The 56,511-nt window shown below is 61.0% G+C and carries 53 protein-coding genes and 1 pseudogene (1 of these 54 only partly in view); 43 read left to right on the top strand and 11 right to left on the bottom strand.

Annotation, left to right across the window (positions count from 1 at the left end):
• From tldD to ROG8370_RS10480, 5 genes are all read left to right on the top strand, one after another.
• Positions 1–1,318: the 3' portion of a metalloprotease TldD gene (tldD, locus tag ROG8370_RS10500; RefSeq protein ID WP_085827038.1), read on the top strand. Its footprint begins 107 nt before the window's first position; the window shows 1,318 of its 1,425 coding nt (coding positions 108–1,425); its start codon lies off the left edge, out of view; it ends in the stop codon at positions 1,316–1,318.
• A gap of 332 nt (positions 1,319–1,650) precedes the next feature.
• Entirely contained in the window at positions 1,651–2,796 is a 1,146-nt protein-coding gene (dprA, locus tag ROG8370_RS10495; RefSeq protein WP_085827056.1) for a DNA-processing protein DprA, read from the top strand.
• Positions 2,797–2,900: 104 nt separating this feature from the next.
• Positions 2,901–5,627: a type I DNA topoisomerase gene (gene topA, locus ROG8370_RS10490; RefSeq protein WP_085827037.1), complete on the top strand. Its 2,727-nt coding sequence runs from the start codon at positions 2,901–2,903 to the stop codon at positions 5,625–5,627.
• Positions 5,628–5,762: 135 nt separating this feature from the next.
• A complete protein-coding gene (locus tag ROG8370_RS10485) occupies positions 5,763–6,467 on the top strand; it encodes a CoA transferase subunit A (protein ID WP_085827036.1) in 705 nt (234 codons plus the stop codon).
• Positions 6,467–7,093 carry a 3-oxoacid CoA-transferase subunit B gene (locus tag ROG8370_RS10480; protein WP_085827035.1) on the top strand — a complete coding sequence of 209 codons (627 nt, stop codon included), beginning with the start codon at positions 6,467–6,469 and terminating at the stop codon, positions 7,091–7,093. The genes ROG8370_RS10485 and ROG8370_RS10480 overlap by 1 nt, the downstream gene beginning before the upstream one ends.
• Positions 7,094–7,252: 159 nt before the next feature.
• Here the strand turns inward: ROG8370_RS10480 and ROG8370_RS10475 are convergent, their stop codons facing one another.
• Positions 7,253–8,065 carry a lytic transglycosylase domain-containing protein gene (locus tag ROG8370_RS10475; protein WP_085827034.1) on the bottom strand — a complete coding sequence of 271 codons (813 nt, stop codon included), beginning with the start codon at positions 8,063–8,065 and terminating at the stop codon, positions 7,253–7,255.
• 360 nt (positions 8,066–8,425) lie between these two features.
• Here ROG8370_RS10475 and ROG8370_RS10470 point away from each other — a divergent pair, with 360 nt between their 5' ends.
• From ROG8370_RS10470 to pdeM, 14 genes are all read left to right on the top strand, one after another.
• Positions 8,426–8,662 carry a Flp family type IVb pilin gene (locus tag ROG8370_RS10470; protein WP_306372367.1) on the top strand — a complete coding sequence of 79 codons (237 nt, stop codon included), beginning with the start codon at positions 8,426–8,428 and terminating at the stop codon, positions 8,660–8,662.
• 272 nt (positions 8,663–8,934) lie between these two features.
• The gene (gene cpaB, locus ROG8370_RS10465; RefSeq protein ID WP_085827032.1) at positions 8,935–9,801 is read left to right on the top strand and encodes a Flp pilus assembly protein CpaB; all 867 of its coding nucleotides are present in this window, start codon (positions 8,935–8,937) and stop codon (positions 9,799–9,801) included.
• A gap of 195 nt (positions 9,802–9,996) precedes the next feature.
• Positions 9,997–11,415: a type II and III secretion system protein family protein gene (locus tag ROG8370_RS10460; protein WP_085827031.1), complete on the top strand. Its 1,419-nt coding sequence runs from the start codon at positions 9,997–9,999 to the stop codon at positions 11,413–11,415.
• 16 nt (positions 11,416–11,431) lie between these two features.
• Positions 11,432–12,079 (top strand): OmpA family protein, encoded by a 648-nt coding sequence (locus tag ROG8370_RS10455; protein ID WP_085827030.1) that lies wholly within the window; start codon positions 11,432–11,434, stop codon positions 12,077–12,079.
• A gap of 251 nt (positions 12,080–12,330) precedes the next feature.
• Positions 12,331–13,566: a CpaE/TadZ family protein gene (locus tag ROG8370_RS10450; RefSeq protein ID WP_085827029.1), complete on the top strand. Its 1,236-nt coding sequence runs from the start codon at positions 12,331–12,333 to the stop codon at positions 13,564–13,566.
• A gap of 17 nt (positions 13,567–13,583) precedes the next feature.
• Positions 13,584–15,023 (top strand): TadA family conjugal transfer-associated ATPase, encoded by a 1,440-nt coding sequence (locus tag ROG8370_RS10445; protein WP_085827028.1) that lies wholly within the window; start codon positions 13,584–13,586, stop codon positions 15,021–15,023.
• Between the two features lie 5 nt (positions 15,024–15,028).
• The gene (locus tag ROG8370_RS10440; protein ID WP_085827027.1) at positions 15,029–15,997 is read left to right on the top strand and encodes a type II secretion system F family protein; all 969 of its coding nucleotides are present in this window, start codon (positions 15,029–15,031) and stop codon (positions 15,995–15,997) included.
• A 13-nt stretch (positions 15,998–16,010) separates the two neighbouring features.
• The gene (locus ROG8370_RS10435; protein ID WP_085827026.1) at positions 16,011–16,994 is read left to right on the top strand and encodes a type II secretion system F family protein; all 984 of its coding nucleotides are present in this window, start codon (positions 16,011–16,013) and stop codon (positions 16,992–16,994) included.
• Between the two features lie 10 nt (positions 16,995–17,004).
• The gene (locus ROG8370_RS10430; protein ID WP_085827025.1) at positions 17,005–17,556 is read left to right on the top strand and encodes a tetratricopeptide repeat protein; all 552 of its coding nucleotides are present in this window, start codon (positions 17,005–17,007) and stop codon (positions 17,554–17,556) included.
• A 29-nt stretch (positions 17,557–17,585) separates the two neighbouring features.
• Positions 17,586–18,443: a tetratricopeptide repeat protein gene (locus tag ROG8370_RS10425; protein ID WP_085827024.1), complete on the top strand. Its 858-nt coding sequence runs from the start codon at positions 17,586–17,588 to the stop codon at positions 18,441–18,443.
• A gap of 14 nt (positions 18,444–18,457) precedes the next feature.
• Complete coding sequence (locus ROG8370_RS10420) at positions 18,458–18,958, top strand: prepilin peptidase (RefSeq protein ID WP_085827023.1); 501 nt, start codon at positions 18,458–18,460, stop codon at positions 18,956–18,958.
• 141 nt (positions 18,959–19,099) lie between these two features.
• On the top strand, positions 19,100–20,410 hold the full coding sequence (locus ROG8370_RS10415; RefSeq protein ID WP_085827022.1) for a DUF8689 domain-containing protein: 1,311 nt from the start codon (positions 19,100–19,102) through the stop codon (positions 20,408–20,410).
• A gap of 134 nt (positions 20,411–20,544) precedes the next feature.
• Positions 20,545–22,953, top strand: coding sequence for a ligase-associated DNA damage response DEXH box helicase (locus ROG8370_RS10410; RefSeq protein ID WP_085827021.1), 2,409 nt, complete (start codon positions 20,545–20,547; stop codon positions 22,951–22,953).
• A 73-nt stretch (positions 22,954–23,026) separates the two neighbouring features.
• Positions 23,027–23,707 (top strand): ligase-associated DNA damage response endonuclease PdeM, encoded by a 681-nt coding sequence (gene pdeM, locus ROG8370_RS10405; protein WP_085827020.1) that lies wholly within the window; start codon positions 23,027–23,029, stop codon positions 23,705–23,707.
• A 30-nt stretch (positions 23,708–23,737) separates the two neighbouring features.
• Here the strand turns inward: pdeM and ROG8370_RS10400 are convergent, their stop codons facing one another.
• Entirely contained in the window at positions 23,738–24,526 is a 789-nt protein-coding gene (locus ROG8370_RS10400) for a LytTR family DNA-binding domain-containing protein (RefSeq protein WP_245827312.1), read from the bottom strand.
• A gap of 135 nt (positions 24,527–24,661) precedes the next feature.
• Here ROG8370_RS10400 and ROG8370_RS10395 point away from each other — a divergent pair, with 135 nt between their 5' ends.
• Both ROG8370_RS10395 and murJ read left to right on the top strand, forming a co-directional pair.
• Complete coding sequence (locus tag ROG8370_RS10395) at positions 24,662–25,084, top strand: PaaI family thioesterase (RefSeq protein ID WP_085827019.1); 423 nt, start codon at positions 24,662–24,664, stop codon at positions 25,082–25,084.
• Between the two features lie 76 nt (positions 25,085–25,160).
• Positions 25,161–26,708, top strand: a complete 1,548-nt coding sequence (murJ, locus tag ROG8370_RS10390) for a murein biosynthesis integral membrane protein MurJ (RefSeq protein ID WP_085827018.1) — start codon at positions 25,161–25,163, stop codon at positions 26,706–26,708.
• Here murJ and ROG8370_RS10385 read toward each other — a convergent pair.
• On the bottom strand, positions 26,705–27,391 hold the full coding sequence (locus ROG8370_RS10385) for a rhomboid family intramembrane serine protease (protein WP_085827017.1): 687 nt from the start codon (positions 27,389–27,391) through the stop codon (positions 26,705–26,707). The two genes, murJ and ROG8370_RS10385, sit on opposite strands and share 4 nt — an antisense overlap.
• A 73-nt stretch (positions 27,392–27,464) precedes the next feature.
• Here ROG8370_RS10385 and trpS point away from each other — a divergent pair, with 73 nt between their 5' ends.
• The gene (gene trpS / locus ROG8370_RS10380; protein ID WP_085827016.1) at positions 27,465–28,493 is read left to right on the top strand and encodes a tryptophan--tRNA ligase; all 1,029 of its coding nucleotides are present in this window, start codon (positions 27,465–27,467) and stop codon (positions 28,491–28,493) included.
• 10 nt (positions 28,494–28,503) lie between these two features.
• On the opposite strand, the gene ROG8370_RS10375 is transcribed toward trpS, so the two are convergent.
• Positions 28,504–29,139: a glutathione S-transferase family protein gene (locus ROG8370_RS10375; protein ID WP_085827015.1), complete on the bottom strand. Its 636-nt coding sequence runs from the start codon at positions 29,137–29,139 to the stop codon at positions 28,504–28,506.
• Between the two features lie 219 nt (positions 29,140–29,358).
• Between ROG8370_RS10375 and ROG8370_RS10370 the strand changes: the two genes are divergently transcribed.
• From ROG8370_RS10370 to ROG8370_RS10330, 9 genes are all read left to right on the top strand, one after another.
• On the top strand, positions 29,359–29,841 hold the full coding sequence (locus tag ROG8370_RS10370) for an RNA pyrophosphohydrolase (RefSeq protein WP_085827054.1): 483 nt from the start codon (positions 29,359–29,361) through the stop codon (positions 29,839–29,841).
• The gene (locus ROG8370_RS10365; protein ID WP_085827014.1) at positions 29,838–30,263 is read left to right on the top strand and encodes a hypothetical protein; all 426 of its coding nucleotides are present in this window, start codon (positions 29,838–29,840) and stop codon (positions 30,261–30,263) included. The genes ROG8370_RS10370 and ROG8370_RS10365 overlap by 4 nt, the downstream gene beginning before the upstream one ends.
• 93 nt (positions 30,264–30,356) lie before the next feature.
• Complete coding sequence (locus tag ROG8370_RS10360) at positions 30,357–33,254, top strand: error-prone DNA polymerase (RefSeq protein WP_085827013.1); 2,898 nt, start codon at positions 30,357–30,359, stop codon at positions 33,252–33,254.
• A 172-nt stretch (positions 33,255–33,426) separates the two neighbouring features.
• Entirely contained in the window at positions 33,427–34,215 is a 789-nt protein-coding gene (rpiA, locus tag ROG8370_RS10355; RefSeq protein ID WP_085827012.1) for a ribose-5-phosphate isomerase RpiA, read from the top strand.
• 14 nt (positions 34,216–34,229) lie between these two features.
• The gene (gene gor, locus ROG8370_RS10350; protein ID WP_085827011.1) at positions 34,230–35,585 is read left to right on the top strand and encodes a glutathione-disulfide reductase; all 1,356 of its coding nucleotides are present in this window, start codon (positions 34,230–34,232) and stop codon (positions 35,583–35,585) included.
• Between the two features lie 67 nt (positions 35,586–35,652).
• Positions 35,653–36,816: an FtsH protease activity modulator HflK gene (gene hflK, locus ROG8370_RS10345; RefSeq protein ID WP_085827010.1), complete on the top strand. Its 1,164-nt coding sequence runs from the start codon at positions 35,653–35,655 to the stop codon at positions 36,814–36,816.
• Between the two features lie 4 nt (positions 36,817–36,820).
• On the top strand, positions 36,821–37,699 hold the full coding sequence (hflC, locus tag ROG8370_RS10340; RefSeq protein ID WP_085827009.1) for a protease modulator HflC: 879 nt from the start codon (positions 36,821–36,823) through the stop codon (positions 37,697–37,699).
• Positions 37,696–37,893 (top strand): DUF2065 domain-containing protein, encoded by a 198-nt coding sequence (locus tag ROG8370_RS10335; RefSeq protein WP_073198863.1) that lies wholly within the window; start codon positions 37,696–37,698, stop codon positions 37,891–37,893. The genes hflC and ROG8370_RS10335 overlap by 4 nt, the downstream gene beginning before the upstream one ends.
• 210 nt (positions 37,894–38,103) lie before the next feature.
• Positions 38,104–39,507 carry a DegQ family serine endoprotease gene (locus ROG8370_RS10330; protein WP_085827053.1) on the top strand — a complete coding sequence of 468 codons (1,404 nt, stop codon included), beginning with the start codon at positions 38,104–38,106 and terminating at the stop codon, positions 39,505–39,507.
• A gap of 120 nt (positions 39,508–39,627) precedes the next feature.
• On the opposite strand, the gene ROG8370_RS10325 is transcribed toward ROG8370_RS10330, so the two are convergent.
• From ROG8370_RS10325 to rbfA, 4 genes are all read right to left on the bottom strand, one after another.
• Positions 39,628–40,197 (bottom strand): DUF1643 domain-containing protein, encoded by a 570-nt coding sequence (locus tag ROG8370_RS10325; protein WP_085827008.1) that lies wholly within the window; start codon positions 40,195–40,197, stop codon positions 39,628–39,630.
• Positions 40,194–41,099: a tRNA pseudouridine(55) synthase TruB gene (truB, locus tag ROG8370_RS10320; RefSeq protein ID WP_085827007.1), complete on the bottom strand. Its 906-nt coding sequence runs from the start codon at positions 41,097–41,099 to the stop codon at positions 40,194–40,196. The genes ROG8370_RS10325 and truB overlap by 4 nt, the downstream gene beginning before the upstream one ends.
• 62 nt (positions 41,100–41,161) lie before the next feature.
• On the bottom strand, positions 41,162–41,917 hold the full coding sequence (locus tag ROG8370_RS10315; RefSeq protein ID WP_085827006.1) for a phosphodiester glycosidase family protein: 756 nt from the start codon (positions 41,915–41,917) through the stop codon (positions 41,162–41,164).
• Positions 41,904–42,299: a 30S ribosome-binding factor RbfA gene (gene rbfA / locus ROG8370_RS10310; RefSeq protein WP_085827005.1), complete on the bottom strand. Its 396-nt coding sequence runs from the start codon at positions 42,297–42,299 to the stop codon at positions 41,904–41,906. Before rbfA ends, ROG8370_RS10315 begins: the two co-directional genes overlap by 14 nt.
• 199 nt (positions 42,300–42,498) lie before the next feature.
• Between rbfA and dapB the strand changes: the two genes are divergently transcribed.
• Complete coding sequence (gene dapB, locus ROG8370_RS10305; protein WP_085827004.1) at positions 42,499–43,317, top strand: 4-hydroxy-tetrahydrodipicolinate reductase; 819 nt, start codon at positions 42,499–42,501, stop codon at positions 43,315–43,317.
• A gap of 62 nt (positions 43,318–43,379) precedes the next feature.
• Positions 43,380–43,733, top strand: a complete 354-nt coding sequence (locus tag ROG8370_RS10300) for a dihydrodipicolinate reductase (RefSeq protein ID WP_085827003.1) — start codon at positions 43,380–43,382, stop codon at positions 43,731–43,733.
• A gap of 30 nt (positions 43,734–43,763) precedes the next feature.
• Here the strand turns inward: ROG8370_RS10300 and ROG8370_RS10295 are convergent, their stop codons facing one another.
• Entirely contained in the window at positions 43,764–43,940 is a 177-nt protein-coding gene (locus tag ROG8370_RS10295; RefSeq protein ID WP_085827002.1) for a DUF1674 domain-containing protein, read from the bottom strand.
• A 67-nt stretch (positions 43,941–44,007) separates the two neighbouring features.
• On the opposite strand from ROG8370_RS10295, the gene ROG8370_RS10290 reads away from it, so the two are divergent.
• The 7 genes from ROG8370_RS10290 (at position 44,008) to ROG8370_RS10260 (ending at position 52,542) form a co-directional block, all read left to right on the top strand.
• Complete coding sequence (locus tag ROG8370_RS10290) at positions 44,008–45,276, top strand: RsmB/NOP family class I SAM-dependent RNA methyltransferase (protein WP_085827001.1); 1,269 nt, start codon at positions 44,008–44,010, stop codon at positions 45,274–45,276.
• A 102-nt stretch (positions 45,277–45,378) separates the two neighbouring features.
• Positions 45,379–47,121 carry a heparinase II/III family protein gene (locus tag ROG8370_RS10285; protein ID WP_085827000.1) on the top strand — a complete coding sequence of 581 codons (1,743 nt, stop codon included), beginning with the start codon at positions 45,379–45,381 and terminating at the stop codon, positions 47,119–47,121.
• Positions 47,122–47,154: 33 nt separating this feature from the next.
• Positions 47,155–48,744, top strand: coding sequence for a bifunctional phosphoribosylaminoimidazolecarboxamide formyltransferase/IMP cyclohydrolase (purH, locus tag ROG8370_RS10280; RefSeq protein ID WP_085826999.1), 1,590 nt, complete (start codon positions 47,155–47,157; stop codon positions 48,742–48,744).
• A gap of 10 nt (positions 48,745–48,754) precedes the next feature.
• The gene (gene lspA, locus ROG8370_RS10275; protein WP_085826998.1) at positions 48,755–49,225 is read left to right on the top strand and encodes a signal peptidase II; all 471 of its coding nucleotides are present in this window, start codon (positions 48,755–48,757) and stop codon (positions 49,223–49,225) included.
• 51 nt (positions 49,226–49,276) lie between these two features.
• Positions 49,277–49,804: a DUF3035 domain-containing protein gene (locus tag ROG8370_RS10270; RefSeq protein WP_085826997.1), complete on the top strand. Its 528-nt coding sequence runs from the start codon at positions 49,277–49,279 to the stop codon at positions 49,802–49,804.
• 96 nt (positions 49,805–49,900) lie between these two features.
• Complete coding sequence (locus tag ROG8370_RS10265; protein WP_085826996.1) at positions 49,901–51,232, top strand: M16 family metallopeptidase; 1,332 nt, start codon at positions 49,901–49,903, stop codon at positions 51,230–51,232.
• Complete coding sequence (locus ROG8370_RS10260) at positions 51,229–52,542, top strand: M16 family metallopeptidase (RefSeq protein ID WP_085826995.1); 1,314 nt, start codon at positions 51,229–51,231, stop codon at positions 52,540–52,542. Before ROG8370_RS10265 ends, ROG8370_RS10260 begins: the two co-directional genes overlap by 4 nt.
• A gap of 143 nt (positions 52,543–52,685) precedes the next feature.
• On the opposite strand, the gene ROG8370_RS10255 is transcribed toward ROG8370_RS10260, so the two are convergent.
• Both ROG8370_RS10255 and ROG8370_RS10250 read right to left on the bottom strand, forming a co-directional pair.
• Positions 52,686–54,227 carry an alanine/glycine:cation symporter family protein gene (locus tag ROG8370_RS10255; protein WP_085827052.1) on the bottom strand — a complete coding sequence of 514 codons (1,542 nt, stop codon included), beginning with the start codon at positions 54,225–54,227 and terminating at the stop codon, positions 52,686–52,688.
• A gap of 27 nt (positions 54,228–54,254) precedes the next feature.
• The gene (locus ROG8370_RS10250) at positions 54,255–54,689 is read right to left on the bottom strand and encodes a universal stress protein (protein WP_085826994.1); all 435 of its coding nucleotides are present in this window, start codon (positions 54,687–54,689) and stop codon (positions 54,255–54,257) included.
• A gap of 284 nt (positions 54,690–54,973) precedes the next feature.
• On the opposite strand from ROG8370_RS10250, the gene ROG8370_RS10245 reads away from it, so the two are divergent.
• The 3 genes and pseudogenes from ROG8370_RS10245 to ROG8370_RS21410 all read left to right on the top strand — a co-directional run.
• Positions 54,974–55,393 (top strand): protein tyrosine phosphatase family protein, encoded by a 420-nt coding sequence (locus tag ROG8370_RS10245; protein ID WP_085826993.1) that lies wholly within the window; start codon positions 54,974–54,976, stop codon positions 55,391–55,393.
• Entirely contained in the window at positions 55,390–56,115 is a 726-nt protein-coding gene (locus tag ROG8370_RS10240) for a 2-dehydro-3-deoxygalactonokinase (protein WP_085826992.1), read from the top strand. Before ROG8370_RS10245 ends, ROG8370_RS10240 begins: the two co-directional genes overlap by 4 nt.
• 272 nt (positions 56,116–56,387) lie before the next feature.
• Positions 56,388–56,511: pseudogene (locus tag ROG8370_RS21410) on the top strand (IS110 family RNA-guided transposase); the annotation flags it as partial.

The following is a 56,511-nucleotide window of genomic DNA, read 5'->3' as shown; positions in this document are numbered from 1 at the left end:
TGAGCGGCACCGCTCCGAGGGCCTTCTTTTTGACGATGGTCGCGTCAAGACCGCCTCTTATGACGCCTCCGAAGGCTTCGGGCTGCGGGCCGTGCGCGGCGAGGTCACGGGCTATGCACATTCCTCCGAGGTCAACGACTCCGCCCTGATGCGCGCGGTTGAAACCGCCCGGCTTGCGGTTGGCGAAGGCGGCGGCACGCTGGCCGCGGCGCCCGCGCAGACCAACCGCCGCCTTTATACGGATGCCGATCCGATTGCCGGGGCAAGCTTTCCGGTCAAGCTTGAGACCCTGCGCGAGATTGACGCCTTCGCCCGCGATCTTGATGCCCGCGTGGTACAGGTCTCGGCCTCGATTGCGGCATCTTTGCAAGAGGTCACGATCCTGCGCCCAGATGGCACCGAGGTCAGCGACACACGCCCGATGACGCGGGTCAATGTCTCGATCATCGTCGATGACCAGGGTCGGCGCGAACAAGGCAGCGCGGGCGGTGGCGGGCGCGTGGGCCTTGATGGTATGCTTGATCCCGCCGATTGGCAGGCCAAGACCCGCGAAGCGCTGCGCATCGCGCTTGTGAACCTGCGCGCCGAGCCTGCGCCTGCGGGCGTGATGGATGTGGTGCTTGGCCCCGGCTGGCCGGGCATTTTGCTGCATGAGGCGATCGGCCATGGGCTTGAGGGCGATTTCAACCGCAAGGGCAGCTCGGCCTTTGCGGGGCTGATGGGCCAGCGGATTGCGGCGCCGGGCGTGACGGTGCTGGATGATGGCACGATCCCGGATCGGCGCGGCAGCATCACCTTTGACGATGAGGGCACGCCGTCAGGTAAGAACGTGCTGATTGAGGACGGGATTTTGGTCGGCTATATGCAGGACCGCCAGAACGCCCGCCTGATGGGGGTTGCGCCCACCGGGAACGGGCGGCGCGAAAGCTACGCCCATGCGCCGATGCCGCGGATGACCAACACCTATATGCTTGGCGGCGAGGCCGAGCCCGACGATCTTGTGGCCGAGCTCAAGGACGGCATCTATGCCGTTGGCTTTGGCGGCGGGCAGGTCGACATCACCAATGGCAAGTTCGTGTTCAGCTGTACCGAGGCCTACCGCGTGAAAAACGGCAAGATCGGCGCCCCGGTCAAGGGCGCCACCCTGATTGGTGACGGCGCGACCGCCCTCAACCAGATTCGCGCGCTTGGCAATGACATGGCGCTTGATCCCGGCATGGGAAATTGCGGCAAACAGGGCCAATGGGTGCCTGTGGGCGTGGGCCAGCCGACGGTTTTGATCGGCGGTTTGACGGTTGGCGGATCGGCCACCAGCTAGCGAACGGCGCACCCAACCGGTCTGATCCAGCGGAATGCGCTCACGCGCATGCCGTATTCCAAGATAGGCTAGACGCGGCGTGACGCGATGCACAGCCTGTCGCACTGCCCGAATTCACCGTTCTTCAAATACTCATTTCACAATACCCGCCCAGAAAAACACGGGCGGCGGACCTGTTTGAAGGGTTCAAATCTGTAATTTCAATTATTATTTCATTATAATTCCGATACTTAACCTCGTTTTCGCAAGACCTTCCTTTTTAACGTCCTTGGTTTACTGCCCGTTAACCATCCGCGCCCTACTACTGAATACAGCAAGAAGGCGAGGCCATGATGTCCGAGGAAACACATCCTTCCACTCACCCCCCACTCCCACCCACCACGGAAGATGATCGGGTCTCGTGGCTTCGCCTCTTGCGCTCTCGCCGGGTTGGCCCGGCAACCTTTCACCGCCTCATGTCCGAACACGGCAGCGCCGATGCGGCGATTGACGCCCTGCCGGGCGTCGCCCGTGACGCAGGCGTCGAGGATTACAAAATCTGCCCTCTTGGCGTGATCGAGGCCGAGCTGCGCGCAGGCAAGGCAGCGGGGGCGCGGTTGATCTCCTGCAGGCATGCGGATTATCCCGAATTTCTGAAACAGATATCGGATGCGCCCCCGCTGCTTTGGTGCATCGGCGATAGCAGCATTCTGCAACGCCCGATGATCGGGCTAGTGGGCGCACGCAATGCCTCGTCGCTTGGCACTCGGATGGCCAAATCGCTGGCGGCTGACCTTGCGGCTCGCGGCTTTGTCATCACCTCGGGCCTTGCGCGCGGCGTCGATACCGCCGCGCATCTGGCCAGCCTAGAAGGCGGCACTGTCGCGGTGATGGCTGGCGGGGTTGATGTCATCTATCCGGCCGAGAACACCCGGCTTGCACATCAGATCGCCGAAACAGGCGTGCGCGTCTCGGAGCAACCCATCGGCCTTATCCCGCAAGCGCGCCATTTTCCAAGCCGCAACCGTCTTATCAGCGGCATGGCGCAGGCGGTCGTGGTGGTCGAGGCCGCCGCGAAATCCGGCTCGCTTATCACGGCGCGCAATGCCCTTGATCAGGGGCGCGAGGTTATGGCCGTGCCGGGACACCCCTTTGATGCGCGCGCCAGCGGGTGCAATATGCTGATCCGCGACGGCGCGCATCTGGTGCGCAACGCCGCCGATATCATCGACGCCCTGCCCGAAGTTCAGGCCCCAGAGGTTCAGCCCGACCTGCCGCTTGAGGTGCCGCAAAAAGCGCCGCCAGAGCGAAGCCTGCGCGAAACCGCTGCCCTGCATGACCAGATTTTGCGCCGTCTCGGCCCGTCGCCTCTTGCCGAAGATCAGCTTATTCGCGACCTCTCGGCCCCGGCCCGCTCGGTGGCGCCGGTGCTTTTGGACCTCGAGCTTGACGGGCATATCACCCGACAGCCCGGCGGTTTGCTGTCGCTTGCGCGCTAGGGCGCACCGAGGCACCACCAAAAACACGCCGCATTGACAATTCCCCTTGCCAGCCCACATGGTCCGCCGCCATAAGCCTCGTCCAGAGTTGAAAAGGAGTATCCATGCCCGTTGTCGTTGTCGAATCCCCCGCCAAGGCCAAGACGATCAACAAATATCTGGGCCCGGGATACACCGTTCTGGCAAGCTATGGCCACGTGCGCGACCTGCCACCCAAGGACGGTTCGGTGGATACCGAAAACGGCTTTGAGATGAAATGGGAGATCGGCGCCGACAGCCGCAAACATGTCAAAGCCATCGCCGACGCGCTGAAAGACGACAACGCGTTGATTCTCGCGACCGACCCGGATCGCGAGGGCGAGGCGATCAGCTGGCACCTGGAAGACACCCTGCGCAAGCGCAAGATCATCAAGAAGGACACGCCGGTCAGCCGCGTGGTGTTCAACGCGATCACCAAATCTGCCGTCACCGAGGCGATGAAGAACCCGCGCCAGGTTGATGCGCCGCTGGTCGAGGCCTATCTTGCGCGCCGCGCTCTGGATTATCTGGTCGGGTTCAACCTCTCGCCGGTGCTCTGGCGCAAATTGCCGGGTGCGAAATCGGCGGGCCGGGTGCAATCGGTCTGTCTGCGTCTCATCGTCGAGCGCGAGATGGAAATCGAGGCGTTTAATTCGCGCGAATACTGGTCGCTCAAGGCCTTGTTCACCACCCCGCGCGGCCAGGAATACGAGGCGCGCCTGACGGTTCTGGCGGGCAAGAAGCTTGATAAATTTGACCTAAGCAACGCCACCCAGGCCGAGCTTGCGGTTCAGGCGGTCACATCCCGCGCCCTCACGGTCAAATCGGTCGAGGCCAAGCCCGGCACCCGCAACCCCTCGGCGCCCTTCATGACCTCGACCCTGCAACAAGAGGCCAGCCGCAAATTCGGCATGGGCGCGCGGCAATGCATGAACGCGGCGCAGCGGCTCTATGAGGCGGGCTATATCACCTACATGCGGACCGACGGGATCGACATGGCCCCCGAGGCGGTAATGGCCGCGCGCGATGCGATCAAGGATCGGTTCGGCGAGGAATACCTGCCCAAAAGCCCGCGGATGTACAAGAACAAGGCCAAGAACGCGCAAGAGGCCCACGAATGTATCCGCCCCACCGAAATGACCCGCGATGCCGGCAAGATCAAAACCACCGACGCCGATCAGCGCAAGCTTTACGATATGATCTGGAAGCGCACGCTGGCCTGTCAGATGGCGGCGGCGCGGCTTGAACGGACCACGGTCGATATCGCCAGCGATGACGAACAGGTCGAATTGCGCGCCACCGGTCAGGTGATGATGTTCGACGGCTTTCTGCGGGTCTATGAAGAGGGCCGCGATGATGTGTCGGGCGATGACGATGATGATCGCCGCCTGCCCCAGATCACCGAAGGTGAAAAAGCCGCCTTTGCCAAATCCTCGCTGCGCGACCAATTCGCAAAGGCCAGCGATCAGGATGATGATGTGGTCGAGGGCGCGGGCGGCGCGATGACGCGCAGCACGGCGGCGGTTCTGGCCGCCAACGAGGCCGTGCTTGCGCTTCAGCATTTCACGCAACCGCCGCCGCGCTATACAGAGGCGACGCTGGTCAAGAAGATGGAAGAGCTCGGCATCGGGCGCCCCTCGACCTATGCCAGCGTGATCACCACGATTCAGGATCGCGAATATGTCCGCAAGGAACAAAACCGCCTGATCCCCGAGGACAAGGGCCGGATCGTCACGATCTTCCTGCTGAATTTCTTTCGCCAGTACGTCGGCTATGAGTTCACCGCCAACCTTGAAGAAGAGCTTGACGAGGTCAGCGCAGGCCAGGCCAATTACAAGGCCGTGCTTGATCGGTTCTGGCGCGATTTCTCGGCGGCGATTGCCGAAGCCTCTGATCTGCGGATCACCGAGGTGCTTGATGTGCTGGATGATGCGCTTGCGCCCACGCTCTATCCGCCGCGCGAAGACGGCAGCGATCCGCGCCAATGCCCGCTTTGCGGCACTGGCCAGTTGCATTTGAAAACCTCCAAGACCGGCGGTTTTGTCGGCTGTGGCAATTATCCCGAGTGCCGCTATACCCGCCCGATTGGCGGCGATAGTGCCGATGGCGGTGACCGGGTTTTGGGCGAAGACGGCGGCGATGAGATCAGCCTGCGCTCGGGGCGGTTTGGCCCTTACGTTCAGCGCGGCGAAGCCACCGAAGAGAACAAGAAGCCGCCCCGCGCCAGCCTGCCCAAGGGCTGGAAGGCCGAGGATATGGACCTTGAAAAGGCGCTCACCCTTCTGAGCCTGCCGCGCGAAGTGGGCGAGCATCCCGAGGGCGGCATGATCACCACCAATTTCGGGCGCTTTGGCCCCTATATTCACCACAAGGCCCCGGATGAGGCGAAAGGCGTTTATGCCAACCTCAAGGATCCGGCGGATGTGTTCGAGGTTGGCATGAACCGCGCGGTCGAGCTTTTGGCGGCCAAGCGGGCCAACCCCGGCGGGCGCGGGCGCACAGCGGCCAAGGCATTGCGTGAACTTGGCGAGCATCCCGACAGCGGCGGCCCGGTCAACGTGATGGAAGGGCGCTATGGCCCCTACATCAAGTGGGACAAGGTCAACGCGACCCTGCCCAAGGGGACCGAGCCCGCCGATGTCACCATGGATATGGCGGTTGAATTGATTGCTGCGAAAGCCGGTAAAGCGGGCAAGGGTCGCAAGACGGCGGCGAAAAAACCCGCTGCCAAAAAGACCGCTGCCAAGAAACCCGCGGCGAAAAAGGCCCCGGCCAAGAAAGCGGCCCCCAAGAAGACGGCGGCGGGCGAATAGCCCGCCCTGCCCTGCTGAATGACCTGCCGCGATACGTAGTAACCCCTAATTCCCTGCGATGCAGCGGCGCCTGCGTTGACATGGACGGGCGAAGCACCCCATACCCGTGGCAACTGAAATTCAGGAGGGCTACTCATGAAAAAGGTCTATGGCTCGGCGGCAGAAGCGCTGGACGGGCTGCTATTTGACGGGATGATGATCGCGGCGGGCGGGTTTGGTCTCTGCGGTATTCCGGAATTGCTGTTGCAGGCGATCAAGGAGGCCGGGACCAAGGACCTGACCTTTGCCAGCAACAACGCGGGCGTGGATGATTTTGGCATCGGCATTCTGCTGCAGACCAAGCAGGTCAAGAAAATGCTAAGCTCCTACGTGGGCGAAAACGCCGAATTCATGCGCCAGTATCTGTCCGGAGAGCTTGAGCTTGAGTTCAACCCGCAGGGCACTCTGGCCGAGCGCATGCGCGCCGCAGGCTGTGGAATCCCCGGCTTTTACACCAAGACCGGTGTCGGCACGGTGATCGCCGAGGGCAAAGAGCACAAGGATTTCAACGGCGAGACCTATATCCTTGAGGAAGGCATCTTTGCCGACCTTTCGATCGTCAAGGCGTGGAAGGCCGATGAAACCGGCAACCTGGTGTTTCGCAAGACCGCGCGCAACTTCAACCCGCCGGCCGCCATGTGCGGCAAGGTCTGTGTTGTCGAGGTCGAGGAAATCGTGCCGACCGGATCGCTTGACCCCGATCACATTCACCTGCCGGGCATTTATGTGCACCGGATCATTCAGGGCGAGCACGAGAAACGGATCGAAAAAGTCACAACCCGCCAGAAGGGAGCCGCATAATGCCTTGGGATCGAGATCAAATGGCCGCCCGCGCGGCGCAGGAACTTGAGGATGGCACCTATGTCAACCTTGGCATCGGCATCCCGACGCTGGTCAGCAACTATATCCCCGAGGGCGTCGAGGTCACGCTTCAGTCGGAAAACGGCATGCTTGGCATGGGCCCGTTTCCCTACGAGGGCGAGGAAGACCCCGACCTGATCAATGCGGGCAAGCAGACGATCACCGAACTGCCCCAGACCGCCTATTTCGATTCCGCGCTTTCGTTCGGCATGATCCGCGGCGGCAAGATCGCCATGGCGATCCTTGGCGCGATGGAAGTGGCCGAGAACGGCGATCTGGCGAACTGGATGATCCCCGGCAAGCTGGTTAAGGGCATGGGCGGCGCGATGGATCTTGTCGCGGGCGTCGGCCGTGTGGTGGTTGTGATGGATCACACCAGCAAACATGGTGAGTCAAAAATCCTCAAGAAATGCACCCTGCCCCTGACCGGAACCGGGGTCGTCGACCGGATCATCACCAACCTGGGCGTGCTGGACGTCACCCACAAGGGCCTGCATATCGAGGAGCTGGCCCCGGGCGTCACCCGCGAAGACATGATCGCCGCAACCGAGGCGACAATTGTCTGATCCGACACATTATATATAGGATATATAGGGGCCTGTCAGGCGCCTTTGGCCGGGCCGGGATTTTCCCTGGCCCGGCCTTTTTATAACGACGAGAAAGAGCTAGAGCATGTCGCATGTTCGAGAAGCTCGAAACCGGTTCCCACTTTTGAGCAACATGCTTTAGTTCATCGCAAGGTTAAGAGCGCAGGCATCGGTGATCAGTTCGGGCCGAGTTTTGCACAGGCCCCGCGCCACCTCGTAAGCGGCCAGAACCTTGGGCACATAATCGCGGGTCTCGGCATAGGGCGGCACGCCCTTGTGGGTTTTGACCGCGTTCTCACCGGCGTTATATCCGGCGAGCGCCATCAGGGCGTCACCCTCGAATTCACCGAGCAACCAGTCAAGATAGGCCACACCGCCCTTGATGTTCTGCTCGGGCTGCATCGCGTCACTCACGCCAAAGCGGCTGGCGGTGGCGGGCATGAGCTGCATCAGGCCCTGCGCCCCGGCGCCGCTTATCGCATCAGCGCGTCCGCCCGATTCAACCGCGATGACCGCAAGCACCAAGGCGGGCGATACCCGCGTGCCGATGGTTTCGCGCAAAATGTGACGCCCCTCGGCCAAAGCGATCTCCTGCAGGACCTGAAGGCGGGGCGCGCCTATGCTTTTGCCGGAGGGCGGCTTGCTGAGCTGTTGCGTGGCCGCGCGCAATCGCGCGGGCGTATCAGCGCTCAGCTCTGGCGGCACCAGATCCCAGAACCAGCTGTAACTTGTGACGCGCGGCGCAGGGGCCGCATTGTCTTTGTCGGCCGCGGCCGGGGCGGGTACGGCGCTTTGCGGTTCGATCTGAACATTGATTCGTCGCTTGACCCCGGCAGCGGGCGGTTTCTGGCGTTTGAAGGTAAATTCGGGAAAGGGCGGCGGATCACCGGCCTGCACCGATAAAGGCCAGACTAGAATCGCGGCGATTCCAAAAACTTTAATGATTTTCATTGCGGGCTCTGCTCTGCCTCTGATTGATTGGCCACAGTATCGCAAAAGTATGGATTTTTAGCCAGTATTGTATTCAAAAGGCTAGCCCCCTAGGGGATATTTTCGCCATATTCACTATCGCAAAAGTACTTGCTTCATCTTTTTGAATTTTTAGTTTGTTAACTTTCAACGACTTACCGAAATTCTTTCGCATTTGTTAATCTTCACGAAAATCGCTTTAATGCCGCCTAATTCCCGCCCGATTTCACTGGCTATATCAGGTCATACCACGACGGTAGCCGGCCATTAAAACACGACGGGCCCTACACCGAAGCGGTTGTTTAAACTGAGCAAACTGATCCTTTGGAGGGACACACAATGATGAACTTTATCAACCAATTCGTAAAAGACGAAGACGGCGCCGTAACAGTTGACTGGGTTGTTCTGACCGCCGCTGTTGTTGGTCTGGGCGTTGCTGGTGTGGCTTCGGTCAACACCGGGATCACCGGTCTTGCCGGTTCGATCGGCTCCGAGCTGAGCGGTGCGGGCGTTGCCGATCTGGGTACCTTGGGTATCGCGAACACCGGCACCACCGGCACCACCGAACCTGCACTATAAGGTCTCTAATACCGGGACACGGATCAGGGCGTCGCCCTAGGCATGACCTGATCCTCGTCCGGCTTTTTCAGGGGCCGACGTTTACACTGATGGCCGGAAATCCCTTGGATTTCCGGCCATTGGCTTGGCGGGAATGGGATTGACCGCGCAGGCGAAACAAACCGCCGCAGCGCCGCCCTGTTTCCCTGTTTTTGACATAATCGATTGGTACGTCTTGCCCTGATGGTTTGGTCATTTGGCCAGACAATAGATTTCGACGGAAAGGAAACACCATGCGTTTGGTATTCGGACTGGTACTTATGCTGGGCCTTGGGCTTGCGGGCTTTGCCGTATACATGGCCAAATCTTATATCGACCGCTATCAGGCACAGCTTGCGCTGGAACGTCAGCAGCGCGTGCCGAACATTGAGACGGTTGATATCTACGTGGTCACACGACCGCTGAAGTATGGCGAGCCGCTGGACAAGACCGCGGTTCGCATGACGGCATTCCCCAAGCAATCGCTTCCTGCGGGCGTATTCACCAAGCCGGAAGATCTTTTTCCCAAGGGCGAAAACACGCCGCGCACCGTTTTGCGCCGGATGGAAGCGAACGAGCCGGTTCTTGCCGTCAAGGTCACGGCACCGGGCGAAGAGGCCGGGATCACCTCGCAACTGGAGCGTGGAATGCGCGCCTTTGCCATCAAGGTTGACGTGACAAGCGGCGTTTCGGGCTTTCTGCGCCCCGGTGATACGGTCGACATCTACTGGACGGGCAACGTTGGCTCGAACAATCAGCGCACCGCCGAGAATTCGACCGGCGCCGTGACCAAGCTTATTGAAACCGGGGTCAAGCTTATCGCGGTGGATCAGGTCACGGATAGTGACATGACCGAAGCCGTGATTGCGCGCACCGTCACCGTATCCTTGCGCCCACAGCAGGTTGCGGCCCTTGCACAGGCTCAATCCTCCGGACGTCTGTCATTGTCGCTTGTCGGCGCGCTTGATGACACCGTGGCCGAAGCCGTTGAAGTTGACCAAAAACGTCTCTTGGGCATCACCACAGCCGCCATCGAAGAACGTGTTGAGCAAGAGTCCTGTAGTATCCGCACCCGCCGTGGTGCCGAGGTGATCGTTACTCCGATTCCCTGCACCAACTAAGGCGAGAACGGGCGAATCATGAAGGGCACCCCTCGCAGGGTGCCCTTTGTCATGGCGAAGCTATTTCGTCACATCGCGGATTATTCTGCATAAAAACACATTGATTCTTGAAAAAAAATCCGAACTCCCTCACAGTGTTCACAAGTACGGGCGAAAAGACCCGATAAATGAGGCGTGATCGGAAAGGCAGGTCACATGAAAATTCGTAGCTATTTCTGGGCGGCTCTGGCCGGACTCTCTTTTGCCGTGGGCCCGTTCGCGGCCCCTGCACAGGCCGAGTCTATCCGAGTGGTTCGCAATGGAACCGGCAGCAATCTGAGTGTGGCGATGAACCGGGCCATCGTCGTGGAAAGCGACGTGCCCTTTGCTGAACTCAGCATTGCAAACCCCGCAATCGCAGATTTCTCAACCCTGTCCGACCGCACGATTTATGTGCTGGGCAAGGCGCCTGGGCGTACAACGCTTACGCTTTTGGATGCCACCGGGCGACTGATCACCAATATCGACGTGCACGTCAGCGCCGATATCTCTGAATTCAAGGAACGCCTGCGCCAGATCCTGCCCGGCGAAACCATTGAGGTGCGCACCGCCAATGACGGGATCGTCATGTCTGGCACCGTGTCCAGCACCTCGCGCATGCAGCGCGCGCTTGAGCTTGCAGAACGCTATGCGCCGGAGCGGGTCTCGAACCTGATGTCGGTGTCGGGCAAACAGCAGGTCATGCTCAAGGTGCGCTTTGCCGAGATGCAGCGCAGCGTTTCAAAGGCTCTTTCCACCTCGCTCTCGATTGACGGGCGAAGCGGCAATGGCCTTGGCATCATCGGCGGCACCAACCAGACAAACACCCAAGGCAGCATTCTCAATACGCTTTCGGGTGCCGTACCGGCCGCGAATAGCAATAATGCGGCGTTTGCCTTTGGCTTTGATGTTGGCTCGATCGAAGTGGGCATTCTCCTGGAAGCCCTTGAAACAAAAGGCGTTGTTCGCACTTTGGCAGAACCGAACCTGACCGCGCTGTCGGGCCAGGAGGCCAAGTTTCTGGCGGGCGGCGAATTCCCGGTGCCGGTGGCCCAGGACAACGGAACCACGTCGATTGAATTCAAACCCTTCGGTGTCGAGCTGAACTTTGTTCCGCGCGTTGTCGATGACGGGATCATCAATCTTGAACTCGCCGCAGCGGTATCATCGCTTGATACGGCCAACGGGATCGTCGCAAACGGCTTCCAGGTTGCAGGTTTCCGTCGCCGTGATACGTCAACCACCGTGGCGCTTCGCGATGGTGACAGCTTTGCAATCGCCGGGCTTTTGCAGGATGACTTCCGTGATAACGCCGGTCAGGTGCCGTGGTTGGGTGACATTCCGATCCTGGGCACCCTGTTCCGCAGCGCCGATTATCAGCGCTCGCAAACAGAGTTGGTCATCATCGTTTCGGCACATCTCGTGTCGCCGACACGTGGCGAGGCGCTTGCCCTGCCCACGGACCGCGTGAAAATTCCGAGCGAAAAAGACTTGTTCCTGAATGGCCGTGTCGCCAAGGGCGCGAAATCCAAAGGACCGGTTGGCGAAGTTGCCAAGCAGGATTTCAGCGGCTCTTACGGCTACGTCATGGATTGATCGAAAGGCTGGGTCAATGAAACATCTTATAGCAATCGCAGGTCTCGTCGCAGCCTCTGCCTGTTCACAACAGGGCGAGCTTTACCGTTCATACGGTGAAATTGGGTCGTTGGTGGATACCGGAAGCTTCGGTGAAGCCACCATGAACAACCAATTGGTGATGAGTGGCGAGAAAAGCTATGTCTACGACCTCTCGAACCGGTTTTCCAACGAGGTGATGAGCACGGTCAACTTTGCCTTCAACTCGGCCCAACTGGACAATGGGGCGCGTGACACCCTGCGCGAGCAGGCCAATTGGATCCGTCAGTTCCCCGAGGTCCGCTTCCGGGTTTACGGTCACACCGATGCGGTCGGCCCCAACAGCTATAACAAGACCCTCGGCATGCGCCGCGCGCAGGCCGTTGTCTCGTTCCTGTCGTCGCAGGGAATCAGCCGCTCGCGCCTCGAGGCCGTTGCCTCATTCGGCGAGACACAGCCGCTGATCGTGACGCAGGGCCGCGAACGCCGCAACCGGCGCACAGTGACCGAGGTTTCGGGGTTTGTCGGAACTGATCCGATCATCATGAACGGCCAATATGCACAGGTTGTCTATCGCGAATACATCAATAGCGCCGTGCCCGCCTCTACCCTCATGACAATCGAAGGCGGCGGCACAAGCGAGTAGCGCAACAGCGAATTCTCCCTGTTCGGCATAGCCGGGCCAACTGAAACCCGCCCCAATTGGGCGGGTTTTTTGTGTCTTAAGACCGCACAATTACGATCTTTTGGCCTAAATGTCGCCAATATTTCAGTCCATCTTCAGTCAGTAATGAGTGTTCCCTCACATAAGGGGCGCCAAGCAGACTTCATGACTTTTCCATGTGTGCGGCAAATTCCGCCCCCCGGCATGGCGATGGCAAAAACAGGACCGATTAAATGAGCAGCATTGTGCTAAAACAACCCGAACCAAGCCCGATCGTCGCCTGCACAATCAGCCGCGACGTCCAGAACTTTGACCTTCTGATCGAAGACATGGAAACGGCCCTTGGCGAAAACTGGGGTGACCTTGGCTTTGCCGAGGCCCTGGCCTTTCTCAATCAGCCCGAAGCCAATTCTCTTGAATTCGTGGCCGTTGCCATTGACGAAACCGACGAAGATGACCTTGTCATGCTGGGCGAAATCATCACGCTGGCCAGCGGCAAAGGCATCAAGGTCATCCTGATCGCCGAAGATGTGAGCCCCGCCGCTCTGCACCAGTTGCTGCGTCAGGGGGCCGATGAATTCGTGCCCTACCCACTTCCCGAGAACGAATTGCAATCTGCCATCGAGCGGCTGCAAAAACCACAGGCCCCCGCGCCAAGTGCCGCCCCGGTCGCGATAGATCGGGCCACTGAGGGCACCGGCGCGCTTTTGGCGGTTCAGGGTCTTGCCGGGGGCACCGGGGCAACCACGCTTGCGGTCAACCTTGCCTGGGAACTGGCCAATGTTGAAAAGGCGAATCCCCCCAAGGTGTGCTTGCTCGACTTCAGCCTGCAGTTCGGATCGACCGCCACCTACCTTGACCTGCCGCGCCGCGATGTTGTGTTCGAAATGTGGTCCGATACGGAAACCATGGACGACGACATTTTCCGTCAGGCCCTTGTGTGCTTTGAGGAGAAGCTTTGGGTGCTGACCGCGCCCAAGGACATGATCCCGCTGGACATGGTAACATCCGAGGACGTCAACAAGATCCTTGATGTTGCGCGGCGGCATTTCGATTACGTGATCGTCGATATGCCCACCACCCTGGTGCAATGGACCGAAGCGGTGCTGAACGCCTCGCAGATCTATTTTTCAACCGTAGAGCTGGACATGCGCTCGGCGCAGAACGCGCTTCGGATGAAACGCGCGTTGCAAACCGAAGATCTGCCGGTTGAAAAGCTGCGCTTCTGTCTGAACCGCGCCCCGAAGTTCACCGATTTGAATGGCAAAAGCCGCGTCAAACGCATGGCCGAAAGCCTAGAGATCAACATTGAACTGTTGCTGCCCGATGGTGGGCGCGCGGTTTGCCAAAGTGCGGATCATGGGCTGCCGCTTGCGTCGGCGGCTTCCAAGAATCCATTACGCCGTGAAATTGCCAAGCTGGCCAGCTCTTTGCATGAGCTTGGCAAAAGCGATGCAGAAGCCGCATAGGAAAGGGTCTAAAACCAATGTTTTCCCGTTACAAAAAGCCTGCGGCCACCAAGGCGGGTGCCAACCTTCAGGCTGTTGACACCCCCAAGACCGCCCCGATTGAACAGGCGCCCGCGCTGTCGTTTCGCAAACCGTCGCCAACCGCACCCGCTGCGGTTGTTGGCGCGGATAAAGAACGCAAGCGCAAGGATCGGATCGGCGAGATCAAGATCGAGCTGCACCGCGCGCTTCTGGACAACCTGAACCTTGCCGCGCTTGATACGGCGTCTGAGGATGATCTGCGGGCTGAAATCAGCTCGATTGCCGGGGAAATCCTTGAAGAAAAAGGCATCGTCCTCAACCGCGAGGATCGCGTGACCCTCACGCAGGAGCTTTATGACGAGGTCAAAGGCCTTGGCCCGCTTGAAACGCTGCTGAAAGACGACACGGTCAACGATATTCTCGTCAATGGCCCGCATCAGATTTTCGTGGAACGCGCCGGCATCCTGAGCCTGAGTGATGTGACCTTCAAGGATGAAAAGCACCTGATGCGGATCATCGACAAGATCGTTTCGGCCGTGGGGCGGCGGGTGGATGAATCCAACCCCTACGTTGACGCCCGTCTTGCCGATGGGTCGCGTTTCAACGCCATGGTGCCGCCGGTTGCGGTCGACGGAAGCCTGGTGTCGATTCGGAAATTCAAAAAGGACAAGCTTGGCATCGACGATCTGGTCAGATTCGGCGCCTTCTCGGAAGAGATGGCCGCCTATTTGCAGGCCGCTGTTGCCACCCGCCTCAACGTGATCGTGTCCGGCGGGACCGGCTCTGGTAAAACGACCACGCTGAACGCTCTGTCGTCTTTCATCGACAATGACGAACGCATTCTGACCATCGAAGACACGGCCGAACTTCAGCTCCAGCAAATCCATGTGGGGCGGATGGAAAGCCGCCCGCCCAACGTGGAAGGCAAAGGTGAGGTCAGCCCGCGTGACTGTTTGAAGAACGCCCTGCGGATGCGCCCGGACCGGATCATCGTCGGGGAAACGCGCGGTGAAGAGGTGATTGACATGTTGCAGGCCATGAACACCGGCCACGACGGATCAATGACCACGATCCACGCCAACAACCCGCGCGACGGCATCAGCCGCCTGGAAAACATGGTCGCCATGGCCGGGATCGAAATGCCGCTCAAGGCCGTGCGCTCTCAGATCGCCTCGGCTGTGAACCTGATCGTTCAGGCCAGCCGACTTCAGGACGGCTCGCGCCGGATGACCTCGATCACCGAAATAACCGGGATGGAAGGCGACGTGATCTCGATGCAGGAAATCTTCCGTTTCCAGCGCGTCGGCCTGAGCCCGGACAACAAGATCATCGGCCATTTCACCGGCACCGGCGTGCGCTCGAACTTTACAGAGCGGTTTCGCCTCTGGGGCTATGACCTTCCGCCCCATATCTTTGAACCCATCGCAGCGGAGTAACGCAGATGACCATCAGCGCAGAACCAATTATTTACGGCCTGATCTTCATCGGTGTGCTGGTCCTTGTCGAAGGCCTTTACCTGACGGTATTTGGCCGCTCGATCAGCCTCAACAACCGGGTCAACCGCCGCCTTGAGATGCTGGACAAGACCGGCAACCGCGAAGAGGTCATGGAAAAGCTGCGCAAAGAGATGCAGCAGCACCTCAAAGCGCGCAAGATTCCGCTCTATTCGATCCTGTCGACCAAGGCCCAGAAGGCCGCGATCGCCTTTACGCCAAATCAGCTGATGATGCTGATGGCGGGGGTCAGCGTGCTTGCGTTTCTTGGCCTGACGATTGGTACCGAAACCGCAATTCCCGTGCGCATCGCAGCGGCAATCGGGATGGGCGTGGGTGGCATTTTCACATGGATCAACATGAAGGCGAACAAACGCATGGGCATGCTCGAAGAGCAACTTCCCGATGCGATCGAACTCATGGTGCGCTCACTTCGGGTGGGCCATCCGTTTTCCGCCGCCATCGGGATCGTCGCAACCGAGGTCTCTGACCCTCTGGCGACCGAATTTGGCATCATCGCCGATGAGGCTGCCTATGGTCGCGACATGGGCGAGGCCCTCAAGGACATGGCCGAGCGCCTTGATATGCAGGATCTGCGCTTTCTGGCGGTCGCCGTCGCCATCCAGCAGCAATCAGGTGGTAACCTTGCCGAAATCCTTGCCGGTCTTGCCAAGGTGATCCGCTCACGCTTTCGTCTGTTCCGCCGCGTCAAGGCGATCACCGCCGAGGCGAAATGGTCAGGCAAATTCCTGTCGGGCTTTCCGATCCTGGCTCTGGTTGGCATTCAGGTGATCAAGCCTGATTACTATGACGAAGCGATGCTTCACCCCTACTTTATTCCCGCCACGCTGATCGTGGGTGGCTTTCTTGTGCTCAACCTGATCGTCATGCGCGCGCTTGTGGACATCAAGGTCTGAAAAGGAACATCCCATGAAACTTCTGACCCTGATCACAGACGTCCTGACCGGTGCGCTTGGCCCCTTTGGCCCGGTGATTGCAGTCGGCGCGCTTGGCGTGATGCTTGTCCTCGCGGTCCTGCCAATCATGCTGAAGCAAAAGCAGGATCCGCTGAATAAGCTGAAGCAGGCGAACCTTGCCTCGAAGGGCCAGGCGCCATCAAACGAGCGCCTGCGCTCTGGATCTCGCAACGAAAAGCTTGATAGATACGCAAGTTTTCTTGAGCCGCAGGATGAAAAGCAACTGTCGCAGATGCGCCTGACCCTGATGCAGGCGGGCTATCGCGACAAGGACGCGGTGCGCTATTTCCACTTTGCCCAGTTTGCCCTTGGCATCGGTCTCTTGCTTTTGGGTGTGATCTATTTCGTCCTGTTCAAATCGGGCGAAGAGGTTTCGACCCAGCAGACCATCATGTACATCCTAGGCCCCGGCGGCGTCGGATACATGCTTCCGAAATATTGGGTCACCAAGCGCCAGCAAAAGCGCCAGGAAGAGATCATGGATGGCTTTCCCGACAGCCTTGACATGATGTTGGTCTGTATCGAAGCGGGGCAGTCGATGGATCAGGCCATCATCCGGGTCTCGAACGAAATCCGTGCCTCTTATCCCGCTCTGGCCGACGAATTTCAGATCGTCTCGCTTCAGATCAAGGCCGGGCGCGACAAGGCCTCGGTTCTCAACGAGATGGCCGAACGCTGTGGCGTTCAGGATATTTCGAGCTTTGTGACCGTTCTGGTGCAATCACAGACCTTCGGCACCTCGGTCGGTGAGGCCCTGCGCGTCTATGCGGCGGAAATGCGTGACAAACGGGTCATGCGCGCCGAAGAAAAAGCCAACAAGCTTCCGACAAAGATGACACTCGCCACGATGATGCTTACAGTACCGCCATTGCTGATCATTCTGGTTGGACCGTCTGCTCTGGGTATTATGAAACTCTTCGAGATGGCGGGCAAATAAACGGGGCACGATGACACCACGGGCGGGGGTATTTCTGGCGGTTTTCCTGGCATTGGCCGGCTGTGTCGAGCCCAAGCCACCAGAGGGGCCTTATGCGCCGGGTTTCGTGCCCGGCGCTGAGGCGGTCGGTGGATTGCTTGTCGGTCACCGCCTTATGGATGCGGGCGAATTCGAGCTGGCCCAAAAGGCCTATACCCGCGCCGCCGTCACCCAGGGCATGACAGCCGATATTCTTGCCGGGCTTGGCAGCGCCAATCTCGGGCTCGGGCGGCTTGTCACGGCCGAACGGTTGCTGCGCAAAGCTGTTGAGAAAGACCAGAGTTCGCCGGAAATCTGGAACAATCTGGGCGTCGTTCTTGTGGAACAGCGCGAATATCTTGAGGCCGAACAGGTTTTTCGCCGGGCTTACGCGCTTGATAATGGCGAAAGTGACTCAATTCGTGACAATTTGCGCTTAGCGCTCGCAAAATCTGAAAATTCCTACTATGATGAAACGCAAGAGCAAGATTATAAATTGGTACGGCGGGGCAGTGGCGACTATCTGGTCCGCAAGATACCATGACGAGGCAGCGGCAGTAAAAGGACGCAAAAATGCGCCACCCTATCCTAATTTCCCTGTGCGTGACGGGCGCGTTTGCCCTGTCTGCGTGCGAGAAACCCAACGGCAATGATGTTGATCGCGCTTTTCAAGGCATCAATGTTATTGATGAAACCAACCTCAACGACGTGATGCTGACGGCGGCCGACCCAAATGAGGCGGTGTCGTATTTTCAGCGTGCCGTCGGCGAAAAGCCGGATCGCATTGATCTGTTGCGCGGGCTTGGCAAATCCCTGATCCGGGCCAAACGCCATACCGAGGCAGTGACCGTCTGGTCGAAAGTGGCCGAGCATAAAGACGCCACCAACGATGACCGCGTCGATTTTGCCGATGCATTGATCCGCAACAACGAATGGGACCGTGCCGACACGGTGCTGGACGGTATCCCGCCGACCTTTGAGACCTTCAAGCGCTATCGCCTTGAGGCGATGATTGCCGATAGCAATCAGGAATGGAAAAAGGCCGACAGCTTTTATGAAATCGCCGTTGGCCTGACGACGCGGCCCGCCGGCGTCATGAACAACTGGGGATATTCCAAGCTGACGCGTGGCGATTATCCCGGCGCAGAGCGGCTTTTCTCGGATGCCGTCCGTCAGGATCCGGCCCTGTTCACCGCCAAGAACAACCTTGTTCTGGCCCGTGGTGCGCAACAGAAATATTCGCTTCCCGTGTTGTCCGCCAATCAGTCAGAGCGCGCGCAATTGCTATATACGCTTGGCCTTTCGGCGATCAAACAGGGCGATACCGCGATTGGCAAAGGCCTGTTGCGTGACGCCATCGAGACCCATCCCCAGCACTTCGAGGACGCCGTGCGCAGCCTGCGCGCCCTTGAAGCGAACGTGTCAAACTAGGCCGGGCCACGCCGATGTCGCTTGAGATTTCCGCCCAGTCGGCGCTTTGGTTCCTGCCGTTGGTCTTGCCGGTCTGCATCTGGGTCGCCTGGAGCGATCTGCGGCGGATGAAAATCCCCAACACTGCGGTGCTGACCCTGACGGGCATCTTCGTGGTGGTCGGGCTTATCGCGCTTCCAATGCCGGATTATGCTTGGCGCTTTGCCCATCTTGCGGTGATGCTTGCGGTCGGGATCGCGGCCAATGCCATCGGGGCCATCGGGGCGGGCGATGCCAAATTCGTTGCCGCCGCCGCCCCCTTTGTGCCCCTCGGGGATGCGGGCAATATCGCGATCATCTTTTCGGTCACGCTTGTGGTGGCTTACGTCACCCACCGCCTGGCCAAAGCAAGCCCGCTGCGCCGCCTTGCGCCGGAATGGGCAAGCTGGACATCGGGCAACAAGTTTCCGATGGGCTATGCGCTTGGCGGCGCCCTTGCGATTTACCTCGGACTTGGCGTGCTCTGCGGCGCGTAAACCTTCGCCTTTGCCGCACCCCTGCCCGAGGGTTTCCTTAATTTCTGCACCTTTGCCCGGCATGGTTACGACCAGGCCCTGCCCGCTTTTCGCGCGGCGCAGGATAAAAGCAGCATATCAGGCGCAGAACAGGCACATCACATGAACATGCAAGTCAGCACCGGCGTTCAGCCCCCCCCGCCCCCGAGCAGCATCGAAGACATGCAGCTTCCGGTGGTGATGATGCGGGATATCCTGCTCAAGACCATGTTCCGCAAGAACCTTGACCTTGTGTCGGAAGTGGCGGTCGCCATCTGTCTGCCGCGTGCGGTGACGCAGGAATTGATTGATATGGCGCGGGTGCAGAAACTGCTTGAGGCGACGGGTACGTTGAATGCGAATTCCGGTGGCGAAATGGGCTATCAGCTCACCGATGCCGGCAAATCCCGCGCGCTTGATGCCCTGAGTCAGTCGGAATATTTCGGCGCGATGCCGGTGCCCCTGGCGGTTTACCGCGAACAGGTCAAACGCCAGTCGATCCGCAATATCCAGATCACACGCGATCAGTTGACCAATGCGATGGGGCACCTGATCCTGCCAAATAGCCTTCTGGATCACCTCGGGCCTGCGGTCAGCGCCGGGCGCTCGATCCTGATGTATGGCCCGCCGGGCAATGGTAAATCCAGTATTTCCAATGGCATACGTGACGCCATGGGCGACAAGATCTTTGTGCCGCGGGCGATTGAATATTCCGGTCAGGTGATCACCGTCTATGACCCGATCGTGCATTCCTCGGCCGAGGTCGAGGTCGATGATCCCAATTCCCTGCGCCGTCGCCGCACCTTTGACACGCGTTATGTGCGCTGTGAACGCCCGACCGTGATCACCGGTGGTGAGCTGAGCCTGTCGATGCTTGATCTGGTCTATAACCCCACCGCGCGCACCTATCAGGCGCCGCTTCAGCTCAAGTCGACCGGCGGCATCTTTATCGTGGATGACCTTGGCCGTCAGGCCGAACCGCCGCAAAGCCTTGTGAACCGCTGGATCGTTCCGCTTGAAGAAAGCAAGGATATCCTGGCCCTGCAATCGGGTGAGAAATTCGAAGTGCCCTTCGACACGCTGGTGATTTTCTCGACCAACTTTCACCCGAATGAAATCTTCGACAAGGCCGCCCTGCGCCGGATTTTCTACAAGATCAAGATCGACGGGCCGTGCCAGCAGGATTTCCTTAAAATCTTTGCCATGGTCGCGCGCAAAAAGGGCATGCCTCTGGATGAGGCCTCGCTGATTCACCTGATCAAGGAAAAATATCCGACGATCGACAATGTCTATGCCAACTATCAGCCGGTCTTTTTGATCGACCAGATGATCTCGATTTGTGAGTTCGAGGGCATCCCCTATCAGATGTCCCCCGACTTGCTTGATCGTGCCTGGGCGAACATGTTCGTGAAAGAGGAAGAAATCGTTCACTGAACCTTGCAGGTTCTCTGTAGGGTGGGTGAAACCCACGCATTCTCCGCAAGCAGCGTGGGTTTCACCCACCCTACGGATTGCCGCAGTGTCGGAGATATCTTTGCTTTGCGGCACCGCGCGCCTACCTTAGCGCAATGACGCCGCTTCCCGCCTGTTTCACCGATTGGTTTTCTGCCCGTGGCTGGCACCTTCACCCGCATCAGCGCGAGATGCTGGCGCGTGCCGATGCGCCCGCGACGCTGCTGATTGCGCCGACCGGCGGGGGCAAGACGCTGGCCGGTTTCCTGCCGACGCTGGTTGATCTGGCCGAGGGCCCGCATGCCGGGCTCCACACGCTTTACATCTCGCCACTCAAAGCGCTTGCGGCCGATATCAAGCGCAACCTGACCGCCCCGGTTGATGAAATGGGCCTTGCCATCCGGGTTGAGGATCGCACCGGCGACACCTCGGCCCACGCCAAACGCCGTCAACGCGCCGACCCGCCGCATATCCTTTTGACCACCCCCGAAAGCCTCGCCTTAATGATCTCTTACGAGGATGCGCCGCGCATTTTCGCCGGGTTGAAACGGGTGGTGATTGATGAAATCCACGCCCTCGCCGAAAGCAAGCGCGGCGATCAGCTCATGCTGGCGCTGTCGCGGCTCGAGGCGCTTTGCCCGGACCTGCGGCGCGTCGGCCTCTCGGCCACGGTCGAGGACCCGCCCGCGCTTGCGCGCTATCTGGCGCATGGCGAAAATGCCTGTGACATCCTGTTGGCCGATCCCGGCCCTGCCCCGGATATTGCCATGCTTGAGGTGTCCGAACCGCCGCCTTGGTCGGGCGGTGGGGCCGCTTATGCGATCCCGGCGGTGCTGGATCAGATCAAGCGCCACAAGACCACGCTGATCTTTCACAACACCCGCGCGCAGGCGGAAATTTTCTTTCACAATCTGTGGCTTGCCAATGAAGACGACCTTCCCATCGCGGTCCATCACGGCAGCCTTGACCGCGTGCAACGCGCCCGCGTCGAGGCGGCGATGACCCGCGGCGAGCTACGAGCGATTGTCTGCACCGGAAGCCTTGATCTCGGCATCGACTGGGGCGATGTCGATCTTGTCATTCAGGTCGGCGCGCCCAAGAACGTCAAGCGGTTGGTGCAGCGGATCGGGCGCGCCAATCACCGCTATAACGCGCCGTCCAAGGCGCTTTTGGTGCCCGCCAACCGCTTTGAGGTGGTCGAATGTCTGGCCGCGCTAGAGGCCGTGCGCGCGCATGATCTTGACGGCGAGGCGCGCGGGCCGGGGCCGCGCGATGTGCTGTGCCAGCATATCCTGATCCGCGCCTGCGCCGGGGCGTTTGAGGCCGGTGTGCTTTATCAAGAGGTCGCCGGTGTCGGCGCTTACGCGGGGCTGACACGGGCCGAGTTTGACGCCTGCCTGGAGTTTTGCGCCACTGGCGGGTACGCCCTGCGCGCCTATGACCAATGGCAGCGATTGGTGCAGCGCGCCGATGGGGCGTGGCACTTGCGCGACCCGCGCAGCGCGCGCCTGATCCGGATGAACATCGGCACCATTCAGGACAGTGACACCCTCAAGGTACGGATGAAACGCGCGCGCGGCGGCAAGCCCCTTGGCGAGGTCGAAGAAGGCTTTGCCGCCACGCTTAGCCCCGGTGACACCTTCCTGATCGGCGGCCAGATCGTGCGCTTTGAGAGCCTGCGCGAAATGGTGGTCGAGGTCAGCCGCGATGCGGGTCGCAAGCCAAAGATCGCGACCTTCACGGGCACCAAATTCGCCACATCGACCCAGCTTTCAGAGCGTATTCTTGCGCTTCTCGCACAGCCCGAGTGGCCCGATTTGCCAGAGGTGATCCGCGACTGGCTGCACCTGCAGAGGCGCGTGTCAGAGATGCCGAAGGCGGGGCATCTGCTGGTTGAGAGTTTTGCCCATGACGGGCGCGAAAAGACCTGTATTTATGGCTTTTCCGGGCGCAACGCGCAACAGACGCTTGGCCTTTTGATCACAAACCGGATGGAAGAGCTTGGCCTTGCGCCGCTTGGTTTTGTGGCAACGGATTATGCCACGCTGATCTGGGGGCTTGAGGCGGTGACCGACGCAGCGCCTTTGTTTGACGCCGCGAGCCTGCGCGTCGGCTTTGAGAGCTGGCTTGCCGGCAACGCCGTGATGAAACGCACCTTTCGGGCCTCGGCGACAATCGCCGGGCTTATACAACGCAACATCCCGAGCGCGCGCAAGAACGGGCGACAGGCGACGATGTCGTCGGATATCCTCTATGACACGCTGGCAAAATATGACCCCGGCCACCTGTTGCTTGATATCACCCGGCAAGAGGCGATGCGCGGTCTGGTCGATTTTGGCCGCATCGAAGAGATGCTGGCGCGGGTGGATGGGCGCATCACCCACCGGCGGCTGGCGCGGGTAAGCCCGCTTGCCGCGCCGCTTTTTCTTGAGGCAGGGCGCACCCCGGTCAAGGGTGCTGCGGAAGAGCGGCTTTTGGCCGAGGAAACCGCGCGGCTGATGCAGGCGGCGGGGCTGACGGGGTGATCGCTGCCCTCTGGCGCCCGCTCGATGACGCGCCGCCCTTGCAATGACGCGCGCATCGCGCCACCAAGGGGATATGGACGGATATCCTTTCACCCTTGCCGGGGCCGAATTGACGGCGCTGGCCTCGGGCGCGCTCTATTGGGATGCGCGGAATTTGCTGTGCGTGTCGGATCTTCACCTGGGCAAGGCAGAACGCCGCGCCCGATTGGGCGAACCACCGCTGCCGCCCTATGAGACCCGCGATACGCTAAGCCGGTTGGAAAACGATTTGCGCCAGACCGGGGCAAGCACAGTGATCTGTCTTGGTGACAGCTTTGATGACAGCGCCGCGGCGGCGGCCCTGCCCGAGGCGGAAAAGCTTTGGATTGCCAAGCTTCAGGCGGGGCGGCGGTGGGTCTGGATCGAGGGCAATCATGATCCCGGCCCGGTCGACCTTGGCGGCGCGCATTTGGCTGAATTGCCGGTGCCGCCGCTGGTGTTTCGCCATATCGCCCGTCCCGGCCAGAGCGGTGAGATCTCGGGCCATTATCACCCCAAGGTCCGGCTTGCGCTGCGCGGCCGCAGCCTGAGCCGTCCGGCGTTTCTGGTAGACAGCAACCGCGTGATCCTGCCGGCTTATGGCACTTATACGGGCGGTCTTTACAGCCACGACGAGGTGTTGAGCACACTCATGCGGCAAGAGGCCCTGGCGATTTTGACCGGGGCGATGGTGCATGCCACGCCAATGCCGCGCCAGGGCACTCTTCGGCCCTGACAGGCTGCCTCGTGTCGCTCAACCGGCGTGTCACTCAAGCAGCCCTGCCTCTACGAGACGCGGGCGGTATTTGCGGCTGACGGGGACGCGGTCACCGTTGCGCAGGATGACGAATGTCTTGTTTGCCCCGGCCTGCTCGACCCCGACAACCGCAGACAGCGCCACCCAATGCGAGCGATGGGTGCAGATGCCTTCGATCGGGTCCATTTCATCAATCGCGTCCCCAAGCCGAAGGCGCAGGGTTTCGACCCCGCGATCGGTCGAGACATCGACAAAATGATCATTGGCCGAGAGGCGCATGATTTCGACACCCTCCAGATCCGAAAGCCGCCGATGCAGGCGCGTCGTTGGCACATCCTCATCCCCATCGCGACGCCGATAGCCCGCCGGCTGTTCAAGGCCGATCTGGCGGCGCAGGATGAAGATGCACCAGGAAATCACGAAGATGTTGAGCGCAATACTTAACAGGCGCAGCTGCTGCAGTTTAAGAACCGGGTCCATCCAGGCACGCAGCCCCCAGATCAGCGGCGCCAGAATGACACTCACCATCAGGCCCCCGCCGAGATCAAACAGGATCGGACGCCGCTTGCCGAACACCGTAGCCATGGTGGCACGACTTAAATAAGCCACCAGCAGACCGCTGAAAATCGCCATGCTCCAATAGGTGGCACGCGCCGCAAGGGGCATGGTTTCATAGGTGCCAAAAGGTCCCGCAATGACAGCAACGGCAATAGAAACCGCAACCGTCAGCAGCGTCACGGAGGATAACAACGTGGAAAACGTTTCCACCAAATGGTTGCGAAAGTCAGACCAGTTCAACTCATTCCCCTTATCACACATTACCACTTATGCATGTATCAGCCGTCACCCAGTATTCCAATAATGGACAGTGACATCACATAACTTTATCGTCATCCTAATGACGCAGCGTAAGCAATGGGAATTAAAGCCAGAATGTCCCCTGACACCGACGACAAAATTCGCAAAAGCTTTGCCGCGCAGAGCATGATGCAGACCCTGGGCGCGACCCTTGCCAGCGTCTCACCCGGACATGTCGAGATCGAAGCGCCGATCCTAGCAACGAGCCGCCAGCAGCACGGATTTGGCCATGCCGGGCTGACCTTTGCCATCGGCGACAGCGCGGCGGGCTATGCGGCACTGTCCGTCATGCCAGAGGGGTTCGAGGTTCTGACCACCGAGATGAAGATCAACCTTCTGGCCCCGGCCAAGGGCGAGAGCCTGATCGCGCGCGGCGATGTGGTAAAGGCCGGGCGCCGCCTTGTGATCGTGCGCGCGGATGTCTTTGCGCTTGAGGGCGGCACCGAAACCCATATCGCGATGATGACCGGCACGATGATGCCAGTGACGCGCAGCTAGCCATACCAACGCCCCCTTTCCCCTGTCAGTGCGATCCGCTAAGCCTGCGGGGACGCATCCAGCCAAAGGCCAGCCCATGAAACCCGTCCGCCTGCTTACCGGTATCCTGACCGTCGGCGGCTGGACGCTGCTTAGTCGGATGCTGGGCTTTATCCGCGATGTGATGATCGCAAGCTATCTTGGTCCCGGCGTGATGATGGACAGCTTTGTCGCCGCCTTTCGCCTGCCCAATATGTTTCGCCGGTTCTTTGCCGAAGGCGCGTTCAACGCGGCCTTTGTGCCGATGTTTTCCAAGCGGCTTGAGGCGGATGAAGACCCGTTTGGCTTTGCCTCGCTGGCGCTCTCGGGGTTGGGGCTTGTTCTCTTGGCGCTGACCGGGCTGGCGCTGGTCTTCATGCCGGCGCTTGTCTGGGCCACGGCAGAGGGGTTTGTCGGCGATCAACGCTTTGATATCACGGTTGATTTCGGGCGCATCGTGTTTCCCTACATCCTGTTCATCTCGCTGGCCGCGCTGTTGTCGGGGGCGCTTAATGCGTCCGGGCGCTTTGCCGCCGCGGCCGCCGCACCGGTGCTGTTGAACGTGATGCTGATCGCGGCGATGGCCGTCGCGGCCCTCATGGGCGGCAAGGTTGCCACGGCGCTTGTCTGGGCCATTCCCTTTGCCGGCGTGGCGCAGCTTGTGCTGGTCTGGCAGGCAGCAAGCCGCGCGGGGCTGCATATCCGCCCGGTGCGCCCGCGCTGGACCCCTGCGATGTCGCAACTGGTGCGCGTCGCCGTGCCCGCCGCCCTTGCCGGCGGGGTGATGCAGGTCAACCTTCTGGTCGGCCAACAAGTCGCCTCGAATTACGACAAGGCGGTGAGCTGGCTTTATTCTGCGGACCGACTCTATCAATTGCCGCTTGGCGTGGTGGGCATCGCGGTGGGGATCGTGTTGCTGCCCGATTTGTCGCGACGCCTGAAAGCGGGCGACGACAGCGGCGCGCGCATGGCGCTGTCGCGCGCAGGAGAGCTGTCGCTTGCCCTCACCGTGCCCTGCGCCGTGGCGCTGATCGTGATCCCGCTTCAGCTTGTGGCGGTGCTTTTTGAACGCGGCGCCTTTGGCAGCGATGACAGCGCGGCCACCGCCCTTGCCGTGGCGATTTACGGCCTCGGCCTGCCGGCCTTCGTGATGCAGAAAATCCTGCAACCGCTGTTTTTCGCCCGTGAAGACACCAAGAGCCCGTTTCGTTATGCCGTTGTGGCGATGATCGTCAACGCGGCCCTCGCGATTGGGCTTGCGATCTGGATCGGCTGGATCGCTGCGGCCTTTGCCACCACGCTGGCGGGCTGGGTCATGGTCTGGCAGTTGATGCGCGGCGCGCGCAGCTTTGGCGATGTGGCGCGGTTCGATGCCCAGTTCTATCGCCGCCTCTGGCGGATCGTTCTGGCCTCTGCCCTGATGGGCGTGGTGCTTTGGGGCGGCGGCGTTTTGCTCGGCCCGCTGTTCGCGATTGGCGGCTGGCGTTGGCTGGCGCTTTTGGTGCTGCTGGTGGCAGGGGGGATCTCCTACGGTGCCTTCGGCCAGATGCTCGGCGCTTTCCGCCTGTCGGAAATCCGCAGCAGGTTGCGCCGCTCTCCGCCCTAGTCGTGCCGGATCTTGGCGCGGATTTTCGACCAGCCACCGGGGCTTAGGAAGAACGACGCCAGAAACCCGGTGGCAAAGCCCGATACATCCGCGATCCATGTGCTGCTGCCACCAAACAACAGGGCAAAGGTCAGTTGAAGCAGCATCAGAATGCCGATCAGGCTAAAGGCGCGCGATTGCTTTGCGCCAAGCTGTCCCAGGCGGAGCCACATCAGGTAGGTAAAGCCGCCTATCAGGCCATAAACCCCCGGAAAGGCGCCGATAAGCCAGGGCTGATCGCTGACTGTGAGGCCATAAACCGCCGCGCCCATGGCCGAGCAGAGAACGAAAAGCACCAGAACCGCCCATTGGCGAAACACCTCGCCGACGAATTTGCCCATCGCCAGAAGCAGGACGCCGGAAAACAGCGCGTGGGTAAAGCTGCTATGGACAAAGATATAGCTGAAAAAGCGGCGCAGGTGCTCGGCGGGAAAGATCTGATTTTGCAGCATCCACGCCATGATATCGCTGTTGAACCCGTAATCCTCGATCGCCGCACTGCGCCAGCCGACGGCCTCGGGGCCACCGACAAACCCGCGCGCACCCAGCGAGAAGATCGCCTCGACGCCGACGATCACCAGGAAAAGCGCCACCACAACCGGCGGAACCGGGTTGACGGGGCTTTCGTTTACGGGGTCTGACATGCCTGCTCTCCTTGACGGGGCTTTGACGCATGGGTAAGCGAGGCAGGCGAAGAAATCCAGACGGAGATGACATATGACCGAAGCAGGCTTCACACCGCGGGTCTTTTCGGGCATTCAGCCCTCGGGCAACCTGCATCTTGGCAACTATCTTGGCGCGCTCAAGCGCTTTGCCGATGCACAGAACCAGGGCATTCCGTCGATTTATTGCATGGTCGATCTGCATGCGGTCACCGTCTGGCAGGACCCGGCCGAATTGCGCCACTCCACCCGCGAGCTTGCGGCCGGCTTTATTGCCTCGGGGCTTGATCCGGAAAAATCCATCCTGTTCAACCAGAGCCAGGTCGCCGAGCATTCGCAACTTGCCTGGATTTTCAATTGCGTGGCGCGCATGGGCTGGATGCAGCGCATGACCCAGTTCAAGGACAAGGCCGGCAAGAATGCGCAGAACGCCTCGCTTGGGCTGTTTGCCTATCCCGCGCTGATGGCGGCCGATATTCTGGCCTATCACGCCACCCATGTGCCGGTCGGCGAGGATCAGAAACAGCATCTCGAACTGACCCGCGACATAGCGGCCAAGTTCAACAATGATTTCGGCGTTGATTTCTTTCCGATCACCGAGCCGGTGATCGAGGGCACCGGCACGCGGGTGATGTCGCTGCGCGATGGCTCGAAGAAGATGTCGAAATCCGACCCCTCGGATATGAGCCGCATCAACCTGACCGATGACGCCGATACGATTGCCAAGAAAATCCGCAAGGCCAAGACCGACCCGGAACCGCTTCCCTCCGAGGTGAAGGGGCTGGAAGAGCGCCCCGAGGCGCGCAACCTGGTGAATATCTATGCCGCCCTGGCGGATATGAGCGTCGATCAGGTGATGTCCGAGGCTGGTGGCAAGGCGTTTTCCGAGTTCAAGCCGATGCTCGCCGATCTTGCGGTTGAAAAGCTGGCGCCAATTTCTGGCGAAATGTCCCGGCTGATGACTGATGTGTCCGAGATCGACCGTATCCTAGGAAACGGCGCGGACCGCGCCCGCGCCATCGCCGCGCCGATCCTGCGCCAGACCTATGAGATCATGGGCATGGTCGGCCCTCGCGAGGTGTGACAGCCGGTCGTCAGCCCAGATCGGGCGCGGTCTTGGCAAATGTATCGTGCGCGTGCATGGCCTCCCACCACTCGGCGATGCCGGGCACCGACATGACCTCACCCGCATCCGGCGTAAGCGAGACATAAAACATGATCGGCCCGAGGAAATAATCCGCCAGCGTCGGCGCATCGCCCGCCAGCCATTTGGCCTCGCCCTTGTTCTCCATCAGCAGTTTCAAAAGCTTTTCCGACGCCGCAAGCGCGGCCTTGCGGGCCTCTTCGTTCTGCCCGCCGATGAAATCAGGAAACAGGTGATAGCCCGCCACGCCCACAAGCGCGCCATAGCCATAGCTGTCGATCAGGCCAATCGCCTCGTTCATGTGCGCGCGCCCCTTGGCATCATTGGGGATCAGCGCCGGTTCTGGCGCGATATCCTCAAGATAACGGCAAATTGCATCGGTCTCGCGGATGCGAAGCCCGTCGATATCCAACACCGGCACCTTGCCAAAAGGATGGCGCGCAAGATGCTCGGGCTGGCGCGGCTCGCCTTCCAGAACATTGACCGGCACTTGATCATATTCGATGCCCTTATCGGCCAGAACCATGCGCACCGTGCGCACATAGGTCGACCCGTCAAAGCCGTAAAGCGTGGGGTTGTCTGTCATTTTCCTCTCCTTTTCACTGGGCCATATCGCCGCGACCGCAGATCACATACCCTGGCCCCTTCAGACCTAGCCCAAAGATAGAAGGGGATCACGCCACGCGCAAATCAAACCGTCTTGAGGCTGGATTTCAAAGCGATCGACGCCCCGCACCCGCCACCGCTTGACCTTGCCTGCGCCGCGCCGCACTCTGCTGCCAACCCTGTCCTCAAAAGGCCCGCCATGACCCCCGAAGAGATTGCCAGACTGCCCTATCGTCCCTGCGTCGGCGTCATGCTGACCAATGCCGAGGGCCATGTTTTTGTCGGCCAACGGATCGACAGTGAAACCGCCGCCTGGCAGATGCCGCAAGGCGGGGTCGATCCCGGAGAGGCAACCCGCGACGCCGCTCTGCGCGAATTGTGGGAGGAAACCGGCGTCACGGCCGACAAGGTGCGGATCGAGGCGGAAACTGCGGATTGGATTCCCTACGAACTTCCGCATGACCTTGTGCCGCGCCTCTGGAAGGGACGCTATCGCGGGCAGGAGCAGAAATGGTTTCTACTGCGCTTTCTGGGCACCGACAGCGATGTGAATATCGTCACCGATCACCCCGAGTTTTCAGAGTGGCGCTGGTTGCCACCCCAGGATCTTGAGGCCAATATCGTCCCCTTCAAACGCAAGGTTTATGCCCGCGTTCTGGCCGAGTTCGGCCCGTTGCTGTGATCCGCGCGGCGCTTGCTGGCGCGCTGTGCCTGACGGCGGGACCGGGGCTTGCGCTGTCGTGCACGCCCCCGGATGTGGCGAAAACCTATGCCCGCGCGGCCAAGGCCGACTGGCAAAACCAGCAAGCCATGCCGCCTCATACGCCGATTGCGGCCCGGATCACCGGACAAGCCTTGTCACCAACCCGCTTTGATCACCCGTTTGAACGCGACATCACCCTTGATGTGCAATGTTTCGGCCCCTGGTGCGCAGGCGCAGTTCCCGAAACCGACTATCTTGGCTTCCTCGAACAGCGCGAAACTGGTTATGTGCTTGCGCTTGATCCCTGTGGCGGCATGGGCTTTACCAATCCGACCCCCGAGATGCTGGGCCGGGTAAAAACCTGTTTCCAGGGCGGGCCTTGTGCGCCTGTGACACCCTGAAGACCACTTTCCGCACGGCAGGACTCGAAAAAGAACAAAACGTGAATATAATGCAGGGCAGCCCACTGACCCCTGAAAGATTCGCGCGATCCCATGTCCTTTGCCGAACTCTCTGCCATTTCCAACTTTACCTTTCTCACCGGGGCTGCACACCCCGAGGACTATATCCATCGTGCCGCCGCGCTTGGCCTCACGGCGCTTGCCATTGCCGACGAGAATTCGGTGGCCGGGATCGTGCGAGCCCATAGCGCGGCGCGCGAAATTGCACGGCAGGTCGGCGAGCGCCACAAGATCGAGACCCGCGATGGCCCGATCGGCCCGGCCCCGCCCGTGGCCCCCGCCGCGCATCCGGCATGGGCCACCACCCCGCGCCTTATACCCGCCGCGCGGCTGGTGCTGACAGAGGGGCTGGTGCTCACTGCGTTGCCCTATGATCGTGCGGGCTGGGCCAGCCTGTGCCGCTTGCTCAGCCTTGGGCGGTTGCGCTGCAAAAAGGGCCGGTGCGAGCTGCGCCTTGATGATCTGTTGGCGGGGGCCTCGGGGCTTCACCTTTTGCTACATGCGCCACAAACGCAGCAGATGCCGCGCGGCGCGGATGACTGGCAGCAACAGGCGAAACGGCTGACGCGCCGCCTTGGCGGGCATATGCACCTTGTCCTCGCCCCGCTTTATGACAGTCAGGACCCTGCCCGCTTTGCCCGGCTGACCCGGCTGGCGAAAACCCTCGGCCTGCCCACGCTGGCCTCGGGGGTGCCGCTCATGCATCGCGGGCACCGGCGCAGGCTTGCGGATGTGCTGAGCGCAATCCGGCTCGGCACGCGGGTGGATGATCTTGGCCGCGACGCCCTGAGCAATGCCGAGCGACGGCTGCGCTCGGGGGCTGAAATGCACCGCCTGTTCAAGGGCCGTGAAGGGGCCGTCGCGCGTGCAGGCGCGCTTGCCGCGCGGCTGACCTTTTCGCTGGATGAGCTGCGCCATGAATATCCCAGCGAGGTCGCAGAGGGCGAAAGCCCGGCAGGCCGCCTGCGTCGTCTTGCGCTTGAGGGGCTGGAGTGGCGCTATCCCGGCGGCGCGCCAGAACGCGTGCGCGCCCTTCTGGAACACGAATTGCGCCTGATCGGCAAGCTGCGCTACGAGCCCTATTTCCTGACCGTGAATGACGTGGTCGCCTTTGCCCGCTCGCGCGGCATCCTGTGCCAGGGGCGCGGGTCGGCGGCGAATTCGGTGGTCTGTTATTGCCTTGGCGTGACCTCGGTCAGCCCCGAGATCGGCACCATGGTGTTCGAGCGTTTCGTCTCCGAGGCGCGCGACGAGCCGCCCGATATCGACGTCGATTTCGAGCATGAGCGCCGCGAAGAGGTGATCCAGTGGATATATCAGCGCTATGGCCGCCACCGCGCCGGGCTGTGTGCGACAGTGATCCATTACCGCGGCAAACGTGCGATCCGCGAGGTCGGGCGCGCGATGGGCCTGTCGGGCGATCTGATTGCCGCGCTCTCCTCGCAAATCTGGGGCTTTGGCAGCGATGGCGCGCTGACGCCGGGGCGGCTGCGCGAAATCGGTCTTGATCCGGATGATCGCCGCCTCGCGCTGACCCTGACCCTGGTGCAGGAGATCATCGGCTTTCCCCGCCACCTGAGCCAGCATGTCGGCGGTTTTGTCATCACCCAGGGGCGGCTTGACGAGCTGGTGCCGATTGAAAACGCCAGCATGGAGGATCGCACCGTCATCTGTTGGGACAAGGACGATATCGACACGCTTGGCATTCTCAAAGTCGATGTTCTGGCGCTTGGCATGCTGACCTGCATCCGCAAGGCATTCGACCTTTTGGCCGAACATCACGGCGCGCACTATACGCTGGCCAGCCTGCCGCAAGAGGACAGGCCGGTTTACAACATGCTGTGCCGCGCCGACAGTTTGGGGGTGTTTCAGGTGGAAAGCCGCGCGCAGATGAATTTCCTGCCTCGCATGCGACCAAGGTGTTTTTATGATCTGGTGATCCAGGTGGCGATCATCCGGCCGGGGCCGATCCAGGGCGATATGGTGCATCCCTTCATCCGGCGGCGCAATGGCGAAGAGGCGACCAGCTTTCCCTCGGATGCGCTTGGCAAGGTGCTGGGCAAGACGCTTGGGGTGCCGCTGTTTCAGGAACAGGCGATGCAGATCGCCATCATCGGCGCGGGCTTTACCCCCGAAGAGGCCGACCGCCTGCGCCGCTCGCTGGCCACCTTCAAACGCCACGGCAATGTGTCCGAGTTTCGCGCGCGGTTTTTGCGCGGGATGCAGGGCAATGGCTATGACATGGATTTCGCCGAGCGCTGTTTTTCGCAAATCGAGGGCTTTGGCAGCTATGGCTTTCCCGAAAGCCATGCCGCCAGTTTCGCGCTTTTGGTTTACGCCAGTGCCTGGTTGAAATGCCACCATCCGGGGCTGTTTGCCTGTGCTTTGCTGAATTCACAACCGATGGGGTTTTATGCCCCGGCCCAGATCGTGCGGGATGCGCGCGAACACGGGGTGAGCGTGCGCCCGGTCTGTGTGCAGGCAAGTTATTGGGACAATGTGATGGAACCCGACGGGCGCGGCGGGCTGGCGCTTCGGCTTGGGTTTCGCCTGATCCGGCGGCTGGCGCAGGACGATGCCAGCTGGCTTATCGCGGCGCGCGGCAATGGCTATACCACGGTCGAGGATGTCTGGCGGCGCGCCGGACTGGTGCCGAGTGCGCTGGCGCGGCTGGCCGAGGCCGATGCCTTTGCCGTCCTCGGGTTGAGCCGCCGCGAGGCGCTCTGGCAGGCCAAGGCGTTGCAGGGGGATGCGCCGCTGCCGCTGTTTGCGCGCGATATCGACGGCGAGGCGATTGACGAGCCGCTCACGCATCTGCCGCAGATGTCGGAGGGCGAAGAGGTAATCGAGGATTACGTTGCCCTGCGCCTGACGCTTCGGGCGCATCCGGTGGCTCTGTTGCGCGATATCCTCACCCCCGCGGGTGGGTGAGGCAGAAGCGGGGGCGCTGCCCCCATCCAAGAAAATTCGGCGAATTTTCTTGGACTCCCCCGGAGTATTTGTTCCAAGAAGAAGGCAGGCCCGAAAAAAGCGCGGCAATTCGCTCTCGCACCTTATGGCCAAGTCTCATATAACCCCTGCAAACATGCATAGGAGTCGCCTCATGACCGGAGAATTGTCGCCCATCGACAAGGCAAAATTCGTCGCTGCCAAGCGGTCTGTCGATTATGTTGAAGACGGCATGCGGGTCGGTCTTGGAACCGGCTCGACGGCAGCCTGGATGGTGCGCTGCCTGGGTGAAATGGTGCGCAATGACGGGCTCCGGATCAAGGGCGTGCCGACCTCGACGCGCACAGCCGAGCTGGCGCGAGATGTCGGCATCGAGGTGATCAGCCTTGATGAGGCGAAATGGCTTGATGTGACGATTGACGGAGCGGATGAGTTTGACGGCAATCTCAACCTGATCAAGGGCGGCGGCGGCGCGCTTTTGCAGGAAAAGATCGTCGCCACGGCCAGTGACCAGATGATCGTGATCGCGGATATCGGCAAAGAGGTGGAAAGCCTTGGTGCCTTCCCGCTTCCGGTCGAGGTGATTCCGTTTGGCTGGCAGACCACCAAATCGCTGGTCGAAGAGTTGCTGATTTCGATGGATGTGCTGGGCCGCGATGCGACCCTCAGGATGAACGGCGAGCGCCCTTTTATCACCGATGAGGGCAATTACATCATCGATCTGCATCTGGGACGCATCGGAAATCCGCATCAATTGTCGATGGCGATGAATCAAATGCCGGGGGTGGTTGAAAACGGGCTGTTCCTGGATATCTGCGATGTGGTGATCCTCGGGTTTGGCGATGGCCGGGTGGAAACGCGCGACATCAACGAGGGCACCGTTGAAGAGGACCGTCTGGATTTCGTCGAAACCGACAACCTTTTCACCGATATGAACGACTAACATCCGGGGGCGGCATGACATTCGACTATGATCTTTTCGTAATCGGCGGCGGCTCGGGCGGGGTTCGCGCGGCGCGCGTGGCCGCACAGGGCGGCGCAAAAGTGGCCTTGGCCGAAGAAGACCGCTATGGCGGCACCTGCGTGATCCGCGGTTGCGTGCCCAAAAAGCTGATGGTGTTTGCCTCGGAATATCCCGCAGCGATTGCCGATGCGCAGGCCTATGGCTGGACCGTGCATGCGGGCGGCTTTGACTGGTCGGTGTTTCAAGGCAAGTTGCATGCCGAGTTGGACCGGCTTGAAAATGTCTATCGCGGCATTCTCAAGACCAACGGCGTCGAGAGTTTCGATGCGCGTGCACGCCTTGTCGATCCGCATACGGTCGAACTCTCGGATGGCAGCCGCAAGAGCGCCAAGCACATCCTGATCGCCACCGGCGGGCGCCCGGTAAAGCCCGACCTTCCGGGGGCAGAGCACGCCATCACAAGCAACGATATTTTCCATCTTGAGAGCCTGCCGAAATCCATTCTGATCATCGGCGGCGGCTATATCGCCTGTGAATTCGCCTGTATTCTCAACGGATTGGGCGTAAAGGTGACGCAATTTTACCGCGGTGCACAAATCTTGCGGGGCTTTGATGAAGAGGCGCGCGGGCTTGTGTCCGAGGAGATGATCCAGTCGGGTGTGAACCTGCATCTTGGCACCAATATCGTCGATATGGTCGAAGAGGAGAGCGGCTATCGCGTGACCTCGACCAACGGAAGCGAAGAGGTGTTCGAGCAGGTCATGTTCGCCACCGGGCGCGCGCCCAACACCGAGGATCTTGGCCTTGAGGCGGCGGGTGTCAAAACCGGGCGCAAGGGCGAAATCCTGGTAGATGAGTATAGCCAGACTGCCGTGCCATCGGTCTATGCGATTGGCGATGTGACCGACCGTGTCAACCTGACGCCGGTTGCGATCCGCGAAGGCATGGCCTTTGTCGAGACCGTGTTCAACGGCACGCCAACGCCGGTCGATCACGACCTGATCCCGACCGCGATCTTCACCCAACCCGAGATGGGCACCGTCGGCCTTTCCGAGGAAGCGGCGCGCGAGCAAGAGCCGATCGAGGTCTATGCGACCTCGTTCCGCCCGATGCAGACCGCCTTTGCGGAGCGTCCCGACCGGGTGTTGATGAAACTTATCGTCAGCCAGAAAACCCGCAAGGTTCTGGGCTGTCATATCGTCGCGCCGGGGGCGGGTGAAATGATCCAGCTGGCCGGAATCGCGGTCAAGATGGGCGCCACCAAAGAAGATTTCGATCGCACCGTTGCGGTGCATCCGACCATGTCGGAAGAGCTTGTCACAATGAAAACACCGGTCCGAACGGGTTGATTTCTCGCCTAAACTGCACAGGTAGATAACAACGTCGTCTAAGACGGGATAAAAAGGGAAGAGATGCATGGCTGGAAATTCTGGCGGCCCATGGGGCGGCGGCGGAAACTCGGGCGGGGGTGGTGATGATGACCGCAACCGCAACAACGGTGGTGGGCGACGCCCGCCAGAAGGCGGACCGCAATTGCCAGAGATCGACGAACTTGTCCGCAAAGGCCAGGATCAGCTGCGCGTTCTGATGGGCGGTCGCGGTGGCGGCGGCAATCGCGGTGGCTCTGGTGGCGGCGATGGCGGCCCGCAATTGGGCAAGGGCACGATTGGCCTTGCGGTGCTTGGCGCGGTGGCGCTCTGGGTGTTTGCCAGCGTTTACACCGTGAAGCCCGAAGAACAGTCGGTCGAGCTTTTCCTCGGGGAATATTACAAGACCGGCAATCCCGGTCTTAACTTTGCCCCCTGGCCATTTGTCAGTGCCGAGGTGATCAATGTCACATCGGAACGCACCGAAGAGATCGGTCGCGGACAAGGCGCGCGAAATGACGGTCTTATGCTGACCACCGACGCCAATATCGTCGATATTGATTTCCAGGTGGTCTGGAACATTTCTGACCCCTCGAAGTTGCTGTTCAACATCCGCGACCCGCAACAAACCGTTCAGGCGGTGTCTGAATCGGTGATGCGTGAGATTATCGCCGCCTCCAACCTTGCGCCGATCCTCAACCGTGACCGTGGTGTCATCGCCGATACGGCGATGGAGAACATCCAGGCCACGATGGACGAGTATGATAGCGGTATCCGGGTCGTCCGGGTCAACCTTGAAAAGGCCGACCCGCCCCGCGACGTGATCGACAGCTTCCGTGAAGTGCAGGCCGCCGAACAGGAACGTGATCGCCTGCAGCGTCAGGCGGATGCCTATGCCAACCGAGTTCTCGCCGAGGCCCGTGGTCTTGCGGCCCAGACCCTTGAGCAATCCGAGGGCTACCGCGCACGCGTTGTCAACGAGGCCTCTGGTGACGCCAGCCGCTTTACCTCGGTTCTGACCGAATACAGCAAGGCCCCCGAGGTAACGCGCAAGCGGCTTTATCTTGAGACCATGGAACGTGTTCTTGGCGGTATCGACAAGACCATCCTCGACAGTTCGATCGTCGGCAGCGACGGCGGCAACAATGTGGTGCCGTATCTGCCGCTGAATGAACTGCGTCGCAATAGCTCGACCACCGGACAGGGGAACTAAGATCATGAGTAAAACAAAATTCCTTATTCCGATCCTGGCCATTGCGGGCTTTCTTGGTCTGTCATCGGTCTTTGTGGTGGACGAGCGCGAAAAGGCGCTGGTGCTTCAATTCGGTCAGATCCGTGCGGTGAAAGAAGAGCCGGGCCTATCCTTTAAGATCCCGTTCATCCAGGAGGTCGTGCGCTATGACGACCGCATCCTGTCGCTGGACACTGACACGATCGAGGTCACACCCTCGGATGATCGCCGTCTTGTGGTCGACGCCTTTGCACGGTTCCGCATCGCCGATGTGGTGCAGTTCCGCCAGGCGGTTGGTGTTGGGGGTCTGCGGGTTGCCGAAGACCGGCTGTCGTCGATCCTCAACGCGCAAATCCGCGAGGTTCTGGGTGCTGATCAGGTCACATCAGACACGATCCTGTCCGAGGACCGTCGCGGACTGATGCGCCGCATTCAGGCCGCCGCACAGCGCAGCGCCGCAGGTCTCGGGCTTGACGTGATCGATGTGCGTCTCAAGCAAACCAACCTGCCAGAGCAGAACCTTGAGGCCACCTTTGCCCGGATGCGCGCAGAGCGCGAGCGCGAAGCCACCGACGAGATCGCCCGCGGTAACGAGGCCGCACAGCGCGTGCGCGCCCTCGCCGACAGAACCGTGACCGAAACCATGTCTGATGCCGAACGTCAGGCGCAGGTGATCCGAGGCGAGGCCGATGCAGAGCGCAACGCGATCTTTGCCGAGGCCTTTGGCGCCGATCCCGAGTTCTTTGCCTTCTATCGCTCGCTCGAAGCCTATGAGAAATCGCTGAAAGGCGACAATTCCTCGATGGTCATGACCCCGGATAGCGAATTTTTCGACTATCTGCGGTCGGGCTCAGCGCCGGAATGATCGAAACCGCGCTTCTGGCCATCGGCCTGGTGCTTATTGTCGAGGGGCTGGTGTACGCACTGGCCCCTTCGCTTATTGACCAGCTGTTGATTGCGCTCTCTGCCCTGCCCCCGGATGCCCGCCGCCTTTTGGGCCTGACTGCTATCGTGATCGGGGTGCTGTTTGTTTGGGCCGCCAAGACGCTTGGCGCTTGAATTATCCCGCGCAAAGCGGTTCACATAAGTGTGACATGATGTTGCACCCTTTGCGATCCGCGCAGGCGCACCTACATCTATAAGCAAGGCAGGTGCCGAACGCGCCATACCGATCAAAAAACCAAAGGAGATCTTGGTGTGAACGTCCAAACCATTTCCGCAACCCGACAACAGGCCGGACCGTTGCGCAGCCTCTGGCTGATCGCGCTGATGGTGGCCACGCTCTTGGCACAGGCCATCGCCGCGCAGGCGCGTCCCGACAGCTTTGCCGATCTTGCCGAAAAGATCAGCCCCGCCGTGGTGAACATCACCACCTCAACCACGATTGCACAGGGCACCGGCCCCGGCCCGATCGTGCCGGAAGGCTCGCCCTTTGAGGATTTCTTTCGCCAGTTCCGCGACCGTCAGGGCGATGGTGAACAGCGCCCGCGCCGCTCGTCTGCGCTTGGCTCGGGGTTTGTGATCTCCGAGGACGGCTATGTCGTCACAAACAACCATGTGATTGAAAGCGCGGATGAGATCATCATCGAGTTTTTCTCGGGTGAAGAACTTCCGGCAAAGGTGATTGGCACCGACCCGAAGACCGATATTGCCCTGCTGAAAGTGCAGACCGACAAATCGCTTCCCTTCGTCAGCTTTGGCGACAGCGATACCGCGCGCGTCGGCGAATGGGTGCTGGCCATGGGCAACCCGCTTGGCCAGGGCTTTTCGCTCTCGGCCGGGATCGTCTCGGCCCGCAACCGTGCCCTTTCAGGCACCTATGACGACTATATCCAGACCGATGCCGCCATCAACCGCGGCAACTCCGGCGGGCCGCTGTTCAATCTCGACGGCGAAGTGGTCGGCGTCAACACCGCGATCCTGAGCCCCACTGGCGGCTCGATCGGGATCGGCTTTTCGATGGCCTCGAATGTCGTCAAGCGCGTGGTCGATCAGTTGCAGGAATTCGGCGAAACCCGTCGCGGCTGGCTTGGGGTGCGCATTCAGGACGTGACCCCGGATGTGGCCGAGGCCATCGGGCTTGAGAAAGCCGCCGGTGCGCTTGTCACCGACGTGCCCGAAGGCCCTGCCGCCGAAGGTGGTATGCTGGCGGGTGACGTGATCACGTCGTTTGACGGCAAAGAGGTCGCCGATACGCGCGGGCTCGTGCGTCAGGTTGGCAACACGCAGGTCGGCAAGACCGTCCGCGTGGTAGTTTTCCGCGAAGGCAAGACCCAGACCCTCAAGATCACCCTTGGCCGACGCGAAGAAGCCGAAGGCGCGATCCCCGTGGTCCAGCCGGGCCCGGATGAAAGCGAAGCCCCTGTCGAAAAGTCGCTGCTTGGCCTCACCTTCAGCGCGCTGAACGACGAGTTGCGCAGCACGCTGGAACTTGACAGCAATGCCACCGGCCTTGTGGTGACCGACGTCGATGAAATGTCTAAGGCCTATGAAAAAGGCATGCGGGCGGGCGATTTGATCACCGAAGCAGGCCAGCAAAAGCTGAGCTCGATCAGCGATCTTGACGAACGCATCGCAGAGGCAAAAGAGGCGGGACGCAAGTCCCTTCTGCTGCTCGTACGTCGTGCCGGTGAGCCACGCTTTGTGGCGCTGCCGCTTGATGAGAACAAATAGGCATTAAAACCATGATCAAGATAAAAGGGCGCTCGATTTGAGCGCCCTTTTACGTCGCAGGGGCATTTTCTTCTGCGAAGAAAATGGTTCAGAAAATTCTTCTAATTTTCTGCGCCTGCCTCACAATCCGGGACAATCCATCAACGCGGTATCCTTGCGCAAGTAAAGCGGATGCTTGGCCGATCCGTCCTTGTTCAACCCGAGACATTTCAGCGGCCGACCAGCTTGCGCAATCGCGCGGAGGGCCTCGCTGACCACCGGCTGATAGCGCGCATGCAACTTGCCATAAGCGAGCACGACAAACTCGGCCTCTTGCGCCATATCGACCAGCGCCGGAATGTTGAGCCCGCTACATGCCTCGGCGGGATCACGTGGGATGTCCTTGGGCGAGGTCGCCCTCCAATCCAGCACATTTCCCTTGAGATAGCGCGTAAATCCCCAATCGCGCGCAAATCCAAGTTCGCGATGACAGGTCGGGTCAGACACCTCGGCGCTCGCCACCGACGGGTTCATGCCCACGAACAGAACCGTGCGCGGCGCGCTGCCCTCGGGCGTCCAGTCGCGCGACAGCATTTGGCGATAGCGCCCGCACTCAGAATAGGCCGCCCCGCCAATCACCCCGTCTGGCAGACGCAGGCGCACCTTGCCGCCCGGATCGTGCAGGTGCTCGGGCGCTGCCCCGGCGCTCACAGGTTGAAGACCCGGCTAGGGTGCAATTCGCCGACTTTATAGCGCCCAACCGCCACCGCATGCCCGTCAAACGCGGCCCAGCATTCATCGCCATATTCAATACCCTGCGCGATCACCATGCCGGGATTGCCATTGCGCAACCGCGCGGCACCTTCTGCGGTGGCGCTCACCATCGGCAGATCGGCCAGGCCTTCTTCCAGCGGGCGAATATGGGCATCAAGGTCCGGGCTATGGGCCATCTCGTTGATCTGCTCGATGCTCAACCCATCCTTGGCCTCGAACGGCCCTGACCAAACCCGCCGCAGCCAGGCCACATGACCGTAACACCCCAAAGCCTCGCCAAGGTCGCGCGCGATGCTGCGCACATAACCGCCCTTGCCACAGATCATTTCAAGCAGCACATGATCGGCGTCGGGGCGACCTGTCATGACAAGCTCCTCGACCCACAAGGGGCGCGCCTCGACCTCAAAGTCTTCGCCATCGCGCGCGAGTTTATAGGCGCGCTGACCGTCGATCTTGACGGCGGAATACTTTGGCGGCACCTGCATGATGTCGCCGACAAAGGCGCCCAGGGCCGCTTTGATCGCTGCATCATCCGGGCGCAGGTCACTTTGTGCGATCACCTCGCCTTCGGTATCGTCGGTGTTGGTGGCCTGCCCAAGACGCACGCAAAACTCATAGGCCTTCAGCGCGTCGGTAATATAGGGCACGGTCTTGGTGGCCTCGCCAAGGGCCACGGCCAAAACGCCGGTCGCCTCCGGGTCAAGCGTACCCGCATGCCCGGCCTTCTTGGCCTGAAGCGCCCATTTCACCTTGTTGACAACGCTGGTCGAGGTCATGCCCGCGGGCTTGTCCACCACCAGCCAACCCGAAATATCGCGTCCTTTGCGTTTGCGTGCCATGCCCGGCCCTTTTTTATGCGTCCAAGGCGCTAGCCCCTAGTAGACCCGCGCGCCCGCGTCAATCATTGCGCCGCGCGCGGGGCCGCAACCCCAACCATCGGCCCAAGCGGAAAGCCAAGATCGAACCGCCCAAGCCCCGGCGCGTAAAGCCGCGAGACCTTGCCATCGAAATAAAGCGCCTGCGGCAGCTTGAGGTGATCGCGAAAGAACGACCCGAAGGTGTGAAAATTGACCAGGCTGTCGGAAATCACGAACCACGCCTTACGCCCATCCGCCGAGGTGCCGACCCCGTTGCGGATATAGCGGCTGTCGCTGTCCTTCAAAAAGCGTGGATGAAGCGCGCCGTCGATCACCAGCATCGGCCCCGATTGACTGGCATCGCGGCACTTTGGGGCCTCTTGCTCGAAACGCAGGGTCTCGATCACATCAGCGCGCCCTTGTCGGATGCAAAAGACACCATTCGGCAAAAGGCCAAAATTGCCCGGTCCGGCACGCTTCACCAATGAGGATACCGCCTCGGCCCCCTCGACATAGAGCCCGACAGGTCGGCGATCTGCGTGATACATGCCGGCATTCATGCCAAAGACAAGCGCGCGGCCCTCGGTTTCCAACTGTCTGTCAATATTGGAAAAACTGCCAAGCGGCTCGCCGGTTTTCCGATCATTCAGGAAAAGCCGAAGATCGTCCTCGGCCAGATCAACCGTGCAAACGGTGTACTGCTGTCCCGCGTATGTTTCGACGGCGCAGCTTACGGCATGTGCGGGCGCGCCTAGGGCCACCAAGGCGACGAGCGCCAAAAAGGCCTTAATCCTCGACATCCCTGCGTACTTTTTCTTGCGCAAAAAGGCGGCGGGTCTCATCCATCTGATCAAAGGTTTCATCCAGACGAAACCGCAGGTCTGGCGCGTATTTCAACTCAAGCCGCTTACCGATCAGACGGCGCAACTCACCCTTGTTGCGCGCCAGAATCGCGATCAGGTCTTTCTGGCCCTCACCGCCCAAAGGCATCACGTAAGCGGTCGCGATCTTGAGATCGGAAGACATACGCACTTCTCCCACCGTGACCGAAATCCGGTTCAGGTCGGAATCATGAACGTCACCGCGTGCAAGCACCTCGGACAAAGTCCGCCGAATAAGCTCGCCCACGCGAAGCTGCCGTTGCGACGGGCCGGACCCGTCATGAGACTTGTTCTTTGCCATGACCCGCACTTAATCCCTCGGACGCCAATTTCCAAGCATAGAAATCCACCTCTACATTCTTTCACCGTTCCGGCAAATACTCCGGGGGCTTGGGGGCTGGCCCCCAATCAACATCGCGGTCACGGGCAAAGACCGCCAACCACTTGCTGCGCTCACCCCTCCACGCTAAGAACGGGCAGCCGCGAAAAGGAGAGCTGACATGACCAACCTGCCGGGTATCGTGATCACCGGGGCCTCGGGCCGGATGGGCCAGATGCTGATCAACACCGTGCTGAACAGCAACAACGCCCGGCTTGTCGGCGCGCTTGAGCGGCCCGGTCACGACTGGATCGGTCGCGATCTTGGCGCGGCCATGGGTGGCGCCGAGATCGGTCTGAACGTCAGCGACGACCCGCTTGAAATGATCGCCCAGGCCCATGCTGTGATTGATTTCACGGCCCCCGCCGCGACCGTTGAATTCGCTACGCTCTGCGCCCAGGCCCGTTGTGTGCATGTGATCGGCACAACCGGGTTGAGCGAGGCCGACCTCAAGCACCTCAACGCCGCCGCGCGTCATGCGGTGGTGGTGCGGGCGGGCAACATGAGCCTCGGGGTCAACCTTTTGACGCAGCTCACGAAAAAGGTGGCCGCCGCTCTGGATGAGGATTTCGACATCGAGATCGTCGAGGCCCATCACAACCAAAAGGTCGATGCCCCCTCGGGCACGGCCCTGATGCTTGGCGAAGCCGCCGCCGAAGGGCGCGGCGTGGCGCTTGATAACGTGTCTGACCGGGGGCGTGACGGGATCACCGGCAAACGCGAGCGCGGTCACATCGGGTTTTCGGCCATTCGCGGCGGCGATATCGTGGGCGAACATGACGTTATCTTTGCCGCCACCGGCGAACGGATCGTTCTGCGCCATATCGCCACCGACCGGGCGGTGTTTGCCCGTGGCGCCCTCAGGGCTGCGCTTTGGGGACAGGGGCGAAAGCCCGGCGAATATGACATGCTGGATGTGCTGGGCCTGAGCGAAAACTGATCCAAAGGAGCCGACGGGTCGTAACTCTGAGTGAACCTCCACTCATGACAGGGTACCGTCCCATGCGTGCCATCCTTGCCCTTATCCTAAGCGTTTTCATCAGCACCCCGGCGATGGCCGAGGGGTTTGACCCGATCACCGAGCGCGACAGCTTTGTGTCTCTCATAGAGGGGCGCGACCTGACCCGCTTTGGCATTACCCTGACTGTCCGGCCCGACGGCCAGATCACGGGCCGCGCCTTTGGCCGCGACGTGACTGGCGCCTGGCGCTGGAGCAAGGGCTATTTCTGCCGTGATCTTTACTGGGGGGCGCGCGATCTCGGGCCGAATTGTCAGGCGGTCAAGGTGCAGGGCAGCACCCTGCGTTTTATCTCGGACCAAGGCAGCGGCCAATTTGCCGATCTTTATCTGCGCTAAAAGGCGAGGCCACGCTATCCCCGTTCGCGATCAGAAATCGACCGCGATGCCTTTTTTCTCCCAATCCCCATAGCGCACCGGCTCGGGGCCTTTGCGCCCGCCAAGCTCTTTGGGAAGCTCCATCTTTTCGGCCTGCTTGCGGCGCTCTTCGGCCTCGGCGAGGGCGCGTTGCGCGGCAGGCGGCAGGTCTGGCGTGTCTTCGGTCATGCTCGGGCTTCCTTTGTCGTGTTGCCCTTGATATACGCCGCCCCTAGCCCGCCGCCAAGGACATGCCATGAAAAATCCCCCCTCTTCTGCCCGCCGAAGCGCGGTTTACCTGCTGGATCAGGTTCTGGGCGAGGGCCGCCTGATGTCTGATCTGATCGCGGGCGGCGTTCTGGATCGTCTTGCACCGCCTGATCGCGCCCGCGCGCAGCGCCTTGCCAGCGACACCCTGCGCGGGCTTGATCGCGCTGACCGCCTGTTGGGTCGTCATCTGCGCAAAGCCCCGCCACTGGCGGTTCACAATATCCTGCGCCTTGCCACGGTCGAGCTTGCCCAGGGCGGCGAGCCGCATGGCGTGGTGAACGAGGCCGTCGCCATCATCTCCAACCACCCGCGCTATGGCCGTCACAAGGGGCTGGTCAACGCGGTGCTGCGCAAGACCGCCGAAGAGGCGCCGCGCTCGTGGAATGACCTGCGCCTGCCGCGCCTGCCGAAATGGTTGCGCGATCCGCTGGTAGAGGCCTGGGGCGGGGCCGCGGTCGGACAGATGGAAAAGGCGCATTTTGCCGGGGCTCCGCTTGACCTGACGCTCAAATCCGATGCCGAAGACTGCATCAAAGATCTCAACGGCACGCTCTTGCCCACCGGCACCCTGCGCCTTGGCGATCAGGGCCAGGTCTCGGCCCTGCCCGGCTTTGCCGAGGGGGCGTGGTGGGTGCAGGATGCCGCCGCCGCCCTGCCCGTCAAGGTGCTTGCGCCACAGCCGGGCGAGCGGGTGCTTGATCTTTGCGCCGCTCCGGGCGGCAAAACCCTGCAAATGGCGGCGGCGGGGGCCGATGTCACGGCGCTTGACCTGTCCGATAAACGCATGGCGCGGGTGCTTGAAAACCTGACCCGCACCGGTCTTTCGGCCAAATGTGTCGTGGGCGATGCGCTTGAGCACGAGGGCGGGCCCTATGACGCCATTCTGCTCGATGCACCCTGTTCGGCCACCGGCACGATCCGGCGTCACCCGGACCTGCCCCATGCCAAGGACGGCTCGGAATTCGGCGCGCTGATCGAGTTGCAGGCAGCGATGATCGACCATGCGCTGACCCTGTTGAAACCCGGCGGGCGGCTGGTGTTTTGCACCTGCTCGCTGTTGCCCGACGAGGGCGAATGCCAGGTCGACGAGGCGCTTGCGCGCCATCCCGGCCTTGTCACCGATCGCGACGCCCTTGAGCGCCCCGGCATCGACCCGACCTGGATCACGCCCGAGGGGGGATTGCGCCTGCGGCCGGATTACTGGCCCGATCTGGGCGGCATGGACGGGTTTTATATCGCCTGCCTGCGCCGATAAACGCCACAGGGGCCGCGCGCTGCAATCAAGCGGTGACTTGCGCGCGCGCCCGGTCTATATTGCCTGCATCAACGCCGCAAAGAGCGTCCAGAGGCACGGCATATGTCGAAACCCGAGAACCTGTCGGCGCGCTGGACGCGCCTTTTGAACCGTGTCGCGGCACGGCGTGCGGCGCTGAGCCGCCCGGCCACGGCCTTTCTGTCACAACCCGAACCGCGCACCATCGGCAGCTTTGCCCGAGGCCGCCAGCTTTGCGCCGGTAATTTCGTCTTTGCCGGTCGGCTTGTGGCCGCCCCCGAGACATCCATCTGGGATCTTAAGGTCAAGGATCCGTCCTTTGCCGATGAACAACACGGCTTTGGCTGGCTTGATGATCTGGCGGCGGTTGGCGACGGTGCCGCGCGGGCGCGGGCGCAGGATTGGCTCTGGGACTGGATCACGCGCTATGGCAACGGGCGCGGCCCCGGCTGGACGCCGGACCTGACCGGGCGGCGGCTTATTCGCTGGATCAACCACGCGCTCTTTATGCTGAGCGGATCACCCAATGATGCCTCGGTGCCGTTTTTGCGCTCGCTGGCGCAGCAAACCACCTTTCTGGCGCGCCGCTGGCAGAGTGCGAGCCCCGGCCTGCCCCGGTTCGAGGCGCTGACCGGGCTGATTTACGCAGGCCTCTCGCTTGAGGGGATGCAGGCGCATGTAGCCCCGGCGATGACCGCGCTGGCGCGCGAATGCGACAGCCAGATCGACGCGCAGGGCGGCTTGCCGACACGCAATCCCGAAGACCTGCTTGAGGTGTTCACCTTGCTGACCTGGGCCGCTGTCGCCCTCAGCGAATCAGGCCAAACCGCCGGTGAGGCCCATTGGCGCGCGATTGAACGGATCGCCCCGACCCTGCGCACGCTGCGCCATGCCGATGGTGGGCTGGCGCGGTTTCATGGCGGCGGGCGCGGGCTTGAGGGGCGGCTTGACAGCGCGCTTGCCACCAGCGGCGTCAAGGGGCGGCACGCCGACGGGCTTGCCATGGGATTTGCGCGGCTCAGCGCCGGGCGCACCAGTGTGATCATCGACGCAAGCCCGCCACCCACAGGGGCCGCCTCGGCCGGGGCGCATGCCTCGACACTGGCGTTCGAGCTGACCTCGGGGCGCAGGCCCCTGATCGTGAATTGCGGCTCGGGGCAGAGCTTTGGCCCCGAATGGCGGCGGGCCGGGCGCGCGACGCCATCGCATTCCACCCTTGTTCTCGCGGCCGGGTCGAGCGCGCGGCTCAGCAATGATCCGCGCCACAGTGACTGGCTTATCGAGGCGCCGCGCAAGGTGCCGGTTGAACTCTCGAAGGCCCCGGACGGGGTGCGGTTCGAGGGTGCGCATGACGGCTATCTGCGCAGTCACGGCCTGACGCATGTGCGTCGGCTTGAGCTTACCACCGACGGGCGCGGTCTTGCCGGTGAAGACATGCTTTTGGCGGTGGAGACCGGCGACCGGCGCCGGTTTGACCAGGTAATGGATCAGGTCCGCCTGCATGGCATCAATTTTGAGATCCGCTTTCATTTGCACCCGGATGTCGACGCCTCGGTCGATTTGGGGGGCGCGGCGGTCTCGCTTGCGCTGCGCAGCGGTGAAATATGGATCTTCCGCAACGACGGACGGGCCGCTTTGTCCTTGCAACCCAGTGTGTATCTTGAAAAAACGCGCCTCAAACCGCGTGCGACCAAACAGATCGTTCTCTCTGGCCGCGCGATGGAGTATGCGACCCCTATTAGATGGTCACTGGCAAAGGCGCAGGACACCCCGATTGGTATCCGCGATCTGACAGAAGATGCGCTTGAGCCGGCGACTGACGACTAACCTGGCAAACGCCAAACGCAGGACTGCCCTATCATGACCGATCTCGCGCCCGTCACCCGCGCCCTTCTTTCTGTTTCCGACAAGACCGGACTGGTCGATCTTGGACGTGCCCTTGCGGCGCGCGGGATCGAACTCTTGTCCACCGGCGGAAGCGCCAAGACCCTGCGCGAGGCGGGCCTCGCGGTGCGCGATGTGGCCGAGGTTACCGGCTTTCCCGAGATGATGGATGGCCGGGTCAAGACCCTGCACCCGATGGTGCATGGCGGCCTGTTGGCGCTGCGCGACAATGACGATCACAAGGCGGCGATGCAGGAGCACGGCATTGGCGCAATTGATCTGCTGGTGGTGAACCTCTATCCGTTCGAGGAAACCGTCGCCAAGGGCGCCGATTACGAGACCTGCATCGAGAATATCGACATTGGCGGCCCCGCGATGATCCGCGCGGCCGCCAAGAACCACGGTTTTGTCAACGTCGTGGTCGATGTCGAGGATTACGCGCCGCTTCTGGCAGAACTTGAGGCCCATGACGGGCAGACCTCCTATGGCTTCCGCCAGCGTCTGGCGCTGACCGCCTATGCGCGCACCGGGGCCTATGACGCCGCCGTGTCGACCTGGATGGGCGATGCCCTGGCAGAGGCCGCGCCGCGCCGTCGCGCCGTGGCCGGAAAGCTGGCGCAGACCCTGCGCTATGGCGAGAACCCGCATCAGGCAGCGGCATTCTATACCGATGGCAGCCTGCGCCCCGGTGTTGCCACCGCGACCCAGATCCAGGGCAAGGAACTGAGCTATAACAACATCAACGACACCGATGCGGCGTTCGAGCTTGTCAGTGAATTCGCCCCCGAAGCGGGCCCGGCCTGTGCGATCATCAAACATGCCAATCCCTGCGGCGTGTCGCGCGGCGAGACCCTGACGCAGGCCTATAGCCGCGCGTTTGATTGTGACCGCACCTCGGCCTTTGGCGGGATTATCGCTCTTAATCAGCCGCTTGACGGGGCCACCGCCGAAGAGATCAGCCAGATTTTCACTGAAGTCGTGATCGCGCCCGGCGCCGATGCCGATGCTATGAGTATTTTTGCCAAGAAGAAGAACCTGCGGCTTTTGGTGACCGAGGGCCTTGCCGATCCGCGACAGGCGGCACGGACCTGGAGGCAGGTCTCGGGCGGGTATCTTGTGCAAGACAAGGACAACGGGCATATCACAGCGGATGACCTTAAGGTCGTGACCAAGCGCGCGCCGAGCGATCAGGAAATGGCGGATATGCTGTTTGCCTGGAAAGTTGCCAAGCACGTGAAATCCAATGCCATCGTTTACGTCAAGGATGGCGCCACCGTCGGTGTGGGGGCCGGGCAGATGAGCCGCGTTGACAGTTGCCGCATTGCCGCGCGCAAGGCGCAGGACATGGCAGAGGCGCTTGGCCTGCCCGCGCCGCTGACTAAGGGCAGTGTCGTGGCTTCGGATGCGTTCTTTCCCTTTGCCGACGGGTTGCTGACCGCCGCTGAGGCCGGGGCCACGGCCGTGATCCATCCCGGCGGCTCGATGCGCGATGACGAGGTGATCGCCGCGGCAGACGAGGCGGGCCTTGCCATGGTGTTGACCGGCATGCGCCATTTCCGTCACTAGGGGCCCCGCCATGCGCATCGTCTTTTGGACCGGGTTTTGGGTTTTCCTGCTTGATCAGGCCAGCAAGTATCTTGTTGTCCATACCCTGAGCCTGCGCCAGCTGGGTGCGATTGACGTCTGGCCGCCGCTCTTCAACCTGCGCATGGCCTGGAATTACGGGATCAATTTCGGCCTGATGGCGGGGGATAATCCGCTGACGCGGTGGGTTCTGATCGCCGTGGCCCTCGTGATTTCCAGCGCCGTCTTGTGGTGGGTCCATACCGACCCGGCAGGCCGCTGGCAAAAAATCGCCGCCGGTCTTCTGGTCGGCGGGGCGCTTGGCAATGTGATTGACCGGCTGATCTATGGCGCGGTGGCGGATTTCATCAACGTTTCGTGCTGTGGCATCGACAATCCGTTTGCCTTCAATATCGCCGATATCGCGGTTTTCATCGGCGCATTTGGCATGGTACTGTTGCCTTCGGGCAAAAAGCCCTCGTGACCTTGGCGCAGCTATGCGATAAGGCTGTTCGAAAGTTGCAGGAGAGTGGCGATGGCGATGCCGCATAAAACAGTTTTGGCGCTTCTTGTGGCAACCGTGCTTGCGGGCTGCGGCGGTCGTGATGATGTGACGTTGACCCGCATTCGCCATACCGGGAACGGACCGGACGAGTTTTCGATCATACCGGGCAAGCCCTTGCAGGCACCCGAAGATTACGCCAGCCTGCCGAGCCCCACCCCCGGCGGCGCCAACCGCACCGACCAGAACCCGCTGGCCGATGGCGTGGCGGCCCTTGGCGGCAACCCCGCCGCACTGACCGCTGGTGCGCCGAGCGCCCGCGATGGCGCGCTGGTCAATCATGCCAGTCGCTATGGCGCGACGGCAGATATCCGCCAGACTCTTGCCGAAGAGGACAAGGACGTCCGCCGCCGCCATGGCCGCGTGAACATCCTGCGCATCACGGCAAGTGACGATTACACAAACTCCTACAAACGCCAGTGGCTTGATGCCTACGCAGAAGAGCGCCGCCTGCGCCGCAATGGCATCGTCACCCCGTCAAGCCCGCCGCCGCCGAAATAAACCGCTCGGGGCGCTGACGATCCCGTCAGAGCGCTTGAAACATCGAAGCTAAAGCGTATCTATTGTCAGACGCCCAGCATGGACCGGAGACACTATATGCGTAGCCTTTTTGCCAGTTTTCTGCTTGCCATCGCCCCTCTTGCGCCCGCCATGGCCGAGGATCAGGTGACAACCTTTGCCCTTGAGAACGGGCTTGAGGTGGTGGTGATCGAAGACCACCGCGCGCCGGTCGTCACGCAAATGGTATGGTATCGCGCCGGATCAGCGGATGAACCACCGGGCGCCTCGGGCGTGGCGCATTTTCTCGAACACCTGCTGTTCAAGGGCACCGAAACGATAGAGCCGGGCGAGTTTTCGGCCACCGTGGCGCGCAATGGCGGCTCTGACAACGCCTTTACCAGCTATGATTACACCGCCTATTTTCAGCGCATCGCGGCCGACCGCCTTGAATTGATGATGCGGATGGAAAGCGACCGCATGGTCAATCTGCAACTGGGTGAAGGCGACATCGCCACCGAGCGTGATGTGATCATCGAGGAACGCAATCAACGGGTGGAAAACAATCCCTCGGCCCTGTTTCGCGAGCAAAAGAATGCGGTTCAGTACCTGAACCACCACTACGGCGTGCCGATCATCGGCTGGCAGCATGAAATGCATGATCTGGGGCTTGAGGATGCGCTTGCCTATTATCGCACCTTTTACGCGCCCAATAATGCCATTCTGGTGGTTGCGGGCGATGTCACCCCCGAGGATGTGCGCCAGCTCGCCGAGACCTATTATGGCCCGATCCCGGCCAATCCCGACCTGCCCGAGCGGGTGCGCCCCCAAGAGCCGCGCCAGATGGCCGAGCGGCGTATGACCTTTCGCGACGACCGGGTGGCACAACCCTATGTGAGCCGCTCCTATATTGCGCCGGAACGCGACAGCGGCGCACAGGAAGAGGCGGCCGCGCTTACCCTTCTGGCCGAAATCCTTGGCGGCGGAAGCACCTCCGTGCTGACCCAGAAACTTCAGTTTGACAGCCGCATCGCGGTGCAGACCGGGGTATATTATTCGGGGCTTTCGCTTGATGATACCACCTTTAGCCTTGTGGTCGTGCCCGCAGCGGGTGTGACCCTTGAACAGGCCGAGGCGGCGATGGATGACGTTTTGACCACCTTCCTTGAAACCGGCATTGATCCCGATCAGCTTGAGCGGATCAAGATGCAGGTGCGCGCCTCGGAAATCTATGCGCGCGACGATGTCGGCGGGCTTGCCAATCGCTATGGCCGCGCCCTGGCACAGGGGTTGAGCGTGGCCGATGTTCAGGCCTGGCCCGAGATTCTGCAAAATACCACAGAGGACGATATCATGGCCGCTGCTCGCAAGGTTTTTGATCGTAACACATCCGTCACCGGATGGCTTATGGCGCCGGAGGTGACCCAATGATCCGCTTTGTGCTTGCCGTGGTGATGCTTCTCGCCGCCCTGCCCGCACGGGCCGGGGTCGAGGTGCAGGAGCTGACCACCCCCGGCGGGCTCGAGGCCTGGCTGGTCGAAGATCATTCGATTCCCTTCGTGGCGCTTGAGCTTCGCTTTCGCGGGGGCGGATCACTGGATGCGCCGGGCAAACGCGGTGCGACGAACCTTATGGTCGGGCTGCTTGAAGAAGGCGCCGGGAATCTGGATGCGCAGGGCTTCGCACGCGCGACCGAATCTCTTGCCGCGAATTTCAGCTATGGCGTCAGCGATGACGCCGTCAGCATCTCGGCCCATTTTCTGACCGAGAACCGCGATCAGGCGATGACGCTCTTGCGCGCGAGCCTGCTTGAGACCCGCTTTGACCCCGATGCGATTGAACGGGTGCGTGCGCAGATCACCTCGATCATTCAATCAAGCCAGAAAGACCCGCGCGATCTTGTGGGGATGTCGTTTGACGCATTGGTGTACGGCGATCACCCCTATGCAACCTCGCTTAACGGCACGCTTGAAAGTGTCGCGGCGCTGACCCGCGAGGATATCCTTGCCGCACAGCGCGCGGCCATGGCCCGCGATCGGCTTTATATCAGCGCGGTGGGCGATATCACCGGCGATGAGCTGTCGGCGCTGCTTGACGACCTGCTGGGCAATCTGCCCGCCATTGGCGCGCCGCTCGCGGGCGAGGCCACGCTCAACCTGCCCGGTGGGGTCAAGGTTGTCGACTTTGACACGCCGCAATCCATCGCCGCCTTTGCCCAACCGGGCATTGATCGCGATCACCCCGATTTCTTTGCCGCCTATCTGCTGAATCACATCCTTGGGGGTGGGTCGTTTGAAAGTCGGCTGATGAATGAGGTGCGCGAAAAGCGCGGGCTGACATACGGGGTTTATTCCTACCTCTTGGACAAGGACGGTGCCGCGCTCTGGATGGGATCCGTGGCCTCGGCCAATGATCGCGTCGCCGAGGCCATGTCGGTCATTCGCGATGAATGGGCCAAGATCCGCGAAGAGGGCGTCACCGAGGCAGAGTTGCAGGATGCCAAGACCTATCTGACCGGGGCCTATCCGCTTCGGTTCGAGGGCAACGGCCCGATTGCCGATATCGCCGTGGGGATGCAGATGGAAGGACTGCCGACCGATTACATCACCACCCGCAACGACAAGTTGAATGCCGTCACGCTTGACGACGTGAACCGCGTCGCGCGCGATCTGCTTGATCCGGCAAAGCTTACATTCGTGGTGGTGGGCAAACCAGAGGGCATTGAGAGCACGATCAATTGATGCGGGGGTGGATGTCGGGGCGCGTGGGTTTCACCCACCCTACGAGGCCCCTCTGAGCCCCGCCTTGCGATCCACGTAAAAAGGGCCGGTGCATAACGCACCGGCCCTTTCCTTTTGCTCAAATCCAAAGGGCGACCCTTTGGTTACTCGAACTTCTTGATCTCACCCGATTTCAGGCGGCTGACATAGCTGTTCAGCTCGCGCTTGACGATCGGCATCAGGGCATACAAGCCGATGATATTGACCACCGCCATCGCAAAGATCGCCGCATCCGAGAAGTCGATCACCGGCCCAAGATTGGCCGCCGCACCGATCACCACGAAGACGCAGAAGATCACCTTGAACACCAGTTCCGTGGTCTCGCCTTCCCCGAACAGATAGGTCCAGGCCTTGAGGCCATAATAGGACCAGCTGATCATGGTCGAGAAGGCAAACAGAACCACCGCAATCGCCAGAACGAAGGGGAACCAGCTGATCGCGCTGCCAAAGGCCGCCGAGGTCAGGCCAACGCCCGAGGTGCCGCCAACGGTCTGAATCGCCGTGCCGGCCTCATTCAGCAGGTAATTGCCATCCGGGCCCGCCACCAGCTGACCGGTGATGATGATCACAAGCGCCGTCATGGTACAGATCACAACGGTGTCGATGAACGGCTCAAGAAGCGACACATAGCCCTCGGTGATCGGCTCTTTGGTGCGCACCGCAGAGTGCGCAATCGCCGCCGAGCCAACGCCGGCTTCGTTCGAAAACGCCGCCCGCTTGAAGCCCTGGATCAGCGCGCCAACCATACCGCCGGCAACGCCAAGCCCGGTAAAGGCGCCGGCAAAGATCTGGCCAAAGGCCCACCCGATTTGATCCGCGTTCATCAGGATGATGATCAAGGCGGTGCCGACGTAAAGGATGCCCATGAACGGCACGACCTTTTCGGTCACCTTTGCAATGGACTTGAGGCCGCCGACGATCACCGCAAAGACCACGACCGCAAAGACCACTCCGGTGATCCAACCCGGATACGCGCCCACGATGCCCGAAATCTGCTGATGCGCCTGATTGGCCTGGAACATGTTGCCCCCGCCAAGTGCGCCCAGAATACAGAAGATCGAGAACAGCACCGCAAGCACTTTGCCGCCCGGAAGACCGCGCTCGGCAAAGCCCTTGGTCAGGTAATACATCGGACCACCCGACACCCGGCCATCGGGATATTCATTGCGGTATTTCACACCAAGCGTACATTCGGTGAATTTTGACGCCATCCCCATCAGACCCGCAAGGATCATCCAGAACGTCGCCCCCGGCCCGCCGATACTCACGGCAACCGCCACACCGGCGATGTTGCCAAGACCCACCGTGCCCGAAAGCGCGGTCGCAAGCGCCTGAAAGTGGCTGACCTCGCCGGCGTCATTGGGATCGGAGTAATCACCCTTCACCAAGGCAATCGAATGCCCGATCGCGCGAAACTGGACAAAGCCGAAGTAGAGCGTGAACACGGTCGCGCCAACCACAAGCCAGGCCACGATCCACGGAAAGGAGGTGCCCGGAAAGTTCGAGAAGATAAGGTTCACAAACCAGCCCGTCGAGCTGGCGAAGATCTGATTGACCTTTTCGTCAACCGATTGCGCATAAGCCGGCGCGCTGGCCATCAATAGCCCGGCTGCGGCAATTGCCGCATTGAAATTCTTTCGATGCATATGATTCATCCCTGTCAGAATTCTTATTTATGGAACGATGGTGCACGGCACTGGCGCCGCTTGCACAAGTGCGCCAGCAACCGAGCCGAACACCCGCGCACCAAGGGCGGAATGCCCGCTGCGCCCGATCACGATCTGAATCGCACCGCAATCCTTTGCGATCTTCGCCAGAAGCTCCGGGATATTGCCGTATTTGATCACGGTCTCAACCGTCACGCCCTTGTCGCGCAGGTCTTTTACGACGGTCGTCATGATCGCTGTTTCTGCGCGGTGAAGCTCTTCCTCGCGCCGCTTGTGACGCTCTTCGAGCTCGTTTGGCGTCAGAAACGAATATGGCGACCACTCCAGCACGTGAGCCAGAACAATCGTTCCTCCCTGGGCTTGCGAGCGGTCCACCGCAAACTCAAGCGCGCGCTGCGATGACGCGCTGCCGTCGTAGCCGACGACGAATTTTCCAGACATGTTGGGTACTCCCTCTTCCTTGAAAAACGGGCCCTCTTGGCGGGACCCGATACATCACTCTACCAGAGGTTTCTTTTTTGTTTTTCCCGAAATCTCTGGATTCATGACGCAATCGCCTCAAATTTCCTCGAGTTTTGGTGAGAAATGCAAAAATATTCGCATTTCACAGACCACGCCCCCGGCACCTCTCCCGTCGCAGCCCGCGACACGGCGCGCTGTCGGCCCATTGAACTTGGCGCCTTTTTCCCGCATATGCTGGACAAAACAGCGGCAAGGAGGGCCCGATGGACCTGCGCAAGATCACCGATGATTTCTCTGTCTCCCCGCAAATCGAATGCGAGGATGTGGCCGACATCGCCGAGGCCGGGTTTCGCTCGATCCTGTGCAACCGGCCCGACGGCGAAGAATTTGGCCAATGCGCCTATGATGCGGTGGCCGAGGCGGCACAGGCGGCCGGTCTTGCCGTGCGCTCGGTGCCGATCGTATCCGGCATGCTGTCAGAGGCTGACCTTGCAGCGTTTCGCGCGGCGCTTGATGAACTGCCAAAACCGATCCTCGCCTATTGCCGAAGCGGCACGCGCTGCACCATGCTCTGGAGCATGACGAGCTTCGGCGATCTGGACGCCGATGAGATCGTCAAGGCAACCTCGGCGGCGGGCTATGACATGTCCGGCCTCATGCGCCAGATGCAACAAGCACGATGACCGATTGGGCCGTTATCGGTCATGACGGGCAAGCTCACCGGGCCTTTGCCATGTCCGGCCCAAAGGTGACGCATCAAAGCTCTGGCGCGGATGAGGCGGCGGCACTTGCCGGGCTTGGGGCCACGGCACGGCTCTACCGAATTGGCGAGGGGCGGCCCGATGCCCTGCCCTGCCCGCTCTTGCCCGGCCCCGGCCGCGGGCTTGCCGGGCTGACGCAGGATCAGCCTGCGGATGTTATCGACGGCTGGGTGCGGCTGATCCTCATGGGCTTTGCCGCGCGTCATCCCAATTGGGATGGGGTCGCCTGCGTTCTGTCCCAAACCCTGAGCCATTGGGTGCACCTGAGCGCAGATGAGGCCGTGAGCTGTCAAAGCTTCCTGACCCCGATGCTGGCCTCGGCCCTTGGCGCCGCGATGCCACCCGACAGCGCCGCGATTTCCGATAGTCTAAGCCGCCCTGAACGTCTGGCCGCGCATCTGCGCAGCGCGCAGGTCAGCGCCACCCCCGGCGCATTGAGCGGGCACCTGCTCGGCGCCGAACTTGCCGCCGCACGGCCCTATTGGCTGGGTCAGAGCGTGGCCCTCATCGCCCCTGACGCGGGCGCCTCGGGATATGGCGACGCCCTCAAGGCACAGGGCGTGCCGGTCGCGCAGCATGATCCCGAAACCCTTTTGCCCGACGCGCTTGCGGCCCTCGCAGGGGTCTTGGGCTTTACCGACTAGAGCATGTCGCGTTCACTCAAAATTCACGCGACATACTCCAAGGTATTGATGTCGCATGTTCGAGAACCTCAAAACCGGTGCCCACTTTTGAGCAACATGCTCTAAGCCCTTTCATCGTTCCAAAAATACTGAACCACTACCGGCTGGCGCCGGTAGGATCAGCGATGTGCTGTTCCAGGTACTGAAGATGGGGTGGTTGCCGCCCTCCCCTGACGGCATCGCAATGTGCCAAGATGGTGGTCTGTAGACCATCTAACGGAGAGGACGGCAAAATGAAGGATACAATGATTGGTGTAGATCTGGCGAAGAGTATTTTCCAGGTTCACGGGGCATTGCTGTCGGGGAAGGAACAATTCCGCAAAAAACTGACACGGCCCCAGTTCTGGAAATTCATGT

The sequence above is a fragment of the Roseovarius gaetbuli genome, from assembly GCF_900172365.1.
Taxonomy (GTDB): domain Bacteria; phylum Pseudomonadota; class Alphaproteobacteria; order Rhodobacterales; family Rhodobacteraceae; genus Roseovarius; species Roseovarius gaetbuli.
The sequence above is the reverse complement of the archived record's forward strand: the minus strand, read 5'-3'. Positions and strand labels throughout refer to the sequence as shown.

What these genes read in the sequence shown, in the direction of transcription:
- dprA (WP_085827056.1), top strand. Translation starts at nt 1,651, where the DNA reads ATGTCCGAGGAAACACATCCTTCCACTCACCCCCCACTCCCACCCACC.
- topA (WP_085827037.1), top strand. Translation starts at nt 2,901, where the DNA reads ATGCCCGTTGTCGTTGTCGAATCCCCCGCCAAGGCCAAGACGATCAAC.
- ROG8370_RS10485 (WP_085827036.1), top strand. Translation starts at nt 5,763, where the DNA reads ATGAAAAAGGTCTATGGCTCGGCGGCAGAAGCGCTGGACGGGCTGCTA.
- ROG8370_RS10480 (WP_085827035.1), top strand. Translation starts at nt 6,467, where the DNA reads ATGCCTTGGGATCGAGATCAAATGGCCGCCCGCGCGGCGCAGGAACTT.
- ROG8370_RS10475 (WP_085827034.1), bottom strand. Translation starts at nt 8,065, where the DNA reads ATGAAAATCATTAAAGTTTTTGGAATCGCCGCGATTCTAGTCTGGCCT.
- ROG8370_RS10470 (WP_306372367.1), top strand. Translation starts at nt 8,426, where the DNA reads ATGAACTTTATCAACCAATTCGTAAAAGACGAAGACGGCGCCGTAACA.
- cpaB (WP_085827032.1), top strand. Translation starts at nt 8,935, where the DNA reads ATGCGTTTGGTATTCGGACTGGTACTTATGCTGGGCCTTGGGCTTGCG.
- ROG8370_RS10460 (WP_085827031.1), top strand. Translation starts at nt 9,997, where the DNA reads ATGAAAATTCGTAGCTATTTCTGGGCGGCTCTGGCCGGACTCTCTTTT.
- ROG8370_RS10455 (WP_085827030.1), top strand. Translation starts at nt 11,432, where the DNA reads ATGAAACATCTTATAGCAATCGCAGGTCTCGTCGCAGCCTCTGCCTGT.
- ROG8370_RS10450 (WP_085827029.1), top strand. Translation starts at nt 12,331, where the DNA reads ATGAGCAGCATTGTGCTAAAACAACCCGAACCAAGCCCGATCGTCGCC.
- ROG8370_RS10445 (WP_085827028.1), top strand. Translation starts at nt 13,584, where the DNA reads ATGTTTTCCCGTTACAAAAAGCCTGCGGCCACCAAGGCGGGTGCCAAC.
- ROG8370_RS10440 (WP_085827027.1), top strand. Translation starts at nt 15,029, where the DNA reads ATGACCATCAGCGCAGAACCAATTATTTACGGCCTGATCTTCATCGGT.
- ROG8370_RS10435 (WP_085827026.1), top strand. Translation starts at nt 16,011, where the DNA reads ATGAAACTTCTGACCCTGATCACAGACGTCCTGACCGGTGCGCTTGGC.
- ROG8370_RS10430 (WP_085827025.1), top strand. Translation starts at nt 17,005, where the DNA reads ATGACACCACGGGCGGGGGTATTTCTGGCGGTTTTCCTGGCATTGGCC.
- ROG8370_RS10425 (WP_085827024.1), top strand. Translation starts at nt 17,586, where the DNA reads ATGCGCCACCCTATCCTAATTTCCCTGTGCGTGACGGGCGCGTTTGCC.
- ROG8370_RS10420 (WP_085827023.1), top strand. Translation starts at nt 18,458, where the DNA reads ATGTCGCTTGAGATTTCCGCCCAGTCGGCGCTTTGGTTCCTGCCGTTG.
- ROG8370_RS10415 (WP_085827022.1), top strand. Translation starts at nt 19,100, where the DNA reads ATGAACATGCAAGTCAGCACCGGCGTTCAGCCCCCCCCGCCCCCGAGC.
- ROG8370_RS10410 (WP_085827021.1), top strand. Translation starts at nt 20,545, where the DNA reads ATGACGCCGCTTCCCGCCTGTTTCACCGATTGGTTTTCTGCCCGTGGC.
- pdeM (WP_085827020.1), top strand. Translation starts at nt 23,027, where the DNA reads ATGGACGGATATCCTTTCACCCTTGCCGGGGCCGAATTGACGGCGCTG.
- ROG8370_RS10395 (WP_085827019.1), top strand. Translation starts at nt 24,662, where the DNA reads ATGTCCCCTGACACCGACGACAAAATTCGCAAAAGCTTTGCCGCGCAG.
- murJ (WP_085827018.1), top strand. Translation starts at nt 25,161, where the DNA reads ATGAAACCCGTCCGCCTGCTTACCGGTATCCTGACCGTCGGCGGCTGG.
- ROG8370_RS10385 (WP_085827017.1), bottom strand. Translation starts at nt 27,391, where the DNA reads ATGTCAGACCCCGTAAACGAAAGCCCCGTCAACCCGGTTCCGCCGGTT.
- trpS (WP_085827016.1), top strand. Translation starts at nt 27,465, where the DNA reads ATGACCGAAGCAGGCTTCACACCGCGGGTCTTTTCGGGCATTCAGCCC.
- ROG8370_RS10375 (WP_085827015.1), bottom strand. Translation starts at nt 29,139, where the DNA reads ATGACAGACAACCCCACGCTTTACGGCTTTGACGGGTCGACCTATGTG.
- ROG8370_RS10370 (WP_085827054.1), top strand. Translation starts at nt 29,359, where the DNA reads ATGACCCCCGAAGAGATTGCCAGACTGCCCTATCGTCCCTGCGTCGGC.
- ROG8370_RS10360 (WP_085827013.1), top strand. Translation starts at nt 30,357, where the DNA reads ATGTCCTTTGCCGAACTCTCTGCCATTTCCAACTTTACCTTTCTCACC.
- rpiA (WP_085827012.1), top strand. Translation starts at nt 33,427, where the DNA reads ATGACCGGAGAATTGTCGCCCATCGACAAGGCAAAATTCGTCGCTGCC.
- gor (WP_085827011.1), top strand. Translation starts at nt 34,230, where the DNA reads ATGACATTCGACTATGATCTTTTCGTAATCGGCGGCGGCTCGGGCGGG.
- hflK (WP_085827010.1), top strand. Translation starts at nt 35,653, where the DNA reads ATGGCTGGAAATTCTGGCGGCCCATGGGGCGGCGGCGGAAACTCGGGC.
- hflC (WP_085827009.1), top strand. Translation starts at nt 36,821, where the DNA reads ATGAGTAAAACAAAATTCCTTATTCCGATCCTGGCCATTGCGGGCTTT.
- ROG8370_RS10335 (WP_073198863.1), top strand. Translation starts at nt 37,696, where the DNA reads ATGATCGAAACCGCGCTTCTGGCCATCGGCCTGGTGCTTATTGTCGAG.
- ROG8370_RS10330 (WP_085827053.1), top strand. Translation starts at nt 38,104, where the DNA reads ATGGTGGCCACGCTCTTGGCACAGGCCATCGCCGCGCAGGCGCGTCCC.
- truB (WP_085827007.1), bottom strand. Translation starts at nt 41,099, where the DNA reads ATGGCACGCAAACGCAAAGGACGCGATATTTCGGGTTGGCTGGTGGTG.
- ROG8370_RS10315 (WP_085827006.1), bottom strand. Translation starts at nt 41,917, where the DNA reads ATGTCGAGGATTAAGGCCTTTTTGGCGCTCGTCGCCTTGGTGGCCCTA.
- rbfA (WP_085827005.1), bottom strand. Translation starts at nt 42,299, where the DNA reads ATGGCAAAGAACAAGTCTCATGACGGGTCCGGCCCGTCGCAACGGCAG.
- dapB (WP_085827004.1), top strand. Translation starts at nt 42,499, where the DNA reads ATGACCAACCTGCCGGGTATCGTGATCACCGGGGCCTCGGGCCGGATG.
- ROG8370_RS10300 (WP_085827003.1), top strand. Translation starts at nt 43,380, where the DNA reads ATGCGTGCCATCCTTGCCCTTATCCTAAGCGTTTTCATCAGCACCCCG.
- ROG8370_RS10295 (WP_085827002.1), bottom strand. Translation starts at nt 43,940, where the DNA reads ATGACCGAAGACACGCCAGACCTGCCGCCTGCCGCGCAACGCGCCCTC.
- ROG8370_RS10290 (WP_085827001.1), top strand. Translation starts at nt 44,008, where the DNA reads ATGAAAAATCCCCCCTCTTCTGCCCGCCGAAGCGCGGTTTACCTGCTG.
- ROG8370_RS10285 (WP_085827000.1), top strand. Translation starts at nt 45,379, where the DNA reads ATGTCGAAACCCGAGAACCTGTCGGCGCGCTGGACGCGCCTTTTGAAC.
- purH (WP_085826999.1), top strand. Translation starts at nt 47,155, where the DNA reads ATGACCGATCTCGCGCCCGTCACCCGCGCCCTTCTTTCTGTTTCCGAC.
- lspA (WP_085826998.1), top strand. Translation starts at nt 48,755, where the DNA reads ATGCGCATCGTCTTTTGGACCGGGTTTTGGGTTTTCCTGCTTGATCAG.
- ROG8370_RS10270 (WP_085826997.1), top strand. Translation starts at nt 49,277, where the DNA reads ATGGCGATGCCGCATAAAACAGTTTTGGCGCTTCTTGTGGCAACCGTG.
- ROG8370_RS10265 (WP_085826996.1), top strand. Translation starts at nt 49,901, where the DNA reads ATGCGTAGCCTTTTTGCCAGTTTTCTGCTTGCCATCGCCCCTCTTGCG.
- ROG8370_RS10260 (WP_085826995.1), top strand. Translation starts at nt 51,229, where the DNA reads ATGATCCGCTTTGTGCTTGCCGTGGTGATGCTTCTCGCCGCCCTGCCC.
- ROG8370_RS10255 (WP_085827052.1), bottom strand. Translation starts at nt 54,227, where the DNA reads ATGCATCGAAAGAATTTCAATGCGGCAATTGCCGCAGCCGGGCTATTG.
- ROG8370_RS10250 (WP_085826994.1), bottom strand. Translation starts at nt 54,689, where the DNA reads ATGTCTGGAAAATTCGTCGTCGGCTACGACGGCAGCGCGTCATCGCAG.
- ROG8370_RS10245 (WP_085826993.1), top strand. Translation starts at nt 54,974, where the DNA reads ATGGACCTGCGCAAGATCACCGATGATTTCTCTGTCTCCCCGCAAATC.
- ROG8370_RS10240 (WP_085826992.1), top strand. Translation starts at nt 55,390, where the DNA reads ATGACCGATTGGGCCGTTATCGGTCATGACGGGCAAGCTCACCGGGCC.